The organism is Caulobacter sp. 602-2, from assembly GCF_011043625.1.
Classification (GTDB): domain Bacteria; phylum Pseudomonadota; class Alphaproteobacteria; order Caulobacterales; family Caulobacteraceae; genus Caulobacter.
The window spans coordinates 957,822-1,007,506 of the sequence record NZ_JAAKGT010000001.1; the positions used below are offsets into that span (position 1 = coordinate 957,822).

General features: G+C 67.9%; 34 protein-coding genes (1 of these 34 only partly in view). 9 read left to right on the forward strand and 25 right to left on the reverse strand.

Annotation, left to right across the window (positions count from 1 at the left end):
• A protein-coding gene (locus G5B46_RS04330; protein WP_165256368.1) for an MFS transporter crosses the window boundary here: on the reverse strand, positions 1 to 12 show its 5' portion. The gene continues 1,230 nt to the left of window position 1, outside the view; the window shows 12 of its 1,242 coding nt (coding positions 1–12); the start codon lies at positions 10 to 12; its stop codon lies beyond the left edge, outside the window.
• A gap of 328 nt (positions 13 to 340) precedes the next feature.
• Between G5B46_RS04330 and G5B46_RS04335 the strand changes: the two genes are divergently transcribed.
• Both G5B46_RS04335 and G5B46_RS04340 read left to right on the forward strand, forming a co-directional pair.
• On the forward strand, positions 341 to 571 hold the full coding sequence (locus tag G5B46_RS04335) for a DUF5961 family protein (RefSeq protein WP_165256370.1): 231 nt from the start codon (positions 341 to 343) through the stop codon (positions 569 to 571).
• Positions 572 to 616: 45 nt separating this feature from the next.
• A complete protein-coding gene (locus G5B46_RS04340; RefSeq protein WP_165256372.1) occupies positions 617 to 793 on the forward strand; it encodes a hypothetical protein in 177 nt (58 codons plus the stop codon).
• 6 nt (positions 794 to 799) lie between these two features.
• Here the strand turns inward: G5B46_RS04340 and G5B46_RS04345 are convergent, their stop codons facing one another.
• The 4 genes from G5B46_RS04345 to G5B46_RS04360 all read right to left on the reverse strand — a co-directional run bounded on the left by G5B46_RS04345 (position 800) and on the right by G5B46_RS04360 (position 7,506).
• Positions 800 to 2,821 carry a S9 family peptidase gene (locus G5B46_RS04345; RefSeq protein WP_165256374.1) on the reverse strand — a complete coding sequence of 674 codons (2,022 nt, stop codon included), beginning with the start codon at positions 2,819 to 2,821 and terminating at the stop codon, positions 800 to 802.
• A 54-nt stretch (positions 2,822 to 2,875) separates the two neighbouring features.
• A complete protein-coding gene (locus G5B46_RS04350) occupies positions 2,876 to 5,986 on the reverse strand; it encodes a TonB-dependent receptor (protein WP_165256376.1) in 3,111 nt (1,036 codons plus the stop codon).
• A 105-nt stretch (positions 5,987 to 6,091) separates the two neighbouring features.
• Positions 6,092 to 7,039, reverse strand: coding sequence for a FecR domain-containing protein (locus tag G5B46_RS04355; RefSeq protein WP_165256378.1), 948 nt, complete (start codon positions 7,037 to 7,039; stop codon positions 6,092 to 6,094).
• Complete coding sequence (locus G5B46_RS04360; protein ID WP_165256380.1) at positions 7,033 to 7,506, reverse strand: sigma-70 family RNA polymerase sigma factor; 474 nt, start codon at positions 7,504 to 7,506, stop codon at positions 7,033 to 7,035. Before G5B46_RS04360 ends, G5B46_RS04355 begins: the two co-directional genes overlap by 7 nt.
• 238 nt (positions 7,507 to 7,744) lie before the next feature.
• Between G5B46_RS04360 and G5B46_RS04365 the strand changes: the two genes are divergently transcribed.
• Entirely contained in the window at positions 7,745 to 8,551 is an 807-nt protein-coding gene (locus tag G5B46_RS04365) for a universal stress protein (RefSeq protein ID WP_165256382.1), read from the forward strand.
• Here the strand turns inward: G5B46_RS04365 and mnhG are convergent.
• From mnhG to G5B46_RS04395, 6 genes are read right to left on the reverse strand one after another with little or no spacing between them, the layout of a single operon-like run.
• A complete protein-coding gene (gene mnhG / locus G5B46_RS04370; RefSeq protein WP_165256384.1) occupies positions 8,548 to 8,892 on the reverse strand; it encodes a monovalent cation/H(+) antiporter subunit G in 345 nt (114 codons plus the stop codon). The genes G5B46_RS04365 and mnhG overlap by 4 nt on opposite strands.
• Positions 8,889 to 9,170 (reverse strand): K+/H+ antiporter subunit F, encoded by a 282-nt coding sequence (locus G5B46_RS04375; protein ID WP_165256386.1) that lies wholly within the window; start codon positions 9,168 to 9,170, stop codon positions 8,889 to 8,891. Before G5B46_RS04375 ends, mnhG begins: the two co-directional genes overlap by 4 nt.
• The gene (locus G5B46_RS04380; RefSeq protein ID WP_165256388.1) at positions 9,167 to 9,658 is read right to left on the reverse strand and encodes a Na+/H+ antiporter subunit E; all 492 of its coding nucleotides are present in this window, start codon (positions 9,656 to 9,658) and stop codon (positions 9,167 to 9,169) included. Before G5B46_RS04380 ends, G5B46_RS04375 begins: the two co-directional genes overlap by 4 nt.
• Entirely contained in the window at positions 9,655 to 11,247 is a 1,593-nt protein-coding gene (locus G5B46_RS04385; RefSeq protein WP_165256390.1) for a monovalent cation/H+ antiporter subunit D, read from the reverse strand. Before G5B46_RS04385 ends, G5B46_RS04380 begins: the two co-directional genes overlap by 4 nt.
• On the reverse strand, positions 11,244 to 11,588 hold the full coding sequence (locus G5B46_RS04390; RefSeq protein WP_165256392.1) for a Na+/H+ antiporter subunit C: 345 nt from the start codon (positions 11,586 to 11,588) through the stop codon (positions 11,244 to 11,246). Before G5B46_RS04390 ends, G5B46_RS04385 begins: the two co-directional genes overlap by 4 nt.
• Entirely contained in the window at positions 11,585 to 14,512 is a 2,928-nt protein-coding gene (locus G5B46_RS04395) for a monovalent cation/H+ antiporter subunit A (RefSeq protein ID WP_165256394.1), read from the reverse strand. Before G5B46_RS04395 ends, G5B46_RS04390 begins: the two co-directional genes overlap by 4 nt.
• Before the next feature lie 195 nt (positions 14,513 to 14,707).
• Here G5B46_RS04395 and G5B46_RS04400 point away from each other — a divergent pair, with 195 nt between their 5' ends.
• The gene (locus G5B46_RS04400) at positions 14,708 to 16,189 is read left to right on the forward strand and encodes a glycosyl hydrolase family 28 protein (protein WP_165256396.1); all 1,482 of its coding nucleotides are present in this window, start codon (positions 14,708 to 14,710) and stop codon (positions 16,187 to 16,189) included.
• A 61-nt stretch (positions 16,190 to 16,250) separates the two neighbouring features.
• Here G5B46_RS04400 and G5B46_RS04405 read toward each other — a convergent pair whose 3' ends face one another.
• The 7 genes from G5B46_RS04405 to G5B46_RS04435 form a co-directional block, all read right to left on the reverse strand.
• Positions 16,251 to 19,148 (reverse strand): TonB-dependent receptor, encoded by a 2,898-nt coding sequence (locus G5B46_RS04405; protein ID WP_165256398.1) that lies wholly within the window; start codon positions 19,146 to 19,148, stop codon positions 16,251 to 16,253.
• 225 nt (positions 19,149 to 19,373) lie between these two features.
• On the reverse strand, positions 19,374 to 21,686 hold the full coding sequence (locus tag G5B46_RS24810; RefSeq protein ID WP_165256400.1) for a heparinase II/III family protein: 2,313 nt from the start codon (positions 21,684 to 21,686) through the stop codon (positions 19,374 to 19,376).
• A gap of 85 nt (positions 21,687 to 21,771) precedes the next feature.
• Positions 21,772 to 22,434, reverse strand: a complete 663-nt coding sequence (locus G5B46_RS24815) for a putative 2OG-Fe(II) oxygenase (protein WP_165256402.1) — start codon at positions 22,432 to 22,434, stop codon at positions 21,772 to 21,774.
• Between the two features lie 17 nt (positions 22,435 to 22,451).
• Entirely contained in the window at positions 22,452 to 24,797 is a 2,346-nt protein-coding gene (locus G5B46_RS04420) for a hypothetical protein (protein ID WP_165256404.1), read from the reverse strand.
• A gap of 87 nt (positions 24,798 to 24,884) precedes the next feature.
• Positions 24,885 to 27,770 carry a TonB-dependent receptor plug domain-containing protein gene (locus G5B46_RS04425; protein WP_165256406.1) on the reverse strand — a complete coding sequence of 962 codons (2,886 nt, stop codon included), beginning with the start codon at positions 27,768 to 27,770 and terminating at the stop codon, positions 24,885 to 24,887.
• 338 nt (positions 27,771 to 28,108) lie between these two features.
• Positions 28,109 to 28,360, reverse strand: coding sequence for a GntR family transcriptional regulator (locus G5B46_RS04430; RefSeq protein ID WP_205691446.1), 252 nt, complete (start codon positions 28,358 to 28,360; stop codon positions 28,109 to 28,111).
• 74 nt (positions 28,361 to 28,434) lie between these two features.
• Positions 28,435 to 29,865, reverse strand: a complete 1,431-nt coding sequence (locus tag G5B46_RS04435; protein WP_165256408.1) for a glycosyl hydrolase family 28 protein — start codon at positions 29,863 to 29,865, stop codon at positions 28,435 to 28,437.
• A 267-nt stretch (positions 29,866 to 30,132) separates the two neighbouring features.
• Here G5B46_RS04435 and G5B46_RS04440 point away from each other — a divergent pair, with 267 nt between their 5' ends.
• Genes G5B46_RS04440 through G5B46_RS04450 form a run of 3 tightly spaced genes read left to right on the forward strand, consistent with a single transcriptional unit; the run spans position 30,133 to position 33,538 of the window.
• Positions 30,133 to 31,410 (forward strand): oligosaccharide MFS transporter, encoded by a 1,278-nt coding sequence (locus G5B46_RS04440; protein ID WP_165256410.1) that lies wholly within the window; start codon positions 30,133 to 30,135, stop codon positions 31,408 to 31,410.
• A 2-nt stretch (positions 31,411 to 31,412) separates the two neighbouring features.
• Positions 31,413 to 32,609: a glycoside hydrolase family 88 protein gene (locus tag G5B46_RS04445; RefSeq protein WP_165256412.1), complete on the forward strand. Its 1,197-nt coding sequence runs from the start codon at positions 31,413 to 31,415 to the stop codon at positions 32,607 to 32,609.
• On the forward strand, positions 32,606 to 33,538 hold the full coding sequence (locus tag G5B46_RS04450; protein WP_165256414.1) for an ROK family protein: 933 nt from the start codon (positions 32,606 to 32,608) through the stop codon (positions 33,536 to 33,538). The genes G5B46_RS04445 and G5B46_RS04450 overlap by 4 nt, the downstream gene beginning before the upstream one ends.
• On the opposite strand, the gene G5B46_RS04455 is transcribed toward G5B46_RS04450, so the two are convergent.
• Entirely contained in the window at positions 33,535 to 34,629 is a 1,095-nt protein-coding gene (locus G5B46_RS04455; protein WP_240903302.1) for a LacI family DNA-binding transcriptional regulator, read from the reverse strand. The two genes, G5B46_RS04450 and G5B46_RS04455, sit on opposite strands and share 4 nt — an antisense overlap.
• Positions 34,630 to 34,817: 188 nt before the next feature.
• Between G5B46_RS04455 and G5B46_RS04460 the strand changes: the two genes are divergently transcribed.
• The gene (locus G5B46_RS04460) at positions 34,818 to 35,846 is read left to right on the forward strand and encodes a LacI family DNA-binding transcriptional regulator (RefSeq protein WP_240903303.1); all 1,029 of its coding nucleotides are present in this window, start codon (positions 34,818 to 34,820) and stop codon (positions 35,844 to 35,846) included.
• A 120-nt stretch (positions 35,847 to 35,966) separates the two neighbouring features.
• Positions 35,967 to 37,652, forward strand: a complete 1,686-nt coding sequence (locus G5B46_RS04465) for a glycoside hydrolase 43 family protein (protein WP_240903304.1) — start codon at positions 35,967 to 35,969, stop codon at positions 37,650 to 37,652.
• A gap of 165 nt (positions 37,653 to 37,817) precedes the next feature.
• On the opposite strand, the gene G5B46_RS04470 is transcribed toward G5B46_RS04465, so the two are convergent.
• The 6 genes from G5B46_RS04470 to G5B46_RS04495 all read right to left on the reverse strand — a co-directional run bounded on the left by G5B46_RS04470 (position 37,818) and on the right by G5B46_RS04495 (position 49,158).
• On the reverse strand, positions 37,818 to 39,767 hold the full coding sequence (locus tag G5B46_RS04470) for a glycoside hydrolase family 97 protein (RefSeq protein WP_165256420.1): 1,950 nt from the start codon (positions 39,765 to 39,767) through the stop codon (positions 37,818 to 37,820).
• A 149-nt stretch (positions 39,768 to 39,916) separates the two neighbouring features.
• Complete coding sequence (locus G5B46_RS04475) at positions 39,917 to 41,806, reverse strand: tyrosyl-tRNA deacylase (protein WP_165256422.1); 1,890 nt, start codon at positions 41,804 to 41,806, stop codon at positions 39,917 to 39,919.
• Between the two features lie 35 nt (positions 41,807 to 41,841).
• Positions 41,842 to 42,741, reverse strand: coding sequence for a hypothetical protein (locus G5B46_RS04480; protein WP_165256424.1), 900 nt, complete (start codon positions 42,739 to 42,741; stop codon positions 41,842 to 41,844).
• Between the two features lie 192 nt (positions 42,742 to 42,933).
• A complete protein-coding gene (locus tag G5B46_RS04485) occupies positions 42,934 to 44,049 on the reverse strand; it encodes a heparan-alpha-glucosaminide N-acetyltransferase domain-containing protein (protein ID WP_165256426.1) in 1,116 nt (371 codons plus the stop codon).
• Positions 44,050 to 44,058: 9 nt separating this feature from the next.
• Positions 44,059 to 46,302: an alpha-N-acetylglucosaminidase gene (locus G5B46_RS04490; RefSeq protein WP_240903347.1), complete on the reverse strand. Its 2,244-nt coding sequence runs from the start codon at positions 46,300 to 46,302 to the stop codon at positions 44,059 to 44,061.
• A gap of 174 nt (positions 46,303 to 46,476) precedes the next feature.
• A complete protein-coding gene (locus G5B46_RS04495) occupies positions 46,477 to 49,158 on the reverse strand; it encodes a TonB-dependent receptor (protein WP_165256430.1) in 2,682 nt (893 codons plus the stop codon).
• Positions 49,159 to 49,685: the final 527 nt, after the last annotated feature.

Sequence of the window (49,685 nt, forward strand, 5' to 3'; positions counted from 1 at the left end):
CGTACTTTGCATGCTGTCCTCCACCCTCGCAGGTGGGAGCGCCCCGACCTGGATTGGCGGGTTAGGTAAGACCGGAACCTGACCTTCGCCGCGAAACGGGCGGCTAGAAATTCACGACGGAGCCGCAGAACTTTTCCCACCGGCCCGAGCCGCACGGAAACCCGAACCTTTCCAGCAGCTTGAGGCAGCCTTGAGAGGCGCCGATCAGGGTGTTGAGGCTTTCTCGTTTGGCGATCGGCCGGAATCCGGCCTCGCGCCGGTCCGACCATCTGGACGCCGCTCGCGGGAGGGCGTTGAATCCTCCGCGCTCGCCATGCGTTGGATGTTCGGAGGAAACGCCATGTTCGAGACCCGCACCTTCCGCGTCCACGCCCTGCACGACGGTTGCGACCACGCCCACGGCGTCGACGCCGAGACCTTCGAGGAGGCCGCCGTGGCCTTCATGGAGGCCTGGCATCCGGAGGTGGATTCCTACGGCCAGGCCGCCATCGTGGTCCGCGACGTCGAGACCGGCGTCGAGCACTGTTTCCGCGTCGACTTCGAAAGCGGCGAGACCTCGGCCTGCCAGTAGAACCTGCGCCGCGGGCCCGCGCGTTCGACCGTCATGGAGATGTTCATGACCGACCCGATCGCGCCGCCGCACCCCGATCCGGCGCCAGGCAAGCCGCCGCTCGAGATCCCGCCTGACGGGCCGCCGCCGGAGATCGATGATCCGGTCGTTCCCTTCGAGGAGCCGAAGTCGCCGCCCGTCGATCCCGACGAGCAGCGCCCCTACGACACGCCCCTGCAGTAGACCGGCTTAGTCGGTCTCGTCCTTGGCGTCGGGCGCTGCGCTCCAGTCGTAGTCCTGGCCAAGGACGCGCTTGCTGAACCAGTCCATCTGCACGTTCACCTGGAACAGGCGGTGGCGCAGTTCGCGGAAGTTATGCGGCTCGCGCGGGGCCAGATAGAGCTCGGTCTCGACGCCGAGCGCCTTGAGCGCCCGGTGCAGCATGACCGACTGGGTCCAGGGCACGCGCTCGTCCTCGGCACCCGCCAGGATCAGGGTCGGCGTACTGACCTTGTCGAGCTGGCTGAGCGGAGAATTGTCGACATAGAGGTCGCGGCGGGCCGTCGAACCGTAGGGCGGCGTCACGAACCATTCGCTGCGCTGCCAACGGGTGTCAGACGTCAGGTACATCGACGGCCAGTCGACCGCGCCGGCGCCCGAGGACGCGGCCTTGAAGCGATCGGTGACGGTGATCAGGCGGTTGGTCATGTGTCCGCCGGCGCTCCAGCCCATGACCCCCAGCTTGTCCGGGTCGACCAGGCCCTTGGCGATCAGGTTGTCGATGCCCGACAGCACATCCTTGTCGGCGTGGCGGAAGTAGCCGGCGTTCATGCCCTGCAGGAACTCATCGCCATAGCCGGTGCCGCCCCGGTAGTTGACGCTGAGCGTCATCACGCCCTTGGCCGCCAGCAGCGGGTTGAAGCGGCCATAGGCGAAGACGTTGAACACGTCCGACGAGCGCGGACCGCCGTGGCTCTGGACGATCAGCGGATAGCGGCGCCCCGGCTGCCAGTCGAGCGGATAGGTGACGAGGCCTTCCAGCGCCTGACCATCGGGGGCCGTCCACTGGATCGCCTCCTGGCGCGGCAGGCGAAAGCGCGTCGCAATGTCGTCGTTGAGGTGGGTCACCTGCGTCGCCGCGGGCCGCGCGGGATCCAGGCGGAACACCTCTCCGGGCGAGGTCGCCGAGGCCTTGAAGAACACCAGGGTCTTGCCGTCGCGGGTCAGGGTGACGTCGCCGGCGGCGTGATCGCCCCGGGCCAGCGGCCGCACGGCCTGGCTGTTCACATCGACGGCGAACAGTTCGCGGCGAACGCCGGTGGTGGCGGTGATATAGATCTCCCGGCCGTCGGCCGACCAGACGGCGTCCTCGATCTCGTAGGGCAGTCCGTGGGCCAGCTCGCGCGGCGCCCCGCCGGCGGTCGACGCCACGAAGAGGTTCGGATTGACCGTGCCGTAGCGGCCGTTTTCGGCCGTGGCCAGGAACAGCACCGAGCGACCATCCGGCGACAGGCGGGGCGTGCTTTCCTGGAAGTCGTTATCGGTCAGGCGGCGATCGGCGCTCTTCCCTTCCTTGAGCCACAGCTCGGACTTGGGATTATCGTCCAGCAGGTCGGACGGCGCGCGGCGATAGAGGATGGTCTTGCCGTCGGTCGACAGGTCGAAGGCCTCGACCTCGAACTCGCCCTCGACGACGGGTTCGGCCTTGCCGTCGGCCAGGGTGATGCGCCACAGCCGGCCACGGCCTTGCGGCGTCTCGAACGACAGCATGTCGTCCTTCTCGCGCTTGCGCTTGGCCAGGGTCTTGCCGTCGGGCGCGGCCGCCAGGAAGTAGATCGCAGAGCCGTCGGCCGACCAGCGCAGCGACGACGGGCTGGTGCGGAGCTTGCCCAGGCGGCGCGGCTCGCCGCCGTCGATGGCCGAGATATAGATCTGCCGGCCGCTGTCGCCGTCGCGCCGGGCGACGAAGGCGAACGACTTGCCGTCGGGCGCCCAGGCCGCGCCCGAGGCCGGCCCCTCGACCATGCGGCGGGGATCCGAGCCGTCGAGGCCGATCCGCCAGAGATCGTCCTGCACGGCGTTGGCCTTCCAGTCGACGCGGCCGACCGAATAGAGGACGAACCGGCCGTCGGGCGAGACCTTGGGGTCGGAGAGCTTCTCAAGGCCCACCAGGTCCACGGCGGTCATGGTGCGAGGGGCCGACCAGGCCGACGGCGCGGCGAGCGCGAGCAGGCCTCCGGCGGCCAGGGCCGCCAGGCGTGAAAGGGTCATGGGAAGCTCCGGAAAAGAAGGATCGCCGGCGCCCGAAGGCGCCGGCGAAAGACGTCAGAACGCCAGTTGCAGGCCCAGGGTGAAGGACCGGCCGGTGACGCCGTAGACGGCGCTGTAGTTGTAGTCGTTGCCCGACTCCGTGCCGCTGGGCAGGAACGGACCTTCGTTGTCGAACACGTTCCGCACGGTGCCGAACACGCGCAGTTCCTTGTTCTTCGGGTCCGGATAGAACCGCACCGACAGGTCGTGGCGCCAGAAGGCGTCGACGTTCAGGAACAGCGGGTTGGTCACGCCCCGCGCGGCGAAGTCGGCCGCCAGGTCGTTGTCGTCCACGGCCTCGCCGATGTAGTTGGCCGTCCACTGCAGGTTCCAGTGGCGGTTGCGCCAGGCCAGGCTGGCCTTGCCCTCGTGCTCGGAGGTGCCGACTTCGCCCAGATCGTCGGCGATCGTCGTACCGTTGATGCCCGAGTAGCGGGTCTCCAGCTTCAGGCGACGGCTGTAGTTGGCGCGGAAGGTGAAGTCACCCGGCACGTTCCAGCGATCGAGGTCGAAGCGGTAGCGCAGGGCCACGTCGACGCCGCTGGCGCGCAGATCGTCCAGGTTTTCCTCGAGGTTCAGGATCTTGGTGATCTGGCCCTCGGCGTCACGGGTGATGACGTTGCAGAAGCGGTTGTCGGTGCCGCCGGTCGAGCCGTAGCACTCGGCCATCAGCTGGGCGTTCGACAGCGACGAGATCGCGTCGGTCACCTTGATGTCGTAGTAGTCGACGCTGAGGTCGAAGCCGCGCAGGAAGGTCGGCTGCAGGACGAAGCCCACCGTCAGGGTGTCGGCGGTTTCTTCCTTCAGATCGATATTGCCGCCGTTGGGGGCGTTGACGCTGGTGACCTCGGACACGAACGCGCCGTTGGCGGCGATGGCCGCGGCGATGCCCGCGTTGGAGCGGCAGTTCTGCGCGACCTGGCCGGTCGTGCTGGCCGTCACGCCCGAGCAGATGTCGACGATCGAGTCGTAGTCGTCGCGGGGCGGCGAATAGAGCTCGGTGGTGTCGGGGGCCCGCTGGGCGCGGCTCCAGGCCGACCGGAAGCGCAGGCTCTTGACCGGCGCCCACTGCACGCCGGCGCGATAGCTGAGCGTGGTGCCGACGTTCTGGAGATTGTAGTCGGCCACGCGGACGGCGCCGTCGATTTCCAGGCGGTAGGCGAACGGCAGGTCCTTCAGCAGAGGCGCGGAGGCTTCGACGAAGGCTTCCTTGGTCTTCACCACCCCGCTGTATTCGGGGATGTAGGCGAAGTTGGTCAGGCCGTTCTGGGTCAGCTCGTCGGTGGTCGTGCGGGTCTTGTCACGACGCAGTTCGAAGCCGAAGGCCGTCTGGATCGGACCGGCCGGCAGCTGGAACAGCTCGCCGGTCATGTGGCCCTCTACGGTGTCCTGGCGGTTCTGCGGGCGATACCAGACGTTGGCCCGGATGTAGTCGGCCATTTCCGGGGTGATCGAGCCGATGCCGAACAGGTTCAGCGCCACGCAGCCGTCGGCGCGGGCCGCGGCGTCCCTGCACTGGACCACGCCGGCCGAGGTGCGCTCGGCGTTGAGGGCGTTCTTGACGTTGGCCATGTTCAGGCCGTTGCGGCGCACCTGATAGCCGTCGTACTCGCCGTAGCCGTAGGTCAGGCCCCAGTCCCAGTCGCCGAACGCCTTGCCCTCGGCGCCGGCCCAGCCGCGCAGGGTGGTGCGGCGGTTGTAGATCTCGAGCTCGCCCACCTCGGTCATGCGGCGGCGGAAGCTGATCGACGAGGTCGAGGCCGAATAGATCTGGGCCGGCACGAACGGGTTGGCCCGCGCGATGTTGCCGATCGAGAACTCGTCGTTCACGCCGTAGGTGGTCGAATTGTAGAGGCCGTAGGGCTCGCGGACCGAGTTGGTGGTCACGCGCGAAGCCTGGAACTGGCCCCAGATCTTCAGGCTGGAATTGACGTCGTAGACGATCTTCAGGGCGCCGGACGAACGCTTGGCCGGCGTGATCAGCGTGCCGTTGGTGCGGGTCTCGTAGCCGTTCTGGGCGGTGACGAAGTTCTGCTTCAGGCCGCCTTCGTCATAGTAGAAGCTGGTGCTGCGGAAGCGGCCGCCGGGCGTGTAGGTCGACAGGTCCGGACCCGACACGGTGTTGGTCGCCGGATCGTAGACGACCGACTGCAGCGCCCACTTGCGATCGGTGGCGTTCAGGGCGTCCTGCTTCTCATAGGTCGCGCCGGCCATGACGTAGAGGCGGTTGTCGAAGAAGCGCTTGCCCGCGCCCACCGAGTATTCGGTGCTGCTGCCGCCGCCGTCGTCGGTCACGCCGGCCACCACGCGGGCCTTCACGCCGTCGAGCTTGGTGGTGGTGATGATGTTGACGACGCCGGAGATGGCGTCCGAGCCGTAGACGGCCGAGGCGCCGCCGGTGCTGATCTCGACGCGGTCGACGAAGAACTGCGGGACGGAGCTGAGGCTGACCGCGTTCATGTTGCCGGCGTTGGACACCGTGCGGTGGCCGTCGATCAGGGTCAGGGTGCGGTTCTGGCCCAGGCTGCGCAGGCTGACGGTCGACAGGCCGTTGTCCTGCACGGCCGACTGGCTGGTCGACAGGTTGACGCCGATGTCGACGCCCGGCAGGTCGGTCAGGGCTTCGGCGATATCGACATAGCCGCTTTCCAGCAGGTCTTCGCGCTCGATCTCGACGACGGGCGACGGGCTGTCGAAGGTGGTGCGACGCAGGCGCGAGCCGGTCACCACAACTTCTTCAACCTCGACAGCAGGGCTTTGATCTACGGCCTGGAACGAGGCCGGCTGCAGCGTCGCGGCCTGGGTCGCGCCCGGCGCGCGAACGATCAGGGCGCCGGCGCCGTCCTCGACGACGTCCAGGCCGGCCGAACCGGCCATGCGGCGCGCGGCTTCCAGCGGCGTGTACTTGCCGACCACGGCGGCCGAGCGGCGGCCGGCGACCGTCTTGGGCGAGAACAGGATGTTGGTCCCCGTCTCCTTGCCCAGTTCGCGCAGCGCCTTGTCCAGCGACTGCGCCTGGACGTCCACCGTCACGGTCTGGGCCATGGCCGCCCCGGCCGCCAGCAGAACGCCCACGGCCGCCGATCCGGCCAGCATCCGGCGCAGGCCGTCTTTCCCCATCGTCATGAAATTCTAGTCCCCTCTCGGCCCGACGTTTTCGGGCTTAAGAGGCCTGACGACGGAGGTCGATTTTTCCTCAGCAACTTTTTTCGAGCGATCGCGACGACCGGTTCATGCCCCGGTGCGCGGCTCGATCAGCAGGCCGGCGCCGTTGGCGCGGACATCCAGGTCGAGCAGCGTGGCGACCGAACGGGCGAAGGCCTCGTTGTCGCCGGCCTTGTAGACGCCGCTGATCCGCAGGCTCTCCAGGGCAGGATCCGACAGGACGATGCGCCGGCGGCTGTAGCGGTTCATCTCCGCCAGGGCCTCGGCCAGGGTCTGGTCGTCGAACACCGCCTGGCCGAAGCGCCAAGCCGTGGCCGACTGCACGTCGGCGGTCTCGCGACGCGCGGGCCCTTGCCCGGTCGCGACCACGCGCTGGCCGGCAGAGGCGGCGATGCGCCCCGACGGCTGGCCCGGCGTCATCACCAGAACCTGCCCCTCGACCGCGACCACCGACACCGTCTGCGACAGCACCGAAACCCCGAAGGCGTCGCCGCCGTCGCCGACGATCTCGCGCCCCTCGGCGGCCACGACGAACGGCCTGGCCGGATCGCGGGCGGCGCGGAAGAAGGCCCTGCCCTTGTCGAGCCCCGCCCGCCGCTGGCGGCCGTCGATGCGCACGCTCAGCCGGCTGTCGGCGTCGAGCAGCACCGATGAGCCGTCGTCGAGGTGAAGCGTTCGGGTCTCGCCCACGCCCGTGGCGTAGACCTCCGGCGCCAGGGCCAGCCAGCCCAGGCCGACCGCCGAGACGCCGACGCCGGCCAGCACCGCGCGCCGGGCCAGGCGCGCCGGCTGACGCGGCCTGCTGGCGGCGATGTGCGGATCGTGACGCAGGGCGCCCGCCAACTCCCAGGTGGAGGTCAGGGCGTCGAAAGTGGTGCGATGGTCCTCGGAGCGCTCAAGCCAGGCCTTGAAGCCGGCTTCATCGCCCGGCGTGCGCGCGTCGCTGCGCAGGCGCGCGAGCCAGTCGGCCGCTTGCCGGCGAACGGCTTCCAGATCGCGCTCGGGCTTCACCACTTCTCGGTCCATTTCGTCAGGAAGAGGGCCGCCTTGGCCACGTGCTTCTCCACCGCGCTGACCGTGATGCCCAGCCGTTCGGCGATCTCCCGATACTTCAGCCCATCCAGCCGGTGAAGCAAAAAGACTTCCCGTGTTCGCGGACTGAGGCGCGCCAACCCCAGCTTGAGCCGATCCAGGCGCTCGCGCGCGCGCAGGACCTCGTCCTGCAACGGCCCGGCGTCGGCCAGGGCCTCTTCCACGAAATCGAGAGCTTCCTCGGGGCGGCGGGCGCGCTGGCGGCGCTCGTCGATCGCCAGGTTGACCGCGGCGCGGGCGACGAACCCTTCCGGATTGCTGAGCGTGTTGGCGCGCCGGTACTCCAGCATCCGCACCATCGCCGATTGCACGACGTCCTCGGCGCCCGAAGGATCACGGGTGATCCGCGTGATCCGGCGCACGAGCCCGCGCCACCCCTCGTCCTTCAAAACCGCTCGCCTCTGCCCGCCCTCGGTGGCGCGCTTCTTCTTTCCCGGCGCGCCGTGCCGTCAACGCCCTAGCTCTGCAAGCGGACGCGTCGCGCGTCAACTGCCCGTCGGGCAGGCGCCCAAATCGCCAGGAAAGACAGCGCGTTGACACGGCGCAACCCCAGATGAGAGCCCTTTTGCATTGCAACGCTCGCGAGCCGGAGCCAACCTCGACGCCCAGCCAGTGAGGAGTTCGCCGATGACCCACCCCGTCCGCTCGATCCTGGTGGCCACCGACCTCACCTCCCGCAGCGACCGCGCCGTCGATCGCGCCCTGGAACTGGGCCGCGAGTGGAACGCCGACGTGCATGTGGTGCACGCCATCGAACGCGACGCGCCGACCACCGCGCTGGACGTGCGCCGCGTGCTGCCCGATCCCGGCGCCAAGGCCAGCGTCAGCCTGCCTTACGGCCCAGCCCCCAAGGCCATCACCGACACGGCGCGGGAGATGGGCAGCGACCTGCTGGTCACCGGAGTCGCCCGCTACAACGACCTTGGCGACTACCTCCTGGGAACGGCGGTTGACCATGTGGTGCGCAACGCCTCGGCCCCCGTGCTGGTGGTCAAGCAGCGGCCGCACGGGCCCTACCGGCGCCTGCTGATCGGGTCGGACTTCTCGAAGGGCGCCAAGGCCGCCCTGCTGGGCGCGGCGGCCCTGTTTCCGGAGGCCAAGCTGCACCTCGTCCACGCCTATCACGTGCCGTTCGAGAGCCGGATCAAGTCGGAAGACGTTCGCGATCTGGCGCGTGCGGAAGCGCAACGGAAGCTGGACGCCCTGCTTGCCGATCCGGACCTGCCCGAGACCGTCCGCGCCAGGATCACGCCGCACCTGGAGCCGGGAGAAGCCGGCGCGGTGCTGGACGAGGTGGCCCGCCAGGTGTGGCCCGGCCTGGTGGTGATCGGCGCGCGCGGGATCAGCGGCTTCGTCCAGGCGGCGATCGGCAGCGTCGCCTCGACGCTGCTGCAGCGGATCGGGGTCGACACCCTGGTGATCAAGGAAGACTAGCCCTCCTCCGAGCCCTTCTCGCGCGCGAACTCGGTCCGGTCGCGGAACAGGGCCGCGCGTCCGAGCAGGATCAGGGTGACCGGCGTGGTCACCGTCAGGAAGACGCCGATCAGCAGCTCACGCGGCATGAACCGGCCCTCGACCAGCGTGAAGAACAGGATCGAGGCGGCGACGATCAACGCCATGCCCAAGGTCGCCCCCAGGGTCGGGGCGTGCACCCGCTCGTAGAAGGTCTTGAAGCTGCACAGGCCGACGGCTCCGAGGAACGACAGCGCCGCTCCGGCCACGGCCAGCAGGCCCACCGTCACGCAGGCCCAGGCGGGAAGGTCCGCGACGCTCATTCGATCACCTCGCCGCGCATCAGGAACTTGGCCAGGGCCACCGTGGCGGCGAAGCCCAGCATGCCGATGATCAGCGCCGCGTAGAAGTAGATCGAGCCCCCCGTGCGCACGCCGAACACCAGCAGCAGAAGCATGCCGTTGAGATAGAGGGTGTCGAGGCCCAGAACGCGGTCCTGGGCGCGGGGGCCGCGCACCGCGCGCCAGGCGGCCAGCGCCATGGCCGCGACGAGCAGCGCCTGGGCGGCGGTCAGGCACCAGAACAGGATCGCCTGGCTCATTCGAAGATCTCCATCAGGCGGCGCTCGTAGCGGTCCTTGATCAGGCGGATCCACTCGTCCTCCTCGACCAGGTCCAGCACGTGCAGCAGCAGGCGGCCGGTGGCGCTGTCGTACTCGACCCACAGCGTGCCGGGCGTCGCGGTCAGGATCACCGCCAGCACCGCCAGGGCGTAGCGATCCTTCAGATCCAGCGGCACGTGGATGAAGCCCGAGCGGCGCTCGTGGCGTCGCCGCCCCAGGATGATCGCCGCCACCGCCCAGTTGGAGCGCAGCACGTCGACCACGACGCAGCCGGCGAGGGAGACGATGGCCCCCGGCGAGCGGATGCGGATGGTCTGGGCGTCCAGCGCCCGCATCACCTGGGGCGTGGCCAGCGCCAGGACGGCCGCGAGCGCGAGCGCCGGCGGCTCGACCGAGCCGCTCATCAGCAGCGACGTGACGAACAGGCCCAGCGCCAGAAGCGGATGGGGAAGAAGCGCGCGGATCATGGCGTGGCCCCCAGCACGGCGCGGATATAGGCGTCGGGACGGCCCAGCCATTCGGCGGTGTGCTCGGCGAAGCCCAGGCCCGCGCCGCCGAACAGCGCCAGCAGCACGCAGGCCGCCAGCAGGCCGCCCATGCCGGCCAGTTCGGCCGCGCCGACCACCAGTTCGGGCGCATCCTCGTCACGCGCCCACAGAGCGCCGACGCCCAGGCGGGTCAGTCCGATCAGACCGCCGAGACTGGACAGCGACAGGCCGACGATCACGGCGATGCTGGCGGGTGCGAGCGAGCGGGCCAGAGCGTCCAGCATGGCCAGCTTGCCGATGAAGCCCGACAGCGGCGGCAGGCCGGCGATCATCAGGGTGCAGATCAGGAACGCGCCGCCGAGGGCGGCGACGGCGGCGGGGATGACGAGACCCGGCTCGTTGCGCTCGTCGTCGTCGAACGGGTCGCGGTACTCGTCGTCGAACACCGCCCGCTCGCGCTGGGCGCCGGAATCGACGCCCCGCTGCAGCACCTCGGCCAGCAGGAACATCGCGCCGCAGGCCAGGGTCGAGCCGATCAGGTAGAACAGCGCTCCGCCCAGCACGGCCTTGTCGCCCACGCCCGCCACGGCCAGGATCGTCCCGGACGAGACCATCACGGCATAGGCGCCGGCGCGCGACAGGTCGCGGGAGGCGATCAGGCCCAGGGTCCCGAACGCCAGGGTCGCCAGGCCCATGACCAGCAGCCACGACTGGCCGAAATGCGCCGAGGCCCCCGCGTCGTCGCCGAAGGCCAGCAGGCTGAGCCGCAGCACGACATAGACCCCGACCTTGGACAGGATGGCGAAGGCCGCGGCCGACGGCGCGCTGGCGGCGGTGTAGGTCGGCGCCAGCCAGAAGCCCAGCGGCCAGGCGGCGCACTTGATCAGAAAGGCCGTGCCCAGGATGGCCGCGCCGACGTGCAGCAGGCCGCGGTCGTCGGGCGCGATCGTCCGAACCTTCAGGGCGAACTCGGCCATGTTCAGCGTGCCGGTGACGCCATAGAGCAGCGACACACCGATCAGGAACAACAGCGAGGCCGTCAGGTTGATGGCGATGTAGGTCAGGCCCGCCCGGATTCGCGCCTCGCCCGAGCCGTGCAATGCCAGGCCGTACGAGGCCGCCAGCATGATCTCGAAGAAGACGAACAGGTTGAACAGGTCGCCAGTCAGGAAAGCGCCGTTGACGCCCATGATCAGGAACAGGAACAGGGCGTGGAAGCGCGGTCCGGCCCGGTCCCAGCGGGCCAGGGCGAAGGCCAGGACCCCCGCGCCCAGCACGCTGGTCAGCGCCACCATCATCGCCGACAGCCGGTCGGCCACCAGCACGATGCCGAACGGCGCGTTCCAGCCGCCGAGCCGATAGACGCGGGCGGTGTCGCCGCCGTCGGCCGCGCCGGTCATGCTTTCGTGCAGCAGGGCCAGGGCGACCAGCAGGATGGCGGCCATGGCGGTCAGGCTGATGATGCTCTTGAGCCGCCGGCGGCGCTCGTCGAACAGCAGCATGGCCGAGGCCATGACCATCGGCAGCAGGATCGGCAGCAGGATCAGGTGATGGTCCCAGAGGCTCATTCGGCAGGCTCCCGTCCATCGACGTGGTCGCTGCCGGTCGCCCCGCGCGAGGCCAGCAGCACCACCAGGAACAGGGCCGTCAAAGCAAAGCTGATGACGATGGCGGTCAGCACCAGCGCCTGGGGCGTCGGGTCGGCGTACAGCTCCGGCCGCTCGGCGCCCTTGGCTGTGATCGGCGGCGTGCCCGAGCGCAGGCGCCCCATCGAGAAGATGAACAGGTTCACCGCGTAGGACAGCAGCGACAGTCCCATGATCACCTGGAAGGTGCGGGGCCGCAGCAGCAGCCAGGTCCCGGCGGCGGACAGAACGCCGATGGCGGCCGCGAGCACGAACTCGGTCATGCGCCCTCCTCCGCTTGCTCGTTTTCGGCGTCGTCCTTGGCGCGGCGCAGCGACTGGTGGGCCAGGGCCACCAGCATCAGCACCGTGGCGCCGACCACCAGCAGCACGACGCCCAGGTCGAAGATCACGGCGCTGGCCAGGGGCACGCGGCCCAGCAGCGGCAGTTCGACATACTTGAAGGCCGAGGTCAGGAACGGCCGGTTGAACCCGATCGCGACAAGGCCGCAGCCGGCTGCGATCGTCAGCCCCCAGCCGATCCAGAGGATGGGCCGCAGCAGCAGCCGCTCCTCCACCCAGCGCGCGCCGTTGGCCATGTACTGCAGCAGCACGGCGATCGACAGCGCCACCCCGGCCGCGAAGCCGCCGCCCGGCAGGTCGTGGCCGCGCAGGAAGAGGTGCACCGCCAGCACGATGACGAACGGGAACATCCAGCGCATGACCACACGCGGGATCAGCATGGTGTCGCGCACGGCGTCGCCCGCCTTGCGGCCTTCGGCGACGGGGCCGGTACGCTCACGGGCCTGCTTCTGGTTGGGCGCGGGCAAGCTGTCGCTGGCCGGCCGGAAGCGGCGCAGCAGCGCCAGGACGGTCAGGCCGACGATGCCCAGCACCGTGATCTCGCCGAAGGTGTCGAAGGCGCGGAAGTCGACCAGGATCACGTTGACGACGTTGCGCCCGCCGCCCTCGCTATAGGCGCGCTCGACGAAGAAGCGGGATATGCCCTCGACCATCGGCCGGGTCATGACGGCGTAGGAGACGAAGGCCAGGGCCAGGCCGACGACGGCGGCCACGACCAGATCGACACGCCGGCGGCGACGCGAGCGCGCGAGCTCCACCTGCGAGGCCTGGATGTCCTCGCGCCGCTTGGGCAGCCAGCGCAGGCCCAGCAGCAGCAGCACGGTGGTGACCACCTCGACCAGCAGCTGGGTCAGGGCAAGGTCCGGCGCCGACAGCCAGACGAAGGTGATGCAGCTGACGAGACCCGCCCCGCCCATCAGCACCACCGCGGCCAGGCGGTGATACTTGGCCTGCCAGGCCGCCGCGATCGCGCAGCCGCCCCCGGTCAGCCACAGCCCCGCGAACACGAACTCGGCCGCGCCGGGCGCCGACCAGGACGGCCGGATCGCCACGCCCCCCGCGAAGGCCGCCGCCGCGCCGGCGGCCAGGGCGGCCAGGACGACCAGGCGCAGCTGCGGCTGCATCCGCTCGGTTCCCAGGCGGCTTTCGACCCAGCGCGCGCCCTTGACGATACCCGTCATGGCCTTCTCGAAGAGATAGCCGCCGTTGAGGCGCTTGAGCCCCCAGGGTCCGCCGCGCGGATTGGTGTTCAGCTTCCGGCCGAAGATCGCGTAGGCGGCCACGCCGCCGGCCAGGGCCAGCACGCTGAGCAGCAGCGGCATGTTGAAGCCGTGCCAGAGCGCCAGGCTGTAATAGGGCAGATCGTCGAAGCCAAGCACGGCGACAGCGGCGCTGCGCAGGAACGGCCCGACGGTCAGGGCCGGCAGCACGCCGACCAGCAGGCACAGAGCGACCAGGATTTCGACCGGGCGGCGCATCCAGGCCGGCGGCTCGTGCGGGACCTTGTCCAGGGCCGTCGGCGGCGGGCCAAAGAAGGTCGCCAGGATGAAGCGCAGCGAATAGAGCACGCCGAACGCGCTGGCCAAGGTCGCCAGCACCGGCAGGGCGGCGTTCAGGGCGTGGCCGTCGCTGCCGGCCACCACCTCGGCCAGGAACATCTCCTTGGACAGGAAGCCGTTCAGCAGCGGCACCCCGGCCATGGCTGCTGCGGCGACGATGGCCAGCGTGCCGGTGATCGGCATGAACCTGTAGAGGCCGCTGAGCTTGCGCATGTCGCGCGTGCCGGCCTCGTGGTCGATGATCCCGGCGGCCATGAACAGCGACGCCTTGAAGGTGGCGTGGTTGACCGTATGGAAGATCGCCGCGATCGCGCCGAGCGGCGAGCCCAGGCCCAGCAGCAGCACGATCAGTCCCAGGTGGCTGATGGTCGAGTAGGCCAGGAGGCCCTTGAGGTCGTGCTGGAAGATGGCGCACCAGGCGCCGATCAGCAGCGTCGCCACCCCGGCGCCGGCGACGACGAAGTACCAGAGCTCGGTCTGGCCGAAGATCGGCCACATGCGCAGCAGCAGGAAGATCCCCGCCTTCACCATCGTCGCCGAGTGCAGATAGGCGCTGACCGGCGTCGGCGCGGCCATGGCGCGCGGCAGCCAGAAATGGAACGGGAACTGGGCGCTCTTGGTCAGGGCCCCCATCAGCACCAGCGCCAGGGCCGGAACCGATCGCGGATCGGCCAGGATGACGCTCTTGGCGGCCAGCACGTCGTCGAGATCGTAGCTGCCGGAGATCGAGCCGATCAGGATCATGCCGACCAGCAGGCACAGTCCGCCCAGCGCCGTGACCGTCAGGGCCATGCGCGCGCCTTCGCGGGCTGAGGGATTCTGGTGCCAGTAGCCGATCAGCAGGAAGGAAAAGAGGCTGGTCAGCTCCCAGAAGACCGCCAGCTGGATTAGGTTGCCCGACAGCACCACGCCCTGCATCGCGCCCATGAAGGCCAACAGGAACGAGAAGAACCGGGGCACCGGATCCTTCGGCGACATGTAGTAGCGGGCGTAGAGCACCACCAAGGCGCCGATCCCCAGGATCAGGGCGCAGAAGATCCACGACAGGCCGTCCAGCCGCAGGATCAGGCTGACGCCCAGCGACGGCAGCCAGGGAATCGCCAGCCGCAGCACCTCTCCATCCGCGAACATCGGCCAGAGCGCCGCCAGACTCACCAGGGAGACCAGCGAAACCAGCCAGGACAGGATGGCCGCCGAGGTGCGCGCATGGCGCGGAAGGCCGGCGGCCACGGCCGCGCCCAGGAACGGCGCGGCCAGGATCACGAGAAGGAGCAGGTTGGAAGACAAAACGGTTGGGGGCCTCCTGCCACGGAACGGGTCTAGCCGGGGTCCGACGCCTTACAGGCCTCAAGGACCACCATAGGAAGACCGTTCCCATGCGTCAAAGCGACGGTTCCCTGCAGCCACGCTTCGTCACATATGTCGACGTTATTGATATCGATATCATAATCGTCGATGCTGCTGAAAATCCTGGGAGGAAACATGAGCCGACAGAAGACCCTGGCCCATCGCGCAGCCACCACGGCGCTGGCCGCCATGCTGCTGGGAGGCGTGGCGAGCCCAGTGCTGGCCGACACGCTGCTGACCTATCCGGTTCCGCCGCAGCTGATGTACACCGCGCACAACGACGACTTCACCGTGCGGGTGCGCGCGCCGGGCGGCGAGTGGCGCGACCTCTACGAGTACCGGGTGCAGGTCGACACCGACACCAAGCAGAACGCCTCGCTGGTCTATTTCGACTTCGACGGGGCGGTCGAGCTTGAGGTGATGAAGAACAACGGCCGCTTTTCCGATGTATCGGTCGCGCCGCTGTCGAGCGCGATCAAGCCGCAGCGCGAGGGCTCGATCCTGCGCATGACGCTGACGAAACCCGAGCGCTTCTCGCTGCAGTTCGACGACGACCGCCTGCGCAATCTGCACATCGTGGCCGGCGCCCCGCCCCCCGCCCGCCCCGCCGGCGCCGACGTCGTCTATTTCGGCCCCGGCTTCCACGTCCCGCCCGCGGGCCTTGACCACTTCCCGGTCAAGTCGGGCCAGCGCGTCTACATGGACGGCGGCGCGGTGCTGAAGGGCGCGTTCGACCTTTCCGGCGTCAGCGACGTGAAGATCTCCGGGCGCGGCCTACTGTGGGATCCCGGCCGGGCGATCGACCTGGAAAAGGCCAGGAACGTCGAGGTCTCGGACCTGATCATCGTCAACAGCGACCGCAAGGACGCAGCCCGGGTGATGAACATCCGCAACTCCGAGAACATCACGGTCAGCCAGCTGACCGGCTTCACCTCGGGCAAGTGGTCGGATGGGATCAACATCTCGACCTCGCGTCACGTGAAGGTGCGCGACGGCTATCTGCGGGTCTCGGACGACGCCGTGGTGGTCTATGCCGTGGCCGACTGCCCGATCTGCCGCCAGAAGGCCGCCCAGACGGGGATCCCCGATCCCAACCCGCCGGGCGACACCTTCGACATCCAGGTCTCGAACATGCGTCTGTGGGTCGACGTCGCCCACGCCCTCTATATCGGCCACTTCGGCGACAACGCCGATCCGCGCACCATCCGCGACGTGACCTTCGACAACATCGACGTCGCCAACCTGGACGAGGACGACCCCGACTGGGAGGGCGCGATCGCCGCCTATTCCGGCGACAGCACGCTGATCCGCAACATCACCTTCAGCAATGTGCGGGTCGACCGCATCGAGGAAGGCAAGCTGATCAACATCGTGGCCGGCGAGAACCCGCGCTACAACAAGGCGCCCGGACGCGGGATCGAAGGCCTGACGATCCGCAACGTCGCCTACACCGGCCAGGGCATGCCCAGCCTGTCGATCATCCGGGGCCTGTCGCCCCAGGTTGCGGTGAAGAACGTGACGATCGAGAACCTGACCATCGACGGCAAGCCGGTGAAGTCGGCCAAGGACGGCGACATCGCGGTGAGCGGCGAGGTCGTGGGGCTCTCCTTCCGCTGAACGCAAAAAGAAGGGCGCCGTCGTCGACGGCGCCCCGAGGCGGGACTTGATGCGACGGCGGTCAGCCGCCGAACTTGTAGCGCAGGCTGATCCCGTAGACCCGGCCGTTCATGAAGTACTGGCGCAGGATGTCGGTGTCGTAGCCGCCGTCCGGCTCGCCGACGTAGCGGATCGGGGCCTTGTTGGTCAGGTTGGAGGCCGTCAGCGACAGGGTCAGGTCGTCGCGCAGGTTGAGATTCACCGAGGCGTCGAGCAGGCCGTAGCCCTTCAGGTAGCGGCCATCGATGGGGTTGGGAGAGATCCCGAACAGCACGTAGTCCGACCGGTAAGTATAGACGAGGCGGGCCGAGACCTTCTTGTTCTCGTAGAGGCCGGCCAGGCTCCAGTTCTGGTCGGACTGGAACGGCTGACGCACCTTCATCGCCCCGAGCGGGAGCTCGGTCTTGACCCAGGTGTACGAGCCCTGGACGCCGAAATCGTGCAGCATCGACGGCAGGAAGTCGTAGTCGAAGAAGGTCTGGGCCGCGAGCTCGACGCCCTTGGCGAAGCCGGGATCGGCGTTCTGGGTCTGGGTGATGCGGAACTGGCCGGTCGGACAGTTGTTGGGCGTCACCCCGGTATAGGGCTGCGAGGTCGCCACTGTCTGGCAGCTCTCGACCCCGATCGGGAAGCCGTCGACCTTCTTGTAGAACGCCGCGGCCGAGACGTAGCTGGTCGGGCCGAAGTATTTCTCCAGAGACAGGTCGTAGCTGTAGGCCCGCAGCGGCTGCAGGTTGGCGTTGCCCTGGCTGCCCGTGCCGCTGGTCAGGTTGACCGCCACCGTCGGGTTGATGTCGCCGACGCTGGGCCGGGTCATGCCTTTGCCGAAGCCGAAGCGCAGCAAGAGGTCGTCCTGGATGTAGCCCGTCAGGTTCAGGGTCGGCAGCACGTCGGTGTAGCTGTTGCCCTGGCTGCGGGCGACGATCACCGGGGTTGCGCCCGTGGTGTCGGTGACCCGCGCCTCGGCGTCGAGATTGGTGCGCACCACCCGCACGCCGGCGTTGCCCCGGATGCGATCGTTCAGGAAGGCGAAGTCGACCACGCCGTAGCCGGCCAGGGTCTCCTCCACCGCCTTGCGGCGCGACAACAGCACCTCGGGCAGCGAGTCCTCGGCCGCGACGCCGGCCAGGGCGAAGCGGTTGCGGACATTGTCGCCCAGCAGGGCGTCGGGCGAGAAGGTCAGGAAGCCGCCCGAATACCCCGCCTCACCGTCGAACCAGTTGGTGTGCGAACCGGCGACGAGATCCTGCACGGTCGAGGCCAGGACGCCGTTCAACTGGTTGGCCGCCAGGGCCAAGCCGTCTGTCGTCAGGTTCTTGCCGCTGAAGGAGTAGTTGTAGAACTTCGACTTCTTTCGGTAGTAGCGCGCGCCGAACTTCACGGCCTTGATGAAGCTGTCGTTGATGCGCAGCTCGCCGTCGAACTGAGCGGCCAGCCCCGCGTCGTCATAGACGTTGTTGACGCCGTTGGCGTAGTTCAGCAGCACCCAGTTGGCGGGGCTCGACAGGTCGGGCCCGCTGATCGACACGCGCTGGGGCGCGCCGACCGTGCGGGTCACGTCCCAGGTCAGGCCCGCGCGCGGGGTCATGGTCACCGAGCGGTTGTCCTGGTGCTGATCGGCCTTGACGTAAGAGAGGTCGGCCTTGAGATCGAGGTCGTCGGTCGGCGACCACTTGGCGCCGCCGGCCAGGATCCAGGTCTTGTAGATGCGATGCTCGTCGCCGCCGATCGACGAGAAGCTCGAGCCCAGGAACGTGCCGCTGTTGAAGCGCTGTCCGGCCAGCACTGCGTCCTCGCCGCCGTTGGCGTTGCGGTTGGCCAGGCCCTCGGTGGTGCTGAAGGGGGTGGTGGCCAGGCCTTGGACGTAGCGGCTGTCGACGCCGTTCAGGAAGCGGTAGCCCTGGTGATAGAGGTAGGAATTGTAGTTGCCGTCGACATAGACCTCGAGGCCCGGACGCACCTTCCACTGGAAGGCGCCGGCGAAGCCCTTGCGGGTGCGCTGGATGTCTTCCTCGTTCACGTTGATCTGCACGCCGGCCATGTTGACCAGGTTGGCGCGCTCGGCCGAGGTCAGGGCCAGCGGATTGGCCACGTCGGCCAGGAAGGAGACGTCGCTGCGGCCGGCATAGGCCTGGTTATAGGCGCTGTTGCCGATGTATTCGGCGCTGTCGGCGCGCACCACGCGGCGCAGGTTGGTCCCACCGGGACCGGGCGCATTGTCGGAGCGGTTCCAGCTCTTCTGGTAGTTGGCGCCGAGCAGCAGGCCCATCTCGCCGTCGCCCACGTCCCATTTGTGCGAGACCAGGCCGAAGTACTCGGGCTGCATCTGCTTGACCATGTCGTTGTAGCGGCCGGAGATCGCCACGCTGCCCGACATCTTCGGCAGGTCGAGCGGACGGCGGGTCTTGATGTCGACGAGGCCGCCGATGCCGCCCTCGATGTGCTCGGCCGAGGGGTTCTTGTAGACGTCCAGGCCCGCGATCATGCCGGGGATGGCCGCCTCGATGTTGAACTCGCTGCCGCCGGCGGTGAAGTACGAGCGACCGTCGACCTGCGAGGCGGTCTGGCCCGACAAACCCCGGATCGTCAGGCCCGAACCGGCGCCGACCGGCGAAGCCCCCTCCCCGCCGTAACGATAGCCCTGTACGCCCGGAATGCGGGTCAGGGTCTCGGCGACGTTGGGGTCGGGCAGCTTGCCGATGTCCTCGGCGCGGATGGAGTCGACCACCTCCATGGTGTTCTTCTTGACCTGCACGGCCGACTGCAGGCTCTGGCGGATGCCGGTGACGACCACCTCCTCAACGGCTTCTTCGGCAGCCGGCGCCGGCGCGGTCTGGGCGTGGGCGGCGCCGAACGCGCCCAGCGCGACGGCCAGCGTCGAAACGGTGAGGAACAGACGCGATTGAACTTCCGACTTCATGGCTTCCCCTCCTGCGGAGCCTACGCCCGATAAGCCGGCGCGGCCCGTCAGATCCCGCGCGAGGCGGGTTTTCCCTGTTGGCTAGGGCGCTTGCCGCGCCCTCTCTGTTTCACTCCCGGGTCGGGGCGTCGCCTGCACGGCGATCTTCTCCAACCACATAATCTTGTTATCGATATCATACGTTGTTGACAAGAGCTTTTGTCAGACAAATGCGATGATTGAAACTCAGTTGGGCGGCGAGGATCGACGCGCCAGCGCCACGTCGCCGGAACAGGCCTTGGCGGCACCGTCGACCTTGATCGAGCGAGCCCCCTCGCAAGCCAGGCGGACGGCGTAGGTCGGCTGGCCCTGGATGCGGGCCTCGACGCCCTGCCCCGTCCGGTCCTTGACCACGAAGGCCTTGGACAGGCTGTCGAGCTCGACGCGGCCGTCGCGGCGCAGATAGCTGCCATCGGCGACGAACCAGCGGCGCGGCTTGGCCGCGCTGCCGCCCTCAGGATAGGTCAGCGCGAGAATGTAGGCGTCGGTCCGCCAGCCGCCGAGGTCGGCATTGGCGTTGCGGTGACGGATGCGGCCGTCGGCCAGCAGATTGAAATAGACCTCGGTGACCTCGCCCTTCTGGCGCACGCGAACCATCAGCCAGTCCTTGGTCTCGACCTTCTCGATCACGGGCGCGGCAGCCGCACCGTTCGGCGTCAGGGCGACCACGAACTTGGTCCGGTCAGTGACGCCCGGCGCCTGCAGGCGCAGGTAGGGCTGGGCCTCGTCGGGCGCATGGTCCTTCAGGCCCTTGCCCTCGGCCATCCGCATCAGTTCGGGATAGTCGGTGAACAGCCCGGCGTCCGGCAGGGTCTCGGGAAACAGCGGCCGCACCGCGACCTCGGCCTCGCCGTTCCTGACGGTGATCACCTGACCCTGGCGCTTGGCCTCGCCTTCGTAGTGCATCAGCCATTCGAATTGGCCCGGCGCCCAGCCCTTCAGGTCGTCGATGACCAGGATCACGTCGCCGATCCACATGAAGCTGCGGTACTTGCGCTCGAAGGTCCGGGCGTTGGGGCCGGTGGCGTCGGCCCAGACGAAGCGCAGGTCGCCGGCGTCGACCAGGTGGTCCACCCGCCCCACGAAGTGCGAGCCGTTGTAGGTGTTGCTTTCCGGCTCGGCCTTGCCGTCCAGGGTGACGACATTGTGGGCCACGCTCTGGCGGTAGTAGCCATCGTACTCGGGCCGGGCGTAGCTGCTGTTGCCGGAGTCGATCAGCAGCTGCTTGCCCTTGTGCCAGAGGATGAAGCTGCCGGCGTCGGCGTGGTTGTGGTTCCAGGTGAAGCCCGAGCGCAGCGCCAGGAAGGTGGCGTCCGGCGCCCAGGACGAGCGCATCGTCGCTGCGCCCAGATCGGCGTCGATCCAGCTGGTCGGCAGCCCCGGGCCCTTGCCTGCCGAGGCGCGGGCCTTGGCCGAGGGCCATTGGACCATGTTCTCGGGCTCGGCGAAGACGTCCTGCTTGGGATCGGGACGCACGGTGTTCAGATACCAGAGATAGCGCGACTGCTGGTCGCCGCTGGCCCACAGGTTGGCGATGGCGCTGGCCCCGCTGGAGGTCGGATTGCCGTCGCCGAAGTTGGTCGACAGGAAGCCCCCGGTGGTCGGGTAGAGGTTCTGGATGAAATAGTCGCCCAGGCCCGCCAGGCGCGGCGTCGCGGCCGGCCGCTCCTTGAAAGCGTCGAGCCAGGCGCGCTTGAAGCGCAGATAGCCCTCGGCGGCGAAGTCGGCGTAGTTGATGCTCTCGACGAAGGCCCCGTTGGACGCGAAGTGCGCCGGCTTGGTCTCGATGGCGCTGCCGTCGTAGTTGGCCCACTCCTCGGCCGCCTCGTCGATGCGGCGGATCCAGGCGTCGGCCTGGGGCTCTTCGGTCTTGACGGCTATCGCCGCCACCCCGGCGCCGAACACGATGTGGCTGAACCAGTTGTGACCCATGGTGTCGAGGCTGTGGATGCGTTCCGCGCCGTCGATCCAGTCGTTCAGGGTCGGGCGGATCGCGCCTTTGACCAGGGCCTTGGCCAGGCGGTCGCGCTCGGCGGGGCTGAGGGCGTCGTGGATGGCGTCGAACGTCAGGCCGAAGGTGTAGGCGCTGGTCCCCATGCCGAGATCGGAGTTCCAGACCGGGCTGCGGGCCAGAAGCGGCTTGTCGGTCACCCAGTTGGCGCGGTTCGCATAGACGTCGAGCAGGGCCTTGGCGCGGTCGGCGTACTTGCGCTCGCCGGTCATGCGGTAGGTCAGCGACAGGCCCATCAGGGCCGCGTTCAGTTCGCGGTCGTTGGCCGGCTTGCGGGTCAGGGCCGCGTCGGCGTCGGCTCGGGCCTTGGTCCAGGCGGCCTTGGCGTCGGGATCTTCGGCCACGCGGGCCTTGAACTGTGAGACATGGGCGTCGCTGAAGGTCAGGTACGGATGGCTCGACTTCAGGGTCTGGGCGCCGGCCGCTCCGGCCAGGAGGCAGGTCGCCAGGGCCAGCCCCGACACCATCCGCTTTGCTTGGCTCTTCACGCGCTTCTCCCCGTACGCTTCTTCTGACTTTGAATTATGATATCGATATCATTACTGGGCGCAAGCGCCCTCCGCGGCGCTCTGCTCAGGCAAGGGCGAGATTGATCGCCATCGACCGACGCACGCCCGGACTGCGGAACGGGTAGACGCAGTGCAGCATCCACGAGGGCCACAGGTAGAAGTCGCCGACCACCGGCTTGACCGTGAACAGGTTCTTGGCCCCGACGGCGCTGCGGCTGTCGATGAACTGCAGGCAGCCGGCAGTGTTCTGCCTGGCCTTGTCGGCCGCGAACTCGGCCTCGTAGCCAGGCGGAACGCGCAGGAAGCCCACGCTGGAATAGAGGCAGCCCTGGTGGAAATGGGCCGGATTGTAGTCGCCGGCGACCATGTCGTTGATCCAGCCCTCCTTGATCTCGATGCGGAGCTTTTTCGCCTCGAGCTCCTCGGTTCGCTCGTAGTCGGAGAAATGCATCAGGGCGTTCTCGCACCGGTAGGTGTAGGTGCGGGCCACGTCGAACAGGAAGTCGGTGAGTTCGGCGGTCTCGCGGATCACGTCGGTGAAGCGGATCTCGGTGCTGACCGCGCCCGCCAGATGGGCCGACCAGTCGCGGGCGGCGACCTCGTCCTTGCGTCCTACGATCTCGTCGATCCGGGCGTTGAGGCGCTCGACCACGCCCGGCGGCATGGTCGCCTTGATGATCGTCGGGCTGAACGGCGCGACCAGCCGCAGGTCATGGTCGTTGCTCACCACCGCCTCCTCCGCGACTACCGAGACGGCGTGTAGATCACCGCCGTCTGGCCCGGCGCCAGGGTCAGGCTCGCCGCGCCTGACGCCAGCTTGCGCTTGGTGACCAGATCGACGCGATCACCGGCCGCCTTCGGCAGCGCGAGCGTCATGGACTTGTCGACGCTGGCGTTCATGGCGATCAGGTACGGGCCGTAGGCGGCCTCGTAGTAGTAGCCACGCCCGGCGAAGGGATTGTCCTGATCCTTGTAGCGCGCCTCGGGCGGCCCCTTGGCCACGGGCAGCGCCTCGCCCTCCAGCGCGGCGGACGCCTCGCCGGGATAGGCGACGATCGGGATCGAGCCGGCCGAGATGTGCGGCGTGGCCCGGCGCACGCAGGTCTTGCCGCTGGGCTCGAAGTCGACCCGGGCGGCGATGGTGGCGATACGGTCGACGGACGGCGTCTGGTAGTGGAAGCGCGCCAGGCGGTTCACCCCGCAGTTGGCCCGCCAGTAGAGCGACGCATAGAGCACCTCGTCGCCGTTCTTGATCGCCACCACCCCGTCCTCGGGATCGGCGAACACGAAGTCGGACTGGCCGGGCGTCATCGGCAGCTTCACGTTCGATTTCGGCCAAGCCTTCACGGCCAGCCACTCGTCATAGGCGTCGAGCAGGCCGATGGTCGTACGCTGGTTCTTGTCCTTCAGCCGATCGCGCAGCACCGCGTAGTACTGTCCATCGTCGAGGGCCTGGCGGGCGATCGCCATCAGCTGCGGATCGCCCGTGGCGACCGCGACGTTGAAGGGCGTGTTGTCCCAGCCGGACTTCTGCACGTAGGTGGTCGCGCCCGGATAGACCGGGTCGCGCCAGCCGATCGGCGCCTCCAGCAGCATGGTGCGCGCGCCCTCGGCGTCGATCCCCGGATAGCGGAACGCCATCCGCGCCCTGGCCATCTTCAGGAGCTGGTCGCGCAGGACCGGATCGCCCTGCCCGCCCGGCGTCGCGGCCGTGGCCTGGTAGATGCTGGTCGCCCAGTCGAGGATCTCGCCGTAGCTGCCGACGAAGCCGAGCTCCTTGGACAGCCCGGCCTTGGTGAACAGCCTGTAGTCGTCGGCCGAACGGAAGCTGCCGGTGTCGGCGGCGGCGCTGGAATAGGTCGGCTTTCCGGCCTCGTCGAGACTGCCGGTCCACGGCGAAAGACCCATGGACTCGTAGAAGAAGCGCCGCATCGCCGGCTCGGGCCGGGCCAGAGGGCTGGCAAGCGATCGCAAGCCCTCGTTGCTCCAGTAGATCCCCAGATCCACGATCATCGACTGGTTGGTGTAGAGCCGCCGGTGAGTCTGGATGTAGCCGAGCCCGGCGTCGAGCATCCGGGCATAGGCCTCGCGGCGCTTCGGCGTCCCCTCCACGCCCGCGACCGGCGTGTCGAGATACGGCGCGACATCGGCCTGCAGCAGGCGCAGCGCCTTGCCGAACGGGCCCATGGCGTCCCAGTCGGCATTGGTGCGGCTGGCGTCGACATAGACGCTCTTCGGATCGGTCAGGAAACGGGCGTAGAAGGCGTCGCCGCTCTCGATGACCTTGCGGGCCACGGCCGGATTGGCATGGGCCTTGGTCCACGACAGGGCCGCGGCGCGAGCCAGGAACTGCACCTCCAGCACGTTCAGCGGCCCGGGCTGGGCCAGCTTGCGGTCGATCTCGCGGTTCACCCGCGCCTTCAGGTCTTCGAGCACCTCGGGACCCGCCGACGGCGCGGTCGCCAGCGGCGGCGCGACCCCGGCCGGATCGCCGCTGTCCAGGAACGGATCGGCATGGACGTAGAGCGCATAGACCGGCCGCGAGGCCTGGGTCATCGGCTTCTGGAAGCTTTCGAACTGCTGGGTGTAGACCGCGTAGGGACCGCTGGCGCGAATGGCGCAGTCCAGCGCCGCCTTCCCCTTGGTCAGGGTGATCGGCAGCGGGAAGGTGCGGTAGGTGAAGCGCCCGGCGAAGGGCGGCGCCTGGGTTCCGATGTCGAGAAGCTCGATATCGCCCAGATGGCGATAGCCGATCTGCCTGCCGTCGCAGAACAGGGTCAGCTTGCCGTCGTTGACGTCGCCGCCCCACAGGCGGATCGAGGCATAGTTCTGGATGGCCGGATCCACGGTCAGCCGGAACGTCAGGTCGCCGCTGAACCGCGCGCCGGGCTGGGCCGGCGGCAGACGCCGCGCCGCGACGCCCAGGCCGCCGACGACCTGCTCCGAGGCCGAGGCGTTCACGGCGTGAGCGACCTCGGACGCGGCGTCGCCGAACACCACCTTGTCGATCAGCGGCGTGGCCGCCTGGGCCTGCGTCGCGAAAAGGCCGAGCAGAGCGCTCGCGCCGAGGATCAGCCGATGCCGGGTCATGCGCCCCTCGTTGATGATGCTTGAGGTAGGGTCGGCGGGCGAGGAAGAACGCCCTCGTCCGCCGGCCTTCAAGGTTCCGGCCGAGGCCTAGAACTCCTTGCGGACGGTCAGCCACACCGACCGCGGCGCGTTGCGCTTCACTAGGTAGCCGGACTCCGGCAACTGCTCGACGACGTCATAGACCTGCACGCCGGCGGGAAGATTGGTGCTGATCATCGGGTCGTAGGCCGAGATGTAGGCCTTATCGAGCACATTGCGGACATCCAGCGTGACCATCGTCTTCTTCAGGCCGCTGTACTGCACCGAGACGTCGAGATTGTCCTGCGCCGGCAGGAACCGGTGGTCGAGCGAGTTGGTGTTCAGCTTGCGCTCGTCCATCCAGCGATGGCGGACGTTGAGACGGAAATCCTTGTAGCGGTAGGACACCGTGTTGCTCAGCGTCCATTTCGGCGAACGCGCCAGCAGGCCGGCGTCGATGCGCAGCACGTCGTCGTCCGCGCCGTTGCCGTTCGCGCCGGTGTTCAGCCAGACATAGGCCTCGGTGGTCTTGCCGTTGAGGAAGGTCACCGACGGGTTCCACTCGAGGTTCCTGGTGACCCGCCACTTGGCCCAGGTCTCGATCCCGCGCGTGAAGTACTTGTTGAAGTTGTCAGGCAGCAGGTAGGTCGAGACGTTGTCCTTGTCGACGCCGGTCGGATAATCGTTCACCGCGAAGTTCTGGTAGAAGTAGGTGACTTGGCCGTTGAAGCGGCGATCGCCGAAGGTGTAGGCGAACTCGTGGCCCTTGATGTAGGCCGTCGGGCCCAGCGGGCGCACCAGGGTGGCCGCAGTCGAGTAGCGATTGATCACGCCCGACGACGGCTGCTTGGCGTCGGTGTAGCGATAATAGATCTTGTGCTTGTCGTTGAAGTTGTAGCCCAGGGCCACGCTGTAATCGACGAGACTGACCTTCTTGTCGGCGCCGATCACCTTGGCCGGCGCCTTGGTCATGTAGACGTTGTCGTAGACGGTCAGCGGATCGCCATCGAGGCCGCCGTTGGTCAGCGAGGCCGCGCCCGGATTGCGCAGGTCCCAGGTCTCCGAATAGGTCCGGGCGTGGAAGTACTGGTATTTGATGCTGGCGTTGAAGTCCCAGTGCTTGGTCGGCGACCAGGCCAAGCCCGCATAGGGCGACAGCTCCATGATCCGCGCGCGTTGCGAGACGGTGGTGAAGAGGCCGCTGCCGTAGGAGCCCCAGCCGCCCGCGTCGGTCAGCTGATAGCTCGTGCCGCCATTGGTGACGTACTTGACGTTCAGGTTCTGGACCTGGCCGTCGGCCCAGGCCGACACGCCCAGCCCATTGGCCCAGTTGTCGTTCACCTGCTCGGAACGCGACAGGTAGAGGCCGCCGTTCACGCTCCACGTCTCACCGCGATAGGTGGCCGTGAAGTTGCCCATGTAGTCGACGGATTCACGGTAGTTGTCCTCGGCGCGCGTCAGCAGCACGAGATCCTGCGTGGCGCTTTCGATCGGAAGGGTGTGGTCGTAGCTGCCGTCGGGCTTGGGCGTGACGCCCGTTACCACGCCGCCGCGCATGTCGATGTCGCGGTTGGGCAAGGTGTTGCCGACGATGCACAGGCTGGTGCTCTGCCAGGTCGCCGCCGTCACCCGCGGACAGGCCACGCCGGTGCGGTAGTTGGTTCCCAGCTGCGAGCCGGCGACGTTGTTGGCGACGCGCGCCACTTCCTGGCCGGCGGCGTTGGTGAAGACGTAGTAGCCCGGCGTGCGGTCCAGGTTGTTGATGTTCAGGCCGAACCGCTCGCGCGTCGCCGCCGCCGAGGCCAGCGAGGCCAACTGCTGGGGCTTGTAGGACTGGCCGCGATAGGTCGACTTCTGGATCCGCGCCGAGCCGGTGAAGGTCAGGCGCTCGCCGATGTCGTGGTTCCAGCGCAGCGACAGGGCGTCCTGCTTGTAGCGATAGCCGTCGGACGGATCGAGGGTGTGGCTGCCCGGCTTGAAGTAGTTGGGAACGGTCTGCTTGCCGCCGTTCATGAACAGGTTCACGTCGCGACCGAAGCCCGGGATTTCCTCAGGGTTCTGGTAGCCGTAGGTCGGCTGCTGGAACGTGGTCAGCTCGGCGTTGGTGTCGTCCAGGTGCTTGTAGACCAGGTTGAACGAGCCGCCGCCGTTGTCGGTGTTGTAGTCCTTGTAGAGGTTCACCCGGAACTGGCCGCCGTGGTTCAGGTCGAAGCCCGGATCCACCTGGCCGCTGGAGCGGCGGTAGAAGCCGCTGACGCCCAGGCCCAGGTCGCCCGCCTCGTTGACCCAGCCATAGGCGCCGTCGACCTGCTTCCACGACAGGTGCAGGTCCTCGCCCTCGAAGCCGATCCGGGTCTGGATCATCGCGCCGGGCTTCACCTTGCCGGTGATGTAGTTGAAGGTCGCGCCCACCGAGGTGGTGACGCCGGTGGCCGACGAGCCGCCGCGCACGGACTCGACCCGGCTGGTCGAAATGTCGGCGCGATAGAAATAGCCGTCCTGGAAGCCGCTGAACTTGAACGGCACGACCGGCAGGCCGTCCTCAAGGATCGTGGTCCAGAAATAGCCCGAGGTGTTGGCCCCGGTTCCGATGGTCATGCCGCGGGTGAAGACCTCGTTGCGGGCCACGCCGTCGTTGGACTCGACCACCACGCCAGGCATGTCGCGCAGCATGTCGTCGGCGCTGATCGGCGTGAACTTGCTCATGTCGTCCTCGGACAGCACCGAGAACGAGACATTGGCCTTCTTGGCGGCGGTGCCGACCATGACGCCGGTGACGATCACTTCGTCGACGGCCGTGGTCTCGACCGTGACCGGCTTGTCGGCCGACTGCCCCGTCGATTGGGCATGCGCGGCCGTCGCCGACAGCGCGCTCGCGCCGGCGGCCAGCGCCAGGACCATGTGAGAAACCTGCAGCGCGCGGTTACGACCGCGCTGAGGGCCGAGATCAGCCATCCTATCCTCCCCTTCGGACCTTAGGTCCGACGTCGCTCTGCGCCGAGGCCGACACCCCGACCGCGCGCCGCTTTCGAAGACGTCGCGACGACGGCTCCGATCGGCTTGTTGTTATCGATACCAGCGCATTTCAAGAACTGTCAACGGGATTCGCAACGATGTTTTTCGAGAACATTCGCCTGCGATTTTTCGACTCCAGAGCGACCATTTCGACGAATAGCGAAATAGATTTTGCTACACAGGCGCGAGGAAACGCTCGATCAGACGCATGTCGACCGACCACAACCATGCGGATACCAACAACACGTGCGCCGGATCATTACGATCCGAACGCTCGATTACATGGACGAGCTGGAGCTCATGTCCTTCGCGCCTCTCGCCGCCACGTCGTCGATCTCGCCGCGAACCACGGTGCCGTGCCGGCGTCGACGCAGGATCAAGTCGTCCGCCGCCAGCAGATCGAGGGCGGCCCGCACCGTGATACGAGCCACGGTGAAACCGCTGGCCAGCTCGCGCTCGGTCGGCAGGCGACGCTCGCCGTCGAGGATCGCCGCCCGCAGCCGATCAGCAAGTTGCCGATAGAGCGCCACGCGCCCGGTGCGCCTCAGGGGCGCCCAGCAGACGCCGGACACGGAGGGTTCAACCACTCGCCAGCCCTCCCCCGCTACCTGAAGCTCACGCCTTCGACATTGGGCCCGATCTCGATCACCGCAGGATCGGCCGTCTTCAGCCGCTTTCCGCCGATGGTCACGTTCTCGAAGCTGATGTTCCGGACCGGGCGATCGGCGCCGTAGCCCGAGATCGTCGACGGGCTGGGCCAGCCGTCGCCGGAGAAGCGGATGTTGCGGAAACGCACGCCGTCGACCAGCAGGCCGGGGCTCGTTCCGTACTTGGCGTTGAACACCGTGCGCACGTTGACGAGCTTGCCCTCCTCGATCTGCTCGACGCGGATATCGTCGAACAGCACGTCGCGGACGGTGTTGTCGTCGCCGGCGCTGATGGCCAGCGCGCCCTGGTACTCGGGATCGTCCTCGTCGAGCCCCAGGATGTCGATGTTCTCGAAGCGCAGGCCCTCCAGCACATTGCGGGCCTTGGTGTCGCCGTGCAGGCCGATGAAAACCGCATGCGCCACGTCGGGCCAGAAGATCGAGTCGCGCACCCTCACCCGCCGGGTGTCGCCGACGCCCGACTTGCGGGTGGCGTAGACCGCGACGCTGTCGTCGGAGGTGCGGATGAAGGCCCGCTCGACGGTCACGTCGCTGCAGGCGAAGACGTTGACGCCGTCCGACCACGAACCGTTGCTCAAGGTCTTGATGTCCTTGAAGGTCACGTTGCTCGACGAGGCGCAGGCGATCGTGCCGTGCTTGGGGGTCAGGAAGGTCAGCCCCTCGACGGTGACGTTCCGGGAATCCTGCACGACCAGCTGATCGGCGGGCCGGTCGATGATCCCCCGGCCGATGATGCGGACGTTCTCGACCTTCTCGGGCTTGAACACGCCCTGCAGGATCGCGCCGCCGGCGACATAGATCGTCTGGCCCGACTTGACCGGGAACACCCCGCCCGGCGGCGCGTGCAGCCCCGCCTCGTAGAAGACGACGTCCGGGCCCGGCACCGGCCTGGGGATCGGCGCGCCGGCGAAGATGTGCAGGTTGTGCAGGCGATCGCCGTCGAACTCGATCGATAGGTTCTGCGGCTGGTCGATGGTGAACAGCACGACGCCGTTCTCGACCTTGTGCCTGATCGCCTTGCTGGCGGGCCTCACCTCGACACGCTTGAAGTCGCCGTTGTTCTTGCGGACCCCGATCTCCACTCGCCCCTCGAAGTCGAACTGCACGACCGAGACGTCGCTGGGCCCATCGGAATCGACCTTGGCGGTGTATTCGTAGAGGTCGCGCCAGGGACCGCCCGGCTTGCGCACCCGGACCGTGAAGGCGTCGTTGTGCATGCTGTAGAACAGGCCGCCCGGCGGCAGCGGATAGACATGCAACCCCGACGCATCGGCTTGGCCGGCGGCGCAAGCGCCGCTCGCCGCCAGACCCGCCGCGATCGCGGCGGCGCCCGCCAGCCAGGACGATTTTCGAGCCGTGAACCCCATCGCGCACTCCTCCCCGAGCGACGCTCTGCCAGCCTGGCGGCGTCATTGTTCTCAACGTCGAGCGGCCTGATCGACGCAAGCCGTCGAAAAACCTTGCGGATCGCCCGAACACGAATATTGATATCGATATCACATCACTCGCGCAAGCCCCCGGCCCAGCGAGCGACAACGACGCCGAAAGCACTTGGTATCGTTATCAGATCAGTCTATGACCGAAGGGTCGGACCAGTCGCGCCATGCAGCGCGGCCGGCGCGGGAGGGTGTCGAATGGCCATCAGGAAGAACTACGCGCTGCTGAGCGCCTTCCTCTTCTTCTACTTCTTCGCCCAGGCCATGAGCATCTCGCTGCTGGCCCTGTGGCTGAAGCGGACCCTGGGCCTTTCCGGCGCCGAGACCGGCGTGGTGTTCGCCGCCAACTTCATCTTCGCGATGATCTCCCAGCCCTTGTACGGGTTCGTTTCCGACAAGGTGGGGCTGCGCAAGACCATCCTGTGGCTGATCAGCGGGCTGGTCGTGCTGTCGGGCGCTTTCTTCGCGTTCGTCTACGGCCCGCTCCTGAAGACCAACCTGCTGCTAGGCGCGATCGCCGGCGGGGCCTATCTGGGCGTCACCTTCATCGCCGGCAGCTACGCCCTGGAGTCGTTCGTCGACCGCGTGGGCCGAAAGTACGGCTTCGAGTACAGCCGCGCCCGCCTGTGGGGCTCGCTGGGCTTCGCCGCCGCGGCGTTCTTCTCGGGCCGTCTGTTCAACCTCGACCCGCTCTACAACTTCGCCCTGGCCTCGTGCGCGGGCCTCGTCCTGCTGCCGCTGCTGGCCTTCGCGAAGATCGAGCCCAGCGCCGACGAGCGCGAGCGCTCCGACGCCCTCAAGCCCGCCGACGCCATGGCCATCTTCAAGCTGCCGAAGTTCTGGGGCTTCATGGTGCTGATCCTGGGCGTGACGAACCTCTATCTCGTCTACGACCAGCAGTTCCCGGCCTTCTACGCCTCGCACTTCGCCGATCCCAAGCAGGGCGCGGCCATGTTCGGCTACCTGAACTCGGCCCAGATCTTCCTCGAGGCCGGCATGCTGTTCGTCGCGCCGTTCGTGGTGAACAGGATCGGAGCCAAGAACGGTCTGCTGCTGGCCGCTGCGATCATGATCGTGCGCATCGCGGGCTCGGGCCTGGTGCACGGCCCCGTGCCGATCTCGGCGATGAAGATGCTGCACTCGCTTGAGCTGCCGATCCTGGTGGTGTCGATCTTCCGCTACATCGCCTTCCACTTCGAAAGCCGGCTGGCCTCGACGCTGTATCTGGTGGGCGTCAGCTTCGGCCATTCGCTGGGCCTGGCCATGCTGTCGCCGATCGTCGGCAAGAGCTACGACCTGATCGGCTTCCCCAGCACCTACCTGCTGATCGCTCTGTTCGCCGCCGCCTTCTGGGTCGCTTCGGTGTTCGCCCTCTCCCCCACTCCGCGCGAGGCGCCGCCCGCCAAGGACGCCGAACCTGATCCGGCCCTGGCGCAAGCCGACCTGGGCGGAGCCGACGTGGCCAAGGTCAATTGACGATGTCTCATTCCGCTTCCAGCGCGATCCCGCGCGAACCGCTGATCCGCGCCGCCGAGATCCTGGCGCGCCCGCGTCCCGACAGGACCAAGCTCGACACCATCCTGGCAGCCGTCCTGGCCCGCATCGACGCCAGCCTCGACCTCTTCACCGACGCCTTCCCCAAGCCCTCCAGCGAGGGCGGGGTCTATGCGCCGATGGACAACACCGAATGGACCAACGGCTTCTGGACGGGGATGCTGTGGCTGGCCTTCGAGGCCAACGGCGAGACCCGCTATCGCCGGGCCGCCGAGCGCCAGGTCGAAAGCTTCCGCAACCGGATCGAACGCGGGATCAATGTCGACCACCACGACCTGGGCTTCCTCTATTCGCTGTCGTGCGTGGCGGCCTGGAAGCTGACGGGCAGCATGAGCGGGCGCGACGCGGCCCTGGCCGCCGCCCGCCGGCTGATGACCCGCTACCTTCCGGCCGCCGGCATCATCCAGGCCTGGGGCGATCTTTCCGATCCCGAACAGGCCGGGCGGATGATCATCGACTGCAACCTCAATCTGCCCCTGCTCTACTGGGCCAGCGAGGAGACGGGCGACCCGACCTTCAGGATCGCGGCCGACAGCCACATCGCCCAGGCCGCCAAGCACATCGTGCGGCCGGACGCCTCGACCTTCCATACCTTCTACATGGACCCGAAGACCGGCGAGCCCGTCGGCGGCAAGACCCACCAGGGCTTCAGCGACAGCTCCTGCTGGGCGCGCGGCCAGGCCTGGGGCGTGTCGGGCTTTCCATTGGTCCATCGCTACAAGGCCGATCCCGGCCTGATCGACCTGGCCGCGCGGCTGGCCAACTACTTCCTCAACCGGCTGCCGGACGATCTCGTCTGCTGCTGGGACCTCGTTTTCACCGACGCCGAGCGCGACAGCTCGGCCGCGGCCATCGCCGCCTGCGGCCTGCTGGAACTGGCCCGCGCGCTTCCGCTGGCCGACCCCGACCGCGAAGCCTACGAGGCCGCCGCCCTGGCGATGATCGAGACCCTGGGCGAGCGCTACCTGCTGCCGCTGGGCCAGCCCGGAACCGGGATCCTGGCCCACGGCGTCTATCACATGCCCAACCGCGTCGGCGTCGATGAGGCCTGCATCTGGGGCGACTACTTCTTTCTCGAGGCGCTGGTCCGCCTCACCCGGGTTTGGGAGCCCTACTGGTGATTCAGATCGGCGTGGATTTCGGCGGCACCAAGGTGGAGGCCGCCGCCCTGGACGCCAGCGGCAAGCTGCTGGCCAAGGCCCGCGTTCCCAACCCGGGCGACTATGACAAGGCGCTGGTCGCCGTCCGCGACCTGGTGATGGGCCTGGAACACAAGCTGGGCGCGCGAGGGACGCTCGGCGTCGGCGCGCCGGGCTCGATCTCGCCGGCCGCCGGCGTGATGCGCAACGCCAACTCGCTGTACCTGAACGGCCGGCGCTTTCGCGAGGACCTGTCCGAGGCCCTGAAACGGCCGGTGCGCCTGGCCAACGACGCCAACTGCCTGGCGCTGTCGGAAGCCGTCGACGGCGCCGGCGCGGGGGCGAAGGTCGTGTTCGCCATCATCCTGGGCACGGGCTGCGGCGGCGGCCTGGTGATCGACGGCAAGCTGATCGAGGGCGAGAACGGCATCGCCGGTGAATGGGGCCACATGCCCCTACCCTGGCCCACCGCCGAGGAGCGCGAAGGCCCACGCTGCTGGTGCGGCCAGAACGGCTGCCTGGAGATGTGGGTCTCGGGCACCGGCCTGCGGCGCGACTTCGAGGCGACCACCGGCCAGGCGCTGAGCGGCGAAGAGATCATCTCGGCCTGGCGGGCCGGAGATCCGGCGGCGACCACCGCCTTCGACCAGTTGATGGACCGCCTGGGCCGCTCGGTGGCCGTGCTGTGCAACATCCTCGACCCCGACGCCATCGTCGTCGGCGGCGGGCTGTCGAACGTGCCGGAAGTCTGCGAGCGCCTGCCAGAGTTGGTCTCGCGCCGGGTGTTCGCCGATCGCTGGAGCACGCGCATCAAGCCGGCCGTCTGGGGCGACGCCTCGGGCGTGCGCGGCGCCGCGCGGCTGTGGAGCCTGGAAGAGGCCCGTCAGCTTCTGGCCGAGCCAGCCGCTTAAGGCGGCGCGGGGCCGGACGAGTCCCGATCCATCAGGGTGAAGGGCAGCAGGTGATGGACGGGGGCCGGGTCGCCTCCGGTCTTTCGGGCGCGGATCTCGTCGACGATCAGGCGCACCGCCGCGCGGCCCATCTCGGCGATCGGCTGGTGGATCGTCGTCACTTCGGGCCAGACCGTGGTGGCGACGGCGGTGTCGTCGAAGCCGCAGATCGTCAGGTCACGCGGCACCGATATCTGCCGGCCATGGGCCACGGCCAGGGCGGCGGCGGCCATGTCGTCGTTGCTGGCGAAGATGGCGCTGGGTCTCAGGCGCGCCTCGAACAGCTTTTCAGCCGCCGCCAGACCCGAGCGATAGGTGAACAGGCCCTGGGCCACCCATTCGGGACGCACCGCCAGGCCCGCCTCCGACATGCCCGCCAGGAAGCCCTCGTAGCGCAGCTCGGTCGGGGTGTGCTGGGGATCGCCCTTGATGAAGGCGATGTCGCGATGGCCCAGGGCGATCAGGTGGCGGGTCATGGCCAGCGCGCCTTCGAAGTCGTCGATGCGCACGCTGGAGACGTCGATCATCGGCCGGGCGGTGGCCAGGGCCAGCACGGTGACGCCCTCGGCCCGCAGCATGTTGATGGTCTGGCGGGAGTCGCACAGCGGCGGCGGCAGGATCACGCCGTCGACGCCGGCCGCCAGCAGGCGCTTGACCGCTTGCTTTTGCCCGGCCAAGCCCTCGCAGCGCTCCAGGATCAGGTGGCTGGCCAGCCGCGAGCTCTGCTCCAGCCCGCCGACCATGATCTCGCTGAGATAGGAGGCGCTGGGGTTGCTGTAGAGGATCCCCACCCGCGCGGCGGCCGAACGCGAACGCGTGGCGCGGGCGGCGACGTTGACCTGGTAGTTCAGCACGCGAACCGAGGCCTCGACCTTCTCGCGCATCGCCGGGCTGACGTTGCCCGCCCCCCGGATCACCCGCGACACGGTCATCGAGCCGACGCCGGCGTGGCGCGCCACGTCGTGGATGGTGATCGCCTTGGGCCCGGCGGCGGGCGAGGAGCCACGCGCTGAAGACGGCGGGACCGCCTTGGCCTTGCGGGGACTTTTCAACGACGCACCACCATTGTTCACGATACCAATGCATCCTAGCGACGCGCGCCGTCCGCGCCAGAACAAAAACGGATGTTTGGCCTGCAACCGCATATCGAGCGCCGCCGCGCTCTCGCTTGGACTTCCCTGCTCTGTCTTCGCTAGACTGCGCACAGACCCGTAGAGAGTCGTATTGAGGCGAGGACTCCTTGAGCACGCAGAGGCGACAGGCGCCGACCATCCATGACGTGGCGCAGCACGCCGGCGTGTCGTCCATGACCGCCTCCCGCGTGGTCAACGGCTATCCACACGTTCGCCCCGCCGTGCGCGAGAAGGTCGAGGAAGCCATCAAGGCCCTGGGCTATCGCCCCAATTCGCTGGCGCGGGCCACGCGCACCGGCGTCTCGCAGATCGGCATGCTGTACTCGAACGCCAGCTCGTCGAACCTGTCGAACTACCTGATGGGCGCCTTCCGCCAGGCCAGCCTCAGCGGCTGCCAACTGCTGATCGAGCCGAGCCAGGCCCATCCGACGCCCGCCCAGGCGGTGCAGAAGCTGGTCGACGCAGGGGTCGGCGCGGTCATCCTGCCGCCGCCGCTGTGCGACGACGCCGCCATCCTGGAAGCGCTGGAGAAGGCCGGCGTCGGCGCGGTCAGCTTCGCCACGGCTCGTCCCCGGCAAGGCGCTCCGGCGGTGTTCATCGACGATTTCGAAGGCGCCCGGATGATGACCCAGCACCTGCTGGACCTGGGCCATGTCGACATCGCCTTCGTGCGCGGCGATCCCGCCCACTCCACAGCCCAGCTGCGCGAGAAGGGCTTCCGCGAGACCATGGCGGCCGCGGGCCTGAGCGTGAACGAGGCCTATGTCGAGGACGGCGGCTTCAGCTATCGCGGCGGACTGGAGGCGGCCCGCCGCCTGCTGGGCCTGCGTCGCCGGCCTTCGGCGATCTTCGCGGCCAACGACGACATGGCTGCGGCCATCAGCGCCGTCGCCCACGGCCTTGGCCTGGCGATCCCGACCGATCTCAGCATCGCCGGCTTCGACGACACCTCGGTGGCCACGACGGTCTGGCCCGAACTGACCACCATCCGCCAGCCGATCGCCGACATGGCCGCCTCGGCCGTGCTGCTGGCCATGGACCTGGCCCGTCCCGGCGGCGACGGCGGCGGCGGCGGCCATGTGCAGGCCGAACTGCAGCTGATCCAGCGCGCCTCGACCGCCCCTCCCCCAGCCTGAGCGCCCTTGCCAAAGCGTCGCCCCATGTTACTGGTAACGATATCATAACTTGGGATGGAAACGCGGATGGCTGGGTTTGGTCGTGGAGCTCTAGGGCTTGGACTGGTCGCGGCGGCGGCCTTGCTGGCGGCCTCCGCCTCGGCGGCCGACGGCGCCAGGGCCGAGCGGGCCTGGCTGCCCGACCAAGGCGACGGTACCTACAAGAACCCCGTGCTGGCCGGCGACTATTCCGACCCTGACGCCGTGCGCGTCGGCGACGCCTACTATCTGGTGTCGTCCTCGTTCACCAACGTTCCGGGCCTGCCGATCCTGAAATCGACCGACCTGGTCAACTGGACGATCATCGGCCACGCCCTGACCGCGATCACGCCGGAGGCCCACCACGCCACGCCCCGGCGCGGCGGCGGCGTCTGGGCTCCGGCCATCCGGCACAGGAACGGCGAGTTCCTGATCTACTATCCCGATCCCGACTTCGGCGTCTTTCTGGTCAAGGCCAAGGATCCGGCGGGCCCATGGTCGAAGCCCGTCCTGGTGGACGACCGGCGCGGCGTCATCGACCCCGCGCCCTTCTGGGACGACGACGGACAGGGCTGGCTGGTCACCGCCTTCGCCCGCAGCCGGGCCGGCTTCGCCAACGTCGTCACCGCCCGTCGCCTGAACAAGGCCGGCGACCAGGCCGTCGGCGAGGCGATCACCCTGGTCGAGGGCGACAAGCACCCCAAGGTGGCGACCTCGCAGGGGCCGTTCCCGTGGATGACCACCGAGGGTCCCAAGCTCTACAAGCGCGACGGCTGGTACTATCTCTTCACGCCCAGCGGCAGCGTGAAGGGCGGCTGGCAGGGCGTGTTCCGCTCACGCAAGCTGGAAGGCCCCTATGAAGGCCGCAACGTGCTCGACCAGGGCCGCACGCAGATCAACGGCCCTCACCAGGGTGCCTGGGTCAGCACCCCGACGGGCGAGGACTGGTTCCTGCACTTCCAGGACGCCGACTCCTACGGTCGCCGCGTGTGGCTGGAGCCCATGGCCTGGAAGGACGGCTGGCCCGTCATCGGAGAGGACAAGGACGGCGACGGCATCGGCGAGCCGGTGCTGGTCCACCGCAAGCCGGCGTCCAAGACCCCCTCCCCGCGCCTTGCGCTCGAGGACAGCGACGACTTCGACGGCGCGCTGTCCCTGGCCTGGCAATGGAACGCCAACCCGGCCGCCGACTGGGCCGACCTGAAGGCCGCGCAGGGCAAGCTGCGCCTGAAGTCGATCTCCTCGCCCGAAAACCTCTGGGAGACGGGCGCCCTGCTGACCCAGAAGCTGCCGGCCGAGCGGTTCAGCGCGACCACCAGGCTGGATTTCGCGCCCAAGGCCGTCGGAGAGCGCGCGGGCCTCGTGATGTTCGGATCGGACTATGCCTGGATAGGCCTGCAGAACACCGGCGCGGGACCGGCGCTCGTCCGTGTCGACCGCACCGGCGCCGACAAGTTCCAGCCCGAACGGGTCGAGATCATCCAGGCCGAGGCTCCCACAACGGTCTGGCTGCGCATGACCGCCGAGCCGGTCGTCGTGGCCGATCCGCCGCCGGACTTCTCGCCCTACTGGCCTTCGATGCTGCGGTCGCTGCACGCCAAGGTGACGCTGAGCTACAGCCTGGACGGAAAGACCTTCACCAGCGTCGGCCAACCCTTCGTCAGCCGTCCGGGACGCTGGGTCGGCAGCCAGATCGGCCTCTTCGCCCAGGCGCCGGCCGGCACGCCGTCCAACACCTCGACCCGCATCGGCTGGAGCGACTTCGACGGCTTCTGGGTCACGCCCTAGAAGCCGCCCCAAGCTCACTCGACGAACGATGATCGCTTGACTCCGATCTCAATTTTGATATCGATATCAAGCCTTCAGCAGCCTCCTGCGACGCTGCTCTCTTGGATCTACTTCCTCCAACACTCCCAAGGCGGGCGCCCTCTGCAGGCGCCCTTTTTTTTAGCCTCAGGCCGGCTCGAACCGAATGGCCTGGCCGCCGGCGGCGTTGAGCTGCAGACGCAGGCGCGCCCCGGCGTCAACAGCCTGGCGCTCGATCACCACGCGGGTGCGGTTGGCGGGCCTGGCCAGGTCGCCGTCCCTGTAGCGGACGGCGGTCCAGCGCCCTTGCCCCAGGAAGCCAAGATCAAGGGCCAGGCGCCGCTCCATCTCGTTGGTCAGCGCGCCCACGAACCAGAAGCGCCCCTTGCGGCGGGCGATGATCACGTACTCGCCCAGTTCGCCGGCGATCGCCCGGGTCTCGTCCCAGGTGGTCGGACAGGCGTCGAACCATTCCAGTTCGGGCCACGCCTTCTCCTCGTACTTCTCGGGCTTGTCGTACCAATAGAGCAGCGTCAGCGGGCTGTAGCAGGTCACCGCCAGGGCCAACTGGTGGGCGTTGGTGGTCTGGTTGCGCTCCTGGGCGTAGCAGATGGTGTAGTCGATCGGCCCGGCGATCGGCCGCGTGAAGGCCAGGTTCACGTGGTGGCGCGCGGCCGGGAACTGCTCGTTGCCCTTCACGCCCTCCAGGGTGAGGTAGTTGGGCAGGGTTCGCTCCAGCCCGGCGGGCCGCAGATTGTCGTGCAGGTTCACGACCATGCCGTGCTCGCCGAACGCCCGCACGACCTTGGTGATGAAGTCGACGTCCGACTGGCGCCCCTCCCACATGAAGCCCAGCTTCACCCCGGCCAGGCCCCAGCGCTGATACAGGCGGCACATGTCGGCCAGCGCCTTGGTCACCGCGACCCGGTCGATATAGACCAGCACGCCGATGTTCCGGGCCTTGGCGTAGTCGATCACCCGCTGCAGGTCCAAGGCGGCGATCGGCGCGGTCGGGTCCGAGGCGTCGGTTCCGTCGCCGTACCAATGGGCGTCGAACAGCACATAGGCGATGTTGCGCTTCTGGGCGAAGTCGACCGCCTTCAGCGAGGCGTCCGTCGAATAGGGCTTCATGATCCGGAAGGCGTGGCCGGGCTTCACCCACGAGACGTCGCCCAACTGGTTCGGCGTCGCCAGGGTTGGGACCACATGGTGCAGCTCGATCAGTCCCTTGGCGCTGTCGGCCGCCAGCAGAATCCGCCAGGGCGTCTTCTGGCCCACCTCGATCTCGAAGGTCGGCTCCTCGGGCGTGTCGTCCTCGCCGCCCCAGCCAGTGGCCCGCCCGGGATAGCGCATCAGGTAGGTGACGAGGCCGCCCTGCTCGTGCGCCCGCGCCATGCAGCGCGGATAGTGCAGCCGGTCGGACTCCGCCATGAAACCGTAAACGCCGTCGCCGACATCGACGGTGATCGGCAGGTCGGCATAGGCCCCCTTGTCGGACGAACCGGTCAGGTCGGGATGCTCCAGCGGCGCCAGGCCCGCCTGGGTGGAGACATGGATGTCGCCCTCGTCGCGGCTGGCGTAGAGGCGAGCGGCGTCAGGGAACCGGAAACGCGTCCGCTCGCCCATCAGCGCCAGCTTGCCGCCCTTGGGCAGCCCCGTCAGCACGTAGCGCACCGCGACCGCGCCGTTCAGCGCGCGCAGGACGATGTCGAAGCGGACGCCGGCCTTGGGATCGACCATGTGCAGGGTGATCTGCCGACCGGACTGGTCGTAGCGCGCGGACTGACCGAAAGGCGGCCGCCAGTCGCCCTCGAACGTTTCCGGCGTCGCGCCCACGACCTTCGCGCCCTCGCCCAGCAGCCGGCCCTCGGCCAGCCACAAGCCAAGCTCCGACGGCAGCAGCAGCGGCTTGCCGTCATAGGTGGCGCTCCATTTCGGCGTCGGGCCCGAAGCGTCCAGAGCCGCTCTTAGGCGACCGTCGGGCGAGACGACGGCATGGCTCCGAACGGCAAGCGCCGCCGTCGCCTTGGTCCCCGCCCCGGCCGCGGCGCTCGACAGCGCAGCCAGCGCGACCATGTCTCGACGTGTGGGCTTCATGGCCTCGCCTCCCCTGGGACTGCCTTATCGATCTTTCCGGGGAAGCTACACGAAATGATATCGATATCAACAACAGCGACATTCAATGACGCGGACCGGCTCCCGGACCGGGGACCACGTCCCGGACCAGGAGCCGGCCTCGCCGGCCGTCAGGCCGCGGCGGGATCCGCGCCCGCCGCGTCGTCGCGCAGCATCTTGCGGTACTCTCCCAGGTCCAGCAGGCGCGCGCTGGCCGCCGCCTGGCGCTCGTCGGAGATCTTGGTCAGCAGCACGGCGGCCTCGGCCAGATAGGCGGTCAGCTTGTCGCCGGTGATATAGCTGCCCTGCAGGCCGTTCAGCTTGCTGAAGCCGTCCGCGAAACTGCGGTTGAAGGCGTCGGACACCACGCCAACCGCCCGCCACTCGCCCGCCTGCCGGATGAAGAACTCGTCGGTCGCACGAAGCAGCTGTTCGAGGCGGCTCTTGCCGATCGAGCGATTGGCGAGACCCTCGACCACGGTGATTTCGATCCGCGCCTCCTCGGTGACCCGCCCCATGAACTGGGCGAACGAATTGAAGAAGCAGGCGATCTCCTCGATGATCTCCTTGGTCCGCTTCAGGGCGCTGATGCTGAGGTTCAGCGACTTGATGGCCAGCTTGATGGTTTCGTCCCGCGAGAGCTTGCCCTTCAGCAGCGCGTTGATCTTCACCAGCTTGGCGGCCTGCTCGCGCCGTTCGCGCTCGTAGGCCTCGGCCTTGTCCAGCATCTTCATCTGGATTTCGCGCAGGCTGGCGGCTTCGTCCTTCTGGTCCTGCGACAGCTCGCCCAGCCCCTGGGCCAGCGCGTTCAGCGACGCCTGCAGACCCGACAGCACGCCGACCAGGGCGATCACCTTGCTCTCGTCGTCGGTCAGCGTCTGCTTGGCGTCCTTCAGCCGCCCCTTGATCCCCTTGACCTCCTCGGCGTCGCCGGGCTGCTCGACAGTTTCCTTGGCGCCGCCCGCCTCGACAGGCTTGCCCGCGGCCTCCTGGGCGGTCTTCAGGTCCTTGCGCAGCCCGGCGACCTTGTCCTTGCTGTCGGATACCTTCTGCTCGGCGAGCACGAGGTCCTTCTTCTTGGTGGCGATCTCGGATTTGGTTTTCAGGACCTCGGTCGTGGAGTCGGGCTTGGGCGTGTCGCCGCCCTTCCCCGCCCCCGTGATCGAGTTCAGCGTCGAGGCGGCGATCACCGACGCGCCGCCGGTGGCGCCCGCGCCCAGCGCCATCGCGATCGGCGGCAGGGCGGCGGCCACCACCTGGGCGCCGATCTTGACGATCTGCATCACGAACGCCCGCTCCTCGGCGGTCGTGGCGCGCTGCTCGTACGAACGCGCCTTGCTCTCGAACTTCTCGACCTCGTCCTGCAGATCCTTGACCAGGGCCTCGATCTGGTCGCGATCGGCCTCGGCCTCGTTGATCTCCTCCAGCAACGCCTTCTGGTCGGCCAGACGGCTGGAAAGCACCTTCTCGCTGCTCTGCGTCGCGGCCGCGGTGTCGGCGATGATTTCGTCGTAGGTGGCGGCGATCGTCGACAGCTTGCCCCGGATATCGGTCGCCTTGGCCTTGATGTCGGTCGCGGTCTTCAGCAGGTCGGTGGTCAGGAAGGCCCTGACGCCCTCGACGTCGCCGTCGTCCTTGGCGTCCTGCCAGTCGGGCAGGCCGATATCGAGGAAGGTGATCACGTCCTCGGCGGCCTCCATGGCGTCGGACATCACCAGTTGGCTGGTGCGCTGGGCCTTGAGAAGACGATCCATGATCTTGGCGATCTTGACGCGGATATCGCCTTCTTCCTGCGGGGTGGTGTTGTAGGCGATGTAGAGCAGGTCGATGGCGTTGTCGGTGTCGGTCTTGGCGCGCTGGACGTCGTACGCGCCTTCGATCTTGTTGACGTAGTGCTTGACGATCGCCGCGCCGCGCTCGGGCAGTTCCAGCGGGTTCTTGGCCCGCAACGCCTTCACCTCGGTGTCGATCGCCCTCGAGATCTGCTCGGCGCGGCTTTCAAAGGGGATGCTGTCGGGCATGTCTTCGCCTCCTGGTCGGGACTGGAAAATCGGAACTACTGAAAGCAGGCCGTGAACTGCTGCGGGGTCAGCACCGTCCTGGCCTGGTCGTACAAGGCGCTGGACTTGCCCTGCACGCCGTCGACCCGCGCGGCCAGGACCCGGACCAGCCGGCCGGTCCGCGCACGGCCGTCGGCGGTGTCGACGCGCCTGGCCTCGCCGAGAGCGCCGTCGAATTCGTTCAGCAGCTGCATGTTGCGCAGGACTTCCGGGCGCAGGATCGCCAGCGCCGCCTGCAGGCGGACGATCGACGCCTCTGTGGCCTCGATCTGGTCGGAGGTCTGCTTGGCGTCGCGCTCGGCGGCCGTGAGCAGGGTCTGGCTCTCGTCATAGCGCGTCACCGCCGTCTGCATCCCGGCGACGGCGTCGTTCAACCTCTTTTCGGTGGGACCGATCAGATGGTCGTTGTTCTCGATCTGCCCCGTCAGCTGGGCGATCTCGACCGCGAGGTCGCAAAGAAAGCCTAGAATGGTCCAGCTGTCCTTGCAGCGCCGCACCGCCTCTTCCTTGGCGGCCTTGTAGCTCTTGAGCTTGTCGAGATCGCTGCGCAGCTGAGCGAGGCGGCCGCTGGCGTCATTGTATTCGCGCAGGAACCCGTCGTATTCGGCGCGCCTCTGGACCAGCAGCCCCTCCAGTTCGCGCTTGTGAGCGACCAGTTGGCCCAGGCGAAGCTGATCGGCGTCACGCTCGGCGACCATCGCCGCGTCCTGCTGCTCGAAGCATGTGACGCGACCGGCGATGTCGGCCTGCGTCACGCGGGCCACCTCAAGCTTCTGTTCGAAGGCGGCGATCGCCGCGGGCGTCAGGATGTCGTCGCTGGAAGCCGCATTGGCGGAGCCAAGCCCCAGCAGCAGCACACAAGTCGCCGCCAAAGCGGCGCCGAAAGACTGACGCAACGCCTCGCGCCAGCCGCCACGGCGTGCCAGCGCTCTCCCGCCGCGTGACGGCCAAGGCATGACGCCCCCCTGATACGACGCACCCCCGTGCATCGCATCAAAATCGCCTTAAAATTGATCAAAGGCAACACGCGCCGATAGATGGAACTGCCGTGAACGAGGCCAATGGCTGAGGCCAAGGCTTCCGGATCGCTAGAGCTTCACCACCATGCCCCGCCGATACATCACCCACCCCAGCAGCCAGCACACCAGCATGTAGGCGACGGCGCAGAGGAGCGAACCGAGGCCTCCCGGCGCAATCGCCTGGAAGAGGTGGATCCCGATCCACTCATAGGGATCCAGCCCGCCGGCGACCTCGAACTGGCGCAGGGTGATCACGAAGAGTTCCGAGAACAGGTAGATCACCAGCGGATTGAGGCCGAACACCTGGAAGAAGCGCGTCGCCGCGTTTGGTTCACGCCCTTCCAGCAGCGCCGCCAGGGCGGCCAGCAGGATCAGGTCCAGGCCGACGGTCAGCAGCACGAAGCTTCCGGTCCAGAGCTTCTTGGCGATCGGGAACCATGGGCTCCAGGCCAGGGCCGCCAGGATCAGAACCCCGCCCAGACCCGCCATGCGGATCAGCGTCTTGCGGCCGTCGCTGGCCTGGCGCAGGGCGCGGGCGGCCAGATAGCCCGCCAGCACGTTGACGGTCGCCGGCAAGGTTCCCAGCAGCCCTTCGGGGTCGAAACCGCCGTCCTTGCGATAGAGATGGTCGCGGCCGACGACCAGCAGGTCGAGCTTGGTTCCCGCGTTGCCGAGCTTGGAATAGGGGTCGCCGTCGCCGAAACCCAGCAGGATCGCCCAGTAGCCCAGCAGCAGTCCGCCGCAGAGCGCCAGGATCCAGCGCGGCGACAGGTACCGGGCGGCGAAGGCGGCGATGGCGTAGCACAGGGCGATGCGCTGCATCACGCCCATCACCCGCGTCTGGGAGAACGGCGCCAGCGCCCAGTGCCCGTCCACGTGATGCACGAACGGATACCAGTACATCAGGAAGCCGAGCAGGAAGATCAGCGCCGTGCGCTTGGCCACCTTGGCGCTGAACGCCGGCAGCGGGATCGGCCGCGAGAACGCGAACGCCATCGAACAGCCGACGGCGAACAGGAACGACGGAAACACCGCGTCCGCCGCCGTGAAGCCGAACCACTTGGCGTGGACCAGTTGCTCGAACGGACGCGCACCAGGCCCGGCCGTGTTGACCACGATCATCAGGCAGACGGTCAGGCCTCGGAAGACGTCCAGCGACAGGAAGCGGGATGCCGGCTTGGTCATGACCCTCTCCTAGGCGCGGTCGACACGGGCGATCAGCGCCCTGACGGCGCCGACGGGGTCGGACGGACGCGCCTTGCGATAGGCGGTGTCGGCGGCGACCCAGGCCTTCTCCCAGGCGATGCCGTCCTTGACCACGGCGGCCTCGTCGAACGGACCGGTCCCGGCCGCCTTCAGGGCGTCGAGGAACCGGCCCCAGCGCGGCAGGTAGAAGTCGCGATACAGCCCCTGCCAGGCCTTGGAGGCGTAGTCGTTGAGGTTGCCCTCCCCGCCCCAGATCGTGACCTGGGCCTTGGCGTTGGCGACGTAGGCGGCCTTGTCTGTCGGGGTGTCGCCATAGGCTCGGGCGTCGTCGATCCACGTCGCCAGGGTCTCGGGCTGCACGCCCAGCAACGCGTCGACGGCCAGGGCCAGGTCCTCGACCTTGCGGCGTGCGAGGTCGCCGGCGACCGCGTCGCCCTTGCGATAGGCCACGACGGCGGCCTGCAGTTGGACGTCGATCTCCAGGCTGGCCAGCTGGCGCGTTGCGTCGACCAGGTCGATGACGAACAGCGGCTCGTTCGCATAGGCCGGCGCCAGCGCCGCCAAGGCGCGGACGGCGGCGTCGAGCTTGGCGCGGTCGCCCGGATGGCCCGGGAACTCGCCGATGGTCGCCGTCGGCCGCTTGAAGAACAGATAGGCGCCGGCCCTGCTCTTCCACCAGCGCGAGCTCCAGTAGCGGGTCGAATAGGCGCCCTGCGCCAGCAGCGCCATCGCCGCGTCGAGCTCGGGGCTGGTCCTGCCGTAGCGGGCCTTCGAGCGGCTCGACAGCCAGGCGGCGGTCGAGGCCCCGCCCCCGTTCCAGGCCAGGTCGTAGGTCGCCTCGTAGACGATCGAGTTGTTGTGCAGCCCCTCGGGGAACATGCCGAAGCCCGACAGCTTGCCGGTGTCGGGATTGGCGACCAGGGCTGCGATGTCGGTTCGGTAGTAGTCGAGGTCGCCGTAGACCGGGTTGCTGCCGCCGTAGTTATGGACGTAGCCGTAGATCCACGGCTTGCCGCCGAAGGCCTTGGCGTTCTTCCAGACCGCCGGATAGCGGTCGTTGCCGATGTCGAGGATCATCAGCTTGTCGTCGGGCACGCGGCTGAGATAGGCGCTGATCGCGGCCGGATCCCAGAAATGGCTGTCGGCCCCGAACAGCCAGCCCTGCATCACCCACACCGCGTCCGGGCGGCTCTGGCGGATGGAGTCGTAGATCGCCTTGCCATAGGCGGCCAGACGGCTGGCCTTCAGCGCCGGATCAAGCTCGACCTTGGTCTTGGTGGCCGCGGTGTTGGCCGTACCGTCGCCGTAGGCCGCATCGCGGGCGTCGGCCCCGTCGGCGCTGATCGGCGGCAGCATCTCGTTGAAGGAGTCGGCGAGGTAGTAGGTCCCCGCGCCATAGGTCTGGGTGTAGAGCGCCAGGAACCGCCCGGCGATCCTGGCGAACAGCGGATCAGCCGGGTCCAGCCAGTAGGTCTCGTGAAAGCCTTCCCACGGCCGCATGCGATAGATCTTGGCTTGCGGGTGCTTGGCCGCGAAGGCCTTGGGCACGTAGCCGCCGAAGGCCGGCAGGATCGGCGTCATGCCCAGGCTGCGCATGCGAGCCAGGATCTTGACCTGCAGATCCTTCTTCTTGTCGATCCAGGCGGTCGGCAGCGGGGCGGCGTAGCCCTCGATGTTGCCCATCCGGTGCCAGGGCGTGAAGGCCGCGCCGGAGAAGTAGTCGGCAAGTTCGGCCTCGCTCAAGCCGAATTCGCGCCACAGGGCCCGCCAGACATATTCCTGGCCTTCCATGGCCAGCGGCATGTCGACGCCGTGGACCGCCATCCAGTCGATCTCGCGGGTCCAGCGCTCCCAACCCCACCAGGGCGTGGTGTAGCCGTAGGTGCAGGTGTTCAGGTAGGCGCGGTGGGCGAAGGGGCTTTCCACCCGACCGGTGTCGGCGTCGGGCAAGCGGGCCGGCAGGGCGACGCGGTCGCCTTCCCAGCTGACCTGCGCCGCCCCGGCCTCCTTGAGATAGGCGTAGGCGCCGCGCACCAGCGCCACCGGCGTGTCGCCGCTGATCACCAGCTCGCCGCCCGTGGCCCTCACGGCGTACCAGGGCTTGCCGCTCGCTGTCGAAGACAGCGCCAGGTCGATCTTGTCGGCGCGCGGACCGAACCGCCGCTTCAGGACCGCCCTCGCCGCGTCGAGCCCCTCGCCCCCGCGCGTCGCCGCCATGGCCAGCGAAGGCATGGCGGCCAAGCCGAGGACAGCGAAGGTCTGCTTCAGGGTCTGGCGGCGCGAGGGTCGAAACGACATCGAGACAACTCTTCTTCTGAAACGAAAATCTGGTCGCCGCCCAGGAGTCAGGCGGCGACCAGCAGTTGCGCCGCACGGACGGCGTCTCCGGGGAGGGAGATGGGGGAACTACATCTTGTACTGGAACGACAGGTAGTAGCTGGGGCCGGTGACCGAGGTCATCTGCCAGCGGCTCTTGTCGAGCAGGTAGGCCTTTTCCTGAGCGTTGTTGATGTTCATCGCCGCGAAGGACAGGCTGAGGCGTTCGTTGATGTTGTAGCCGAGGTTCAGGTCGAACTGGGTGCGCGAAGCGACCGTGTGGCCCAGCGGACCGGAGAAGAAGCTCTCCACCGAGGTCTGGTCGTAGGCGCTGCGGTAGTTGGCCGACAGACGCGCGCTGAAGGTCTGGTTCTCCCAGTAGACCGTGCCGTTGGCGGTGTGCTCCGACAGGTTGGCCAGCTTGAAGCCCGTCACCGAGGTCGCCGGATTGACGTGCGTGTAGTTGGCGATCAGGCCGAAGCCCTCGATCGGCAGCCAGGCGTCCAGCGACTGCTGCCAGTTCACCTCGTAGCCGTGGATGTCGACCGTGCGGCCGTCGTTGAAGCTCTGGGTGATGTTGTAGGTGTCGCCAGCGCTCGACAGGCAGACGCCGCCGCTGTCACGGGTCAGGGCCGTGCCTTCGTACGACGCCGGGCAGGTCAGCGAGGTGTAGACGCCGTTCTTGACCTTCTTGGAGAAGAAGCCCGCCGACAGGCCGTTGCCCGCCCCGTAGTACCACTCCAGCGTCACGTCGATCTGGTTGGCCGTCATCGGGTTCAGGTCGCCCTGGCCGATGGCGATCGTGTAGACGCGGTGACCGGTGGTGTCGACGGCGCTGGTCATGGTGGTGGCCAGCTGGTTGCTGGAGTCGATGATCGGACGCACCAGCACCTTGGCGGCGGCGAAGCGCAGCAGCAGGTTGTCGGTCAGGTCGACGCTGATGTTCGCCGACGGCAGCACGTTGTCGTACGACTTCTTGGTCGTGTAGGTGCCGGCGACCAGCTTGACCTCGGTATTGCGCGGGTTGGCCGCGCCGCCGATGTAGCCCGCCACCGTCTGGTCGGTGCTTTCGCGCCGGACGCCGAAGTTGCCGCGGAAGGTGCGCGAGAAGATCTCGCCCTTCAGGTTGGCCATCGCGTAGAACGAGGTCAGGTCGCGCTCGACGCGATAGGTGCCGGCCGGGTCAAAGGCCTCGTAGACGCTGATCCCTTGCGCCTTCAGCGCCTCGCGATAGGCGTCGAGGTTCGGCGACACCCAGGTCGACGGCAGGGTCATCTCGCCGTCCAGGAAGTTGCTGACGGTGATGCCGGTGGCGGCCATGGTCGGCGACCACGAGGCCGGAATGCTGTCGGAGCCGTCCTTGCGCACGACGTAGCGCTTGAGCACCTCGTGGCGGATCTTGGCCCCGGCCTGCACCGACTCCAGGATGCCGAAGTTCAGGAACCGCTTGGCGTCGAACTGGCCGGCGTCCTCGTAGGAGTCGATCGTGCGGTAGGCGCCGTTCGGATAGGTGTTCCGCACCAGGGTCGCCGGAGTGTACTGGGCGGTGTCGCTCAGCGCCGTCGAGGTCGTGAAGACGATGTTCTTCGGGTTGCTGATGTCGACCGTCGCGCTCGGGATGTTGATCCCCAGGATCGCGGCCTCTTCGTTGAAGATGGCGTGACCGCGCGAATAGTGGGCCACCGCCTTCAGGTCCCAGTCCTCGAAGCCGGTCCAGCGGGCGCTGGTGGTGAAGGCGCCGGTCGACTGCGGACGGGTCTCGTGCTGGTGGTTGTTCTCCAGGCGGAAGTTGCTGACCTGCACGCGGGTGGCGGTGTTGTTGGCGCTGGCCAGGGTGACGACGTTCGAGGCCGACGGCGTCGTGAACAGGAAGACCTGCTGGTGCAGTTCCTGCGTCGTCTCGTCCTTGGCGTAGGTGGCGATGGCGTCGACCTGCAGGCCCTCGATCGGCTTGAACTGGATGGCGCCGTTGATCATGCTGCGCTTGGTTTCGCGGTCGATCCGGCGATAGCGCAGGCGGGCCGGCGTGTAGACGCCGCTGTTCACGGTCCAGCGGTCCATCCAGAGATAGTCGCCGCGGTCCTTCAGCTCCTGGTAGCCAGCGCCGAGGAAGACGCCGATCTTGTCGTCGAGGAAGTGGTCGACATAGGTCGCGCCGTACTTGCCCGTCGGGCTGCCGCCGATCAGTTCCTGCTGCTGCAGCTTGCCGGCGAAGATCAGCTGGCGGCCCTTCACGTTGAAGGGGTGGACGGTGTCGATGTTGACCGTGCCGGCCAGGCCGCCGGCGTCCATGTCGGCGGTCGGCGACTTGTAGACCTGGATGCCCGAGGCCAACTCGGTCTGGATGACGTCGTAGCGGAAGCCGTCGGTGAAGTTCGAGCTCTTGAAGGTCTGGCCGTTGACCGTGGTCAGGGCGTACTGGGGCCCCAGGCCGCGGATGCTGATCGTCGAGCCGCGGCCGTTGATGTTGGAAATCTGCACGCCCGGAATGCGCTGGATGGCCTCGGCGATGTTCTCGGACGGGAACTTGCCGATGTCCTCGGCCGAGATGCCGTCAGACACCCGCACGTCGTTACGCTTGGTGTCGAGCGCCGTGGCCAGGCTGCGGCGGAAGGCGGTGACGACGACCTCGTCGACGGCCTCGCTGGGCGCCGGTTCGGGCGCGGTCTGGGCGAGCGCGGGGCCCGCGAAGCTGGCGCCGGCCAGCAGGGCCAGCACGAAGGCCTTGCGCAGCGCGTCGGGCCGGGAAGTCGTAAGCTTGTGACCGATCATGATGCTATCCCCTCAAGCGGACGCGGCGCGCGCGCCCAGTGAGCGCCGCTCCCCCGCGGCGCCGTTTCGGGCAGACCATTTGAAGACCTTTTTTCGCTGCCCACTGGAACCGTAGGCGCCGCCCGGAAGGCGGTCAAAGCTTGCAACCCGCTCTAATGCTTGAATTTAACAGCCGACCGCCGGATAGGCGCCGATGGTTTCGGGCTCAACCGACGTGTAACCACTGGCGCGCGACCAAATATCAGAATTATCAATATGATATGCGGATATCACTCACGCATTCGAGCACGAGGCATGATACCAATTTAATGCCTTTTTTGCGACCATTCGCGCATAGCGAGCGCGACCCGCGCAGCCGTGGCGCGCAATTGGCGGATCAGCGCTCGCCCAGCTTGCAACCAAGCCGCAAAAAGCAAGACGCCCGCGCTCCGATCCGATCGGAACGCGGGCGTCGATGCCCCGAGTCGCGGCGCCGTGGCTAGCGGGCGAGACCTCTGGAAAGGCCTTCGCAAACAGCCTCGGCCCTG

Excerpts from the sequence above, each read along its gene's own strand:
- G5B46_RS04335 (WP_165256370.1), top strand. The coding sequence starts at position 341 with ATGTTCGAGACCCGCACCTTCCGCGTCCACGCCCTGCACGACGGTTGC.
- G5B46_RS04340 (WP_165256372.1), top strand. The coding sequence starts at position 617 with ATGACCGACCCGATCGCGCCGCCGCACCCCGATCCGGCGCCAGGCAAG.
- G5B46_RS04345 (WP_165256374.1), bottom strand. The coding sequence starts at position 2,821 with ATGACCCTTTCACGCCTGGCGGCCCTGGCCGCCGGAGGCCTGCTCGCG.
- G5B46_RS04350 (WP_165256376.1), bottom strand. The coding sequence starts at position 5,986 with ATGACGATGGGGAAAGACGGCCTGCGCCGGATGCTGGCCGGATCGGCG.
- G5B46_RS04365 (WP_165256382.1), top strand. The coding sequence starts at position 7,745 with ATGACCCACCCCGTCCGCTCGATCCTGGTGGCCACCGACCTCACCTCC.
- mnhG (WP_165256384.1), bottom strand. The coding sequence starts at position 8,892 with ATGAGCGTCGCGGACCTTCCCGCCTGGGCCTGCGTGACGGTGGGCCTG.
- G5B46_RS04375 (WP_165256386.1), bottom strand. The coding sequence starts at position 9,170 with ATGAGCCAGGCGATCCTGTTCTGGTGCCTGACCGCCGCCCAGGCGCTG.
- G5B46_RS04380 (WP_165256388.1), bottom strand. The coding sequence starts at position 9,658 with ATGATCCGCGCGCTTCTTCCCCATCCGCTTCTGGCGCTGGGCCTGTTC.
- G5B46_RS04385 (WP_165256390.1), bottom strand. The coding sequence starts at position 11,247 with ATGAGCCTCTGGGACCATCACCTGATCCTGCTGCCGATCCTGCTGCCG.
- G5B46_RS04390 (WP_165256392.1), bottom strand. The coding sequence starts at position 11,588 with ATGACCGAGTTCGTGCTCGCGGCCGCCATCGGCGTTCTGTCCGCCGCC.
- G5B46_RS04400 (WP_165256396.1), top strand. The coding sequence starts at position 14,708 with ATGAGCCGACAGAAGACCCTGGCCCATCGCGCAGCCACCACGGCGCTG.
- G5B46_RS04405 (WP_165256398.1), bottom strand. The coding sequence starts at position 19,148 with ATGAAGTCGGAAGTTCAATCGCGTCTGTTCCTCACCGTTTCGACGCTG.
- G5B46_RS04420 (WP_165256404.1), bottom strand. The coding sequence starts at position 24,797 with ATGACCCGGCATCGGCTGATCCTCGGCGCGAGCGCTCTGCTCGGCCTT.
- G5B46_RS04425 (WP_165256406.1), bottom strand. The coding sequence starts at position 27,770 with ATGGCTGATCTCGGCCCTCAGCGCGGTCGTAACCGCGCGCTGCAGGTT.
- G5B46_RS04435 (WP_165256408.1), bottom strand. The coding sequence starts at position 29,865 with ATGGGGTTCACGGCTCGAAAATCGTCCTGGCTGGCGGGCGCCGCCGCG.
- G5B46_RS04440 (WP_165256410.1), top strand. The coding sequence starts at position 30,133 with ATGGCCATCAGGAAGAACTACGCGCTGCTGAGCGCCTTCCTCTTCTTC.
- G5B46_RS04445 (WP_165256412.1), top strand. The coding sequence starts at position 31,413 with ATGTCTCATTCCGCTTCCAGCGCGATCCCGCGCGAACCGCTGATCCGC.
- G5B46_RS04470 (WP_165256420.1), bottom strand. The coding sequence starts at position 39,767 with ATGAAGCCCACACGTCGAGACATGGTCGCGCTGGCTGCGCTGTCGAGC.
- G5B46_RS04475 (WP_165256422.1), bottom strand. The coding sequence starts at position 41,806 with ATGCCCGACAGCATCCCCTTTGAAAGCCGCGCCGAGCAGATCTCGAGG.
- G5B46_RS04485 (WP_165256426.1), bottom strand. The coding sequence starts at position 44,049 with ATGACCAAGCCGGCATCCCGCTTCCTGTCGCTGGACGTCTTCCGAGGC.
- G5B46_RS04490 (WP_240903347.1), bottom strand. The coding sequence starts at position 46,302 with ATGCCTTCGCTGGCCATGGCGGCGACGCGCGGGGGCGAGGGGCTCGAC.
- G5B46_RS04495 (WP_165256430.1), bottom strand. The coding sequence starts at position 49,158 with ATGATCGGTCACAAGCTTACGACTTCCCGGCCCGACGCGCTGCGCAAG.